54 protein-coding genes and 1 riboswitch (1 of these 55 running past the window's edge) are annotated in these 57,671 nt (G+C 38.9%); of the genes, 24 read left to right on the forward strand and 30 right to left on the reverse strand.

The window, feature by feature from the left end:
- Positions 1-273: 273 nt before the first annotated feature.
- Positions 274-411 (forward strand): LbetaH domain-containing protein, encoded by a 138-nt coding sequence (locus M5121_RS15910; RefSeq protein WP_349628953.1) that lies wholly within the window; start codon positions 274-276, stop codon positions 409-411.
- Here the strand turns inward: M5121_RS15910 and M5121_RS07690 are convergent.
- The 9 genes from M5121_RS07690 to M5121_RS07730 all read right to left on the reverse strand — a co-directional run bounded on the left by M5121_RS07690 (position 408) and on the right by M5121_RS07730 (position 9,188).
- Positions 408-1,271, reverse strand: coding sequence for a glycosyltransferase family 2 protein (locus tag M5121_RS07690; RefSeq protein ID WP_249570816.1), 864 nt, complete (start codon positions 1,269-1,271; stop codon positions 408-410). The genes M5121_RS15910 and M5121_RS07690 overlap by 4 nt on opposite strands.
- Positions 1,268-2,386, reverse strand: a complete 1,119-nt coding sequence (locus tag M5121_RS07695; RefSeq protein ID WP_249570817.1) for a DegT/DnrJ/EryC1/StrS family aminotransferase — start codon at positions 2,384-2,386, stop codon at positions 1,268-1,270. The genes M5121_RS07690 and M5121_RS07695 overlap by 4 nt, the downstream gene beginning before the upstream one ends.
- Positions 2,383-3,243, reverse strand: coding sequence for a WxcM-like domain-containing protein (locus M5121_RS07700; protein ID WP_249570818.1), 861 nt, complete (start codon positions 3,241-3,243; stop codon positions 2,383-2,385). Before M5121_RS07700 ends, M5121_RS07695 begins: the two co-directional genes overlap by 4 nt.
- A complete protein-coding gene (gene rfbA, locus M5121_RS07705) occupies positions 3,240-4,115 on the reverse strand; it encodes a glucose-1-phosphate thymidylyltransferase RfbA (protein WP_249570819.1) in 876 nt (291 codons plus the stop codon). Before rfbA ends, M5121_RS07700 begins: the two co-directional genes overlap by 4 nt.
- Positions 4,115-5,173, reverse strand: coding sequence for a dTDP-glucose 4,6-dehydratase (gene rfbB / locus M5121_RS07710; protein WP_249570820.1), 1,059 nt, complete (start codon positions 5,171-5,173; stop codon positions 4,115-4,117). The genes rfbA and rfbB overlap by 1 nt, the downstream gene beginning before the upstream one ends.
- A 99-nt stretch (positions 5,174-5,272) precedes the next feature.
- Positions 5,273-6,139 carry a lysophospholipid acyltransferase family protein gene (locus M5121_RS07715; protein ID WP_249570821.1) on the reverse strand — a complete coding sequence of 289 codons (867 nt, stop codon included), beginning with the start codon at positions 6,137-6,139 and terminating at the stop codon, positions 5,273-5,275.
- Positions 6,140-6,144: 5 nt separating this feature from the next.
- The gene (locus M5121_RS07720) at positions 6,145-6,366 is read right to left on the reverse strand and encodes a hypothetical protein (RefSeq protein WP_004664817.1); all 222 of its coding nucleotides are present in this window, start codon (positions 6,364-6,366) and stop codon (positions 6,145-6,147) included.
- Positions 6,367-6,492: 126 nt separating this feature from the next.
- A complete protein-coding gene (gene aspS, locus M5121_RS07725; protein WP_005162225.1) occupies positions 6,493-8,274 on the reverse strand; it encodes an aspartate--tRNA ligase in 1,782 nt (593 codons plus the stop codon).
- Positions 8,275-8,414: 140 nt separating this feature from the next.
- The gene (locus M5121_RS07730; RefSeq protein WP_249570822.1) at positions 8,415-9,188 is read right to left on the reverse strand and encodes a DUF4184 family protein; all 774 of its coding nucleotides are present in this window, start codon (positions 9,186-9,188) and stop codon (positions 8,415-8,417) included.
- Between the two features lie 135 nt (positions 9,189-9,323).
- On the opposite strand from M5121_RS07730, the gene znuD reads away from it, so the two are divergent.
- Positions 9,324-11,375, forward strand: coding sequence for a zinc piracy TonB-dependent receptor ZnuD (gene znuD / locus M5121_RS07735; RefSeq protein WP_249570823.1), 2,052 nt, complete (start codon positions 9,324-9,326; stop codon positions 11,373-11,375).
- Positions 11,376-11,454: 79 nt separating this feature from the next.
- Entirely contained in the window at positions 11,455-12,918 is a 1,464-nt protein-coding gene (locus M5121_RS07740; protein ID WP_249570824.1) for a phospholipase D family protein, read from the forward strand.
- A 26-nt stretch (positions 12,919-12,944) separates the two neighbouring features.
- On the opposite strand, the gene M5121_RS07745 is transcribed toward M5121_RS07740, so the two are convergent.
- Positions 12,945-13,394, reverse strand: a complete 450-nt coding sequence (locus M5121_RS07745; RefSeq protein ID WP_249570825.1) for a hypothetical protein — start codon at positions 13,392-13,394, stop codon at positions 12,945-12,947.
- A gap of 228 nt (positions 13,395-13,622) precedes the next feature.
- On the opposite strand from M5121_RS07745, the gene M5121_RS07750 reads away from it, so the two are divergent.
- Together M5121_RS07750 and M5121_RS07755 are read left to right on the forward strand one after the other, a co-directional pair.
- Positions 13,623-14,054 (forward strand): RcnB family protein, encoded by a 432-nt coding sequence (locus M5121_RS07750; RefSeq protein WP_283772282.1) that lies wholly within the window; start codon positions 13,623-13,625, stop codon positions 14,052-14,054.
- A 150-nt stretch (positions 14,055-14,204) separates the two neighbouring features.
- The gene (locus M5121_RS07755) at positions 14,205-14,567 is read left to right on the forward strand and encodes an RcnB family protein (protein ID WP_005162203.1); all 363 of its coding nucleotides are present in this window, start codon (positions 14,205-14,207) and stop codon (positions 14,565-14,567) included.
- 40 nt (positions 14,568-14,607) lie between these two features.
- Here the strand turns inward: M5121_RS07755 and M5121_RS07760 are convergent, their stop codons facing one another.
- The 4 genes from M5121_RS07760 to M5121_RS07775 form a co-directional block, all read right to left on the reverse strand.
- A complete protein-coding gene (locus M5121_RS07760) occupies positions 14,608-15,105 on the reverse strand; it encodes a phosphate-starvation-inducible protein PsiE (protein ID WP_005162200.1) in 498 nt (165 codons plus the stop codon).
- A 122-nt stretch (positions 15,106-15,227) separates the two neighbouring features.
- On the reverse strand, positions 15,228-17,009 hold the full coding sequence (locus M5121_RS07765; protein WP_249570826.1) for an acyl-CoA dehydrogenase C-terminal domain-containing protein: 1,782 nt from the start codon (positions 17,007-17,009) through the stop codon (positions 15,228-15,230).
- A 160-nt stretch (positions 17,010-17,169) separates the two neighbouring features.
- Positions 17,170-18,972 (reverse strand): acyl-CoA dehydrogenase C-terminal domain-containing protein, encoded by a 1,803-nt coding sequence (locus tag M5121_RS07770; protein WP_249570827.1) that lies wholly within the window; start codon positions 18,970-18,972, stop codon positions 17,170-17,172.
- Between the two features lie 332 nt (positions 18,973-19,304).
- Complete coding sequence (locus tag M5121_RS07775; protein ID WP_249570828.1) at positions 19,305-19,658, reverse strand: heavy-metal resistance; 354 nt, start codon at positions 19,656-19,658, stop codon at positions 19,305-19,307.
- Positions 19,659-19,789: 131 nt separating this feature from the next.
- Here M5121_RS07775 and baeS point away from each other — a divergent pair, with 131 nt between their 5' ends.
- The 4 genes from baeS (at position 19,790) to M5121_RS07795 (ending at position 24,871) form a co-directional block, all read left to right on the forward strand.
- Positions 19,790-21,460 (forward strand): sensor histidine kinase efflux regulator BaeS, encoded by a 1,671-nt coding sequence (baeS, locus tag M5121_RS07780; protein ID WP_249570829.1) that lies wholly within the window; start codon positions 19,790-19,792, stop codon positions 21,458-21,460.
- Positions 21,461-21,506: 46 nt separating this feature from the next.
- Entirely contained in the window at positions 21,507-22,193 is a 687-nt protein-coding gene (locus M5121_RS07785; protein WP_004664800.1) for a response regulator, read from the forward strand.
- A 159-nt stretch (positions 22,194-22,352) separates the two neighbouring features.
- The gene (locus M5121_RS07790) at positions 22,353-23,759 is read left to right on the forward strand and encodes a hypothetical protein (protein ID WP_249570830.1); all 1,407 of its coding nucleotides are present in this window, start codon (positions 22,353-22,355) and stop codon (positions 23,757-23,759) included.
- Positions 23,760-23,797: 38 nt separating this feature from the next.
- Positions 23,798-24,871 (forward strand): hypothetical protein, encoded by a 1,074-nt coding sequence (locus tag M5121_RS07795; RefSeq protein ID WP_249570831.1) that lies wholly within the window; start codon positions 23,798-23,800, stop codon positions 24,869-24,871.
- 3 nt (positions 24,872-24,874) lie between these two features.
- Here the strand turns inward: M5121_RS07795 and M5121_RS07800 are convergent, their stop codons facing one another.
- From M5121_RS07800 to M5121_RS07810, 3 genes are all read right to left on the reverse strand, one after another.
- Positions 24,875-25,114 (reverse strand): DUF4279 domain-containing protein, encoded by a 240-nt coding sequence (locus tag M5121_RS07800; protein WP_249570832.1) that lies wholly within the window; start codon positions 25,112-25,114, stop codon positions 24,875-24,877.
- 212 nt (positions 25,115-25,326) lie between these two features.
- Positions 25,327-26,769: a protein adenylyltransferase SelO gene (locus tag M5121_RS07805; protein WP_249570833.1), complete on the reverse strand. Its 1,443-nt coding sequence runs from the start codon at positions 26,767-26,769 to the stop codon at positions 25,327-25,329.
- A 135-nt stretch (positions 26,770-26,904) separates the two neighbouring features.
- The gene (locus tag M5121_RS07810; protein ID WP_249570834.1) at positions 26,905-28,074 is read right to left on the reverse strand and encodes an acyl-CoA desaturase; all 1,170 of its coding nucleotides are present in this window, start codon (positions 28,072-28,074) and stop codon (positions 26,905-26,907) included.
- Positions 28,075-28,285: 211 nt separating this feature from the next.
- Here M5121_RS07810 and M5121_RS07815 point away from each other — a divergent pair, with 211 nt between their 5' ends.
- Positions 28,286-28,813, forward strand: coding sequence for an META domain-containing protein (locus tag M5121_RS07815; RefSeq protein ID WP_249570835.1), 528 nt, complete (start codon positions 28,286-28,288; stop codon positions 28,811-28,813).
- 29 nt (positions 28,814-28,842) lie between these two features.
- Here M5121_RS07815 and M5121_RS07820 read toward each other — a convergent pair whose 3' ends face one another.
- The 3 genes from M5121_RS07820 to M5121_RS07830 all read right to left on the reverse strand — a co-directional run bounded on the left by M5121_RS07820 (position 28,843) and on the right by M5121_RS07830 (position 32,140).
- Complete coding sequence (locus M5121_RS07820) at positions 28,843-29,562, reverse strand: glycerophosphodiester phosphodiesterase (RefSeq protein WP_249570836.1); 720 nt, start codon at positions 29,560-29,562, stop codon at positions 28,843-28,845.
- A 20-nt stretch (positions 29,563-29,582) separates the two neighbouring features.
- On the reverse strand, positions 29,583-30,170 hold the full coding sequence (locus M5121_RS07825; protein WP_249570837.1) for a cob(I)yrinic acid a,c-diamide adenosyltransferase: 588 nt from the start codon (positions 30,168-30,170) through the stop codon (positions 29,583-29,585).
- 95 nt (positions 30,171-30,265) lie between these two features.
- Positions 30,266-32,140, reverse strand: a complete 1,875-nt coding sequence (locus M5121_RS07830) for a TonB-dependent receptor plug domain-containing protein (RefSeq protein WP_249570838.1) — start codon at positions 32,138-32,140, stop codon at positions 30,266-30,268.
- 37 nt (positions 32,141-32,177) lie between these two features.
- A riboswitch (cobalamin riboswitch) is annotated at positions 32,178-32,390 on the reverse strand.
- Positions 32,391-32,507: 117 nt separating this feature from the next.
- Between M5121_RS07830 and M5121_RS07835 the strand changes: the two genes are divergently transcribed.
- From M5121_RS07835 to M5121_RS07850, 4 genes are all read left to right on the forward strand, one after another.
- On the forward strand, positions 32,508-33,167 hold the full coding sequence (locus tag M5121_RS07835; protein WP_005162163.1) for a phosphoribosylanthranilate isomerase: 660 nt from the start codon (positions 32,508-32,510) through the stop codon (positions 33,165-33,167).
- A complete protein-coding gene (gene trpB / locus M5121_RS07840; RefSeq protein ID WP_249570839.1) occupies positions 33,148-34,392 on the forward strand; it encodes a tryptophan synthase subunit beta in 1,245 nt (414 codons plus the stop codon). Before M5121_RS07835 ends, trpB begins: the two co-directional genes overlap by 20 nt.
- A gap of 116 nt (positions 34,393-34,508) precedes the next feature.
- A complete protein-coding gene (locus M5121_RS07845) occupies positions 34,509-35,657 on the forward strand; it encodes a GGDEF domain-containing protein (RefSeq protein WP_249570840.1) in 1,149 nt (382 codons plus the stop codon).
- 18 nt (positions 35,658-35,675) lie between these two features.
- Positions 35,676-36,671, forward strand: a complete 996-nt coding sequence (locus M5121_RS07850; RefSeq protein ID WP_249570841.1) for a DUF2804 domain-containing protein — start codon at positions 35,676-35,678, stop codon at positions 36,669-36,671.
- 46 nt (positions 36,672-36,717) lie between these two features.
- On the opposite strand, the gene M5121_RS07855 is transcribed toward M5121_RS07850, so the two are convergent.
- Entirely contained in the window at positions 36,718-37,593 is an 876-nt protein-coding gene (locus M5121_RS07855; RefSeq protein WP_249570842.1) for a metal-dependent hydrolase, read from the reverse strand.
- A 115-nt stretch (positions 37,594-37,708) separates the two neighbouring features.
- Here M5121_RS07855 and M5121_RS07860 point away from each other — a divergent pair, with 115 nt between their 5' ends.
- Complete coding sequence (locus tag M5121_RS07860) at positions 37,709-38,731, forward strand: AraC family transcriptional regulator (RefSeq protein WP_249570843.1); 1,023 nt, start codon at positions 37,709-37,711, stop codon at positions 38,729-38,731.
- A 35-nt stretch (positions 38,732-38,766) separates the two neighbouring features.
- Here the strand turns inward: M5121_RS07860 and M5121_RS07865 are convergent, their stop codons facing one another.
- Positions 38,767-40,098, reverse strand: coding sequence for a Na+/H+ antiporter NhaC family protein (locus tag M5121_RS07865; protein WP_249570844.1), 1,332 nt, complete (start codon positions 40,096-40,098; stop codon positions 38,767-38,769).
- A 276-nt stretch (positions 40,099-40,374) separates the two neighbouring features.
- On the opposite strand from M5121_RS07865, the gene trpA reads away from it, so the two are divergent.
- The 5 genes from trpA (at position 40,375) to M5121_RS07890 (ending at position 45,472) form a co-directional block, all read left to right on the forward strand.
- Complete coding sequence (trpA, locus tag M5121_RS07870) at positions 40,375-41,178, forward strand: tryptophan synthase subunit alpha (RefSeq protein WP_249570845.1); 804 nt, start codon at positions 40,375-40,377, stop codon at positions 41,176-41,178.
- Positions 41,175-42,071 (forward strand): acetyl-CoA carboxylase, carboxyltransferase subunit beta, encoded by an 897-nt coding sequence (gene accD / locus M5121_RS07875; RefSeq protein WP_249570846.1) that lies wholly within the window; start codon positions 41,175-41,177, stop codon positions 42,069-42,071. Before trpA ends, accD begins: the two co-directional genes overlap by 4 nt.
- Positions 42,068-43,354: a bifunctional tetrahydrofolate synthase/dihydrofolate synthase gene (folC, locus tag M5121_RS07880; protein WP_249570847.1), complete on the forward strand. Its 1,287-nt coding sequence runs from the start codon at positions 42,068-42,070 to the stop codon at positions 43,352-43,354. The genes accD and folC overlap by 4 nt, the downstream gene beginning before the upstream one ends.
- Positions 43,345-44,451 (forward strand): SPOR domain-containing protein, encoded by a 1,107-nt coding sequence (locus tag M5121_RS07885; protein WP_249570848.1) that lies wholly within the window; start codon positions 43,345-43,347, stop codon positions 44,449-44,451. Before folC ends, M5121_RS07885 begins: the two co-directional genes overlap by 10 nt.
- 88 nt (positions 44,452-44,539) lie before the next feature.
- Positions 44,540-45,472 (forward strand): DUF6929 family protein, encoded by a 933-nt coding sequence (locus M5121_RS07890; RefSeq protein ID WP_249570849.1) that lies wholly within the window; start codon positions 44,540-44,542, stop codon positions 45,470-45,472.
- A gap of 156 nt (positions 45,473-45,628) precedes the next feature.
- Here the strand turns inward: M5121_RS07890 and M5121_RS07895 are convergent, their stop codons facing one another.
- From M5121_RS07895 to M5121_RS07905, 3 genes are all read right to left on the reverse strand, one after another.
- On the reverse strand, positions 45,629-46,216 hold the full coding sequence (locus tag M5121_RS07895) for a dual specificity protein phosphatase family protein (protein ID WP_249570850.1): 588 nt from the start codon (positions 46,214-46,216) through the stop codon (positions 45,629-45,631).
- A 1-nt stretch (position 46,217) separates the two neighbouring features.
- The gene (locus tag M5121_RS07900) at positions 46,218-47,027 is read right to left on the reverse strand and encodes an MBL fold metallo-hydrolase (protein ID WP_249570851.1); all 810 of its coding nucleotides are present in this window, start codon (positions 47,025-47,027) and stop codon (positions 46,218-46,220) included.
- A gap of 300 nt (positions 47,028-47,327) precedes the next feature.
- Entirely contained in the window at positions 47,328-47,963 is a 636-nt protein-coding gene (locus M5121_RS07905; protein ID WP_004664755.1) for a peroxiredoxin, read from the reverse strand.
- Positions 47,964-48,300: 337 nt separating this feature from the next.
- Between M5121_RS07905 and secA the strand changes: the two genes are divergently transcribed.
- Entirely contained in the window at positions 48,301-51,036 is a 2,736-nt protein-coding gene (gene secA, locus M5121_RS07910) for a preprotein translocase subunit SecA (RefSeq protein WP_249570852.1), read from the forward strand.
- Between the two features lie 145 nt (positions 51,037-51,181).
- The gene (locus tag M5121_RS07915) at positions 51,182-51,586 is read left to right on the forward strand and encodes a hypothetical protein (protein ID WP_249570853.1); all 405 of its coding nucleotides are present in this window, start codon (positions 51,182-51,184) and stop codon (positions 51,584-51,586) included.
- Positions 51,587-51,646: 60 nt separating this feature from the next.
- Here M5121_RS07915 and lpxO read toward each other — a convergent pair whose 3' ends face one another.
- The 3 genes from lpxO to trhA form a co-directional block, all read right to left on the reverse strand.
- Positions 51,647-52,552: a lipid A hydroxylase LpxO gene (gene lpxO / locus M5121_RS07920; protein ID WP_249570854.1), complete on the reverse strand. Its 906-nt coding sequence runs from the start codon at positions 52,550-52,552 to the stop codon at positions 51,647-51,649.
- A 155-nt stretch (positions 52,553-52,707) separates the two neighbouring features.
- Positions 52,708-54,018, reverse strand: a complete 1,311-nt coding sequence (locus M5121_RS07925) for an MFS transporter (protein ID WP_249570855.1) — start codon at positions 54,016-54,018, stop codon at positions 52,708-52,710.
- A 111-nt stretch (positions 54,019-54,129) separates the two neighbouring features.
- On the reverse strand, positions 54,130-54,771 hold the full coding sequence (trhA, locus tag M5121_RS07930; RefSeq protein WP_004950465.1) for a PAQR family membrane homeostasis protein TrhA: 642 nt from the start codon (positions 54,769-54,771) through the stop codon (positions 54,130-54,132).
- A 99-nt stretch (positions 54,772-54,870) separates the two neighbouring features.
- Here trhA and M5121_RS07935 point away from each other — a divergent pair, with 99 nt between their 5' ends.
- Complete coding sequence (locus M5121_RS07935) at positions 54,871-56,085, forward strand: class I SAM-dependent methyltransferase (RefSeq protein ID WP_249570856.1); 1,215 nt, start codon at positions 54,871-54,873, stop codon at positions 56,083-56,085.
- 16 nt (positions 56,086-56,101) lie between these two features.
- Positions 56,102-56,533 carry a GNAT family N-acetyltransferase gene (locus M5121_RS07940; RefSeq protein ID WP_125272098.1) on the forward strand — a complete coding sequence of 144 codons (432 nt, stop codon included), beginning with the start codon at positions 56,102-56,104 and terminating at the stop codon, positions 56,531-56,533.
- Between the two features lie 60 nt (positions 56,534-56,593).
- Here the strand turns inward: M5121_RS07940 and M5121_RS07945 are convergent, their stop codons facing one another.
- Both M5121_RS07945 and M5121_RS07950 read right to left on the reverse strand, forming a co-directional pair.
- On the reverse strand, positions 56,594-56,830 hold the full coding sequence (locus M5121_RS07945; protein WP_099949106.1) for a hypothetical protein: 237 nt from the start codon (positions 56,828-56,830) through the stop codon (positions 56,594-56,596).
- Between the two features lie 280 nt (positions 56,831-57,110).
- Positions 57,111-57,671 carry the 3' portion of a patatin-like phospholipase family protein gene (locus M5121_RS07950; RefSeq protein WP_249570857.1) on the reverse strand. 294 nt of this gene lie beyond the right edge of the window, so the window shows 561 of its 855 coding nt (coding positions 295-855); the start codon falls outside the window, past its right edge — the gene reads right to left on this strand; its stop codon occupies positions 57,111-57,113.

The following is a 57,671-nucleotide window of genomic DNA, read 5'->3' on the forward strand; positions in this document are numbered from 1 at the left end:
TGATGGTATGACAATTTTATATACTCCATAAACCCTTTAAATTAATTAGGTGGTTTATGTCGCACTTCAAGTTTTACTCTGCCCCTTTATAAATAATAACTTTGTAATGATTGCTGATCGGACAAAAATTACTATTGGTCGGAGATGCTTAATAGGTACTAATTTTTTGTCACTGACTCAGATTTTCATGGCTTGGCCATTAATAATAGAACGAATGGAAATTATGAATGCTTACCAGTAGAAATTGGAGACGATGTTTTTATTGGATCTGATGTGAAAATACTGAAAGGTGTAAAGATTGGTCAAGGTGCAGTCATTGCAAATGGTGCAATTGTTGTGAAAGATGTGCCACCATTGACAATTTTTGCAGGTATACCTGCAAAATTTGTCAAGAATATTCCTGTAGATTAACTTTGTTTTGAAAAATATCTATTTTGAAGATAAATCAAATAATATTTACAACGAAGCATTAATGATTTGATAGGGCTTTCTTTTCTTAGTGGCCTAATTTTTATTATTTTTTGTATCGTATAAACAGCGGAAGGATATAATTTATGATCTCGATATTGCATTGCGATTTTTAACATTTCTTCATACATCATATCTTGATTTTTACTCATATTTTCGTCATGTGATCTATAATTTACAAGTGGATAAGGGATGTAGATAATTTCTTTGTCCAAGTTCGATAGACGTAATAATAGATCCCAATCTTCAATTTTTGTTTGAGGATTAAATCCACCTACCGTTTGAAGAGTTGCAGTATCTATCATTTGCGACGAAGCAGGTAAATCATGCTGATTTAAAAAGATTTCACTAAAGCAAGTTTTTTTAAAACTTCTGACACGTTGGTCTATAATCTTGTTATGTTTATCTATGATATTTACACCGCCAAAGCAAGCAATTGCTTCAGGATATTCACGCAAAGCCTGAATTTGTAATTCAATTTTTTCAGGTTGAATCATATCATCAGAAGCTAATGTGCAAAAATATTCTCCATTTGCCCATTTTAATGCTTCATTTAGAGTATTACATAACCCTTTATTCTCTCTATATCTAAATTCAAATCGACTAAATCTATTTATACAAATTGAAATTAATTCTTGAATTTTTAATACAGAGTTATCTTTAGAACCATCATCTATAATAATTAGTTCAATGTTTGAATAAGATTGATCAATAATACTTTGAATACTATCTTGAACATATTGCTCATGGTTATAACAAGGAATAGCAATTGTTACTAAAGGCGTGGTAGTCATTGATGTCATGATAATTTAAATCCATTACAGACATCTACTATGAATTGAGCATCCTTTAAGCTAAGGGTGGGTCCCATAGGCAAACTCAATACTTCAGAATGAATTTTTTCTGAAATTGGAAAGCTTGAGTTGTTCCATTCCTGATAAGCTTGTTGTTTATGTGGGGGAATAGGGTAATGAATCAAAGTTTGTATACCCTGTTCAGTTAGGTGCTTTTGTAAAGCTTCACGATGTTCGGTTCGAATCACAAATAAATGCCAAACATGTTGCTTATCATCTAAAGCATTAATTTGCGTTTTAGGAAGTTGAATTAAAGAATTATTAATACTTTCTAAATAAAGTGCTGCAATCTTACGACGGTGTAAAGTCTCTTGATCTAGAAATTTAAGTTTAATATCCAAGATAGCGGCTTGAATTTCATCTAAACGACTATTTACACCTTGTACAAGATTTTTATATTTTTCATGTGAACCATAATTGCGTAATGCTCTAAGCATATTGGCAAGCTCTAGATCATTCGTTGTTATTGCGCCAGCATCACCTAATGCACCAAGGTTTTTACCAGGATAAAAACTAAATGCGGATGCATGTCCCCAATTCCCAGCTTTTCTACCTTTAACTTCTGCACCATGGCTTTGAGCGGAATCCTCTAAAGCTAATAAGTCATATTGATCTGCAATTTGCATAATTTCAGGCATTGCTGCAAGCTGACCATATAGATGAACTGGTAAAATAACTTTTGTCTTATTTGTGATAGCTGCTTCAATTTTTGTAGGATCAAGATTGAAGGTATCTGGATCAGGTTCAATAAGAACAGGTTTAAGCTGATTAGCGCTAATGGCTAAAATACTGGCAATATAAGTGTTTGAAGGAACAATAACTTCATCACCGGCTTTTAATTTACCTAACTCTTTCCAAGCTCTTAATGTCAAAATAAGAGCATCTAAACCATTGGCTACGCCGATTGCATATTTGGTTCCGCAAAATTTTGCAAAATTCAGTTCGAATTGTTCGAGTTCTTTGCCACCAATATACCATCCAGAGTCAATAACTCGTGTACAGGCTTCAATGAGTTGCTCGCGGTATTGTTGATTAATATTTTTAAGATCAAGAAAAGGAATCATTGTCCAATATACCCTTTAATTTTTGCTGGATTGCCGACCATAATTGCATTTTCTGGTACATCTTTTGTTACGACTGCACCTGCACCAATCATTGCATTCTTTCCTATTCGAATACCTGGCAAGATAGTTGCATTCGCGCCAATACTCGCGCCTTGTTCTACAACCGTATTTGCGAAGCTTTCAGGATACTGTTTTGATCGTGGTTTTTTATCGTTGGTAAAAGTGACGCATGGACCAATAAACACATTATCTTCTAGGGTAATGCCATCCCAGATGTATACGCCTGATTTTATGGTGACATTGTCACCGATTTGGACATCATTCTCGATTAAGGTATGGGCACAAATATTACATCCAGCACCAATCACTGCATTTTTTAGAATCACACTATATTGCCAAACGCGTGTATTCTGACCGATGTTGGTGCTGTGTACATCGGATAAAGGATGGATAAATGGAAGATTTACAACGCTGAGAAATTCATCATAACTACGGATATAATCGCTTTCATCATAATGTTCACTTGCTAATACTAACAATACGCAATCTTCTGAAAAGTCATGCATTTCGTGCCAAACAAGAGGTGGAATCCTTAACCCTTTATTGGCTTGATCTATCCATACTTCTTGTTTTTCAACACCATTATCCATGAGCATTCTGCACTTTCCTTTTATACAGAATGCGGCCTGATATAAAGCTTTATGTGCATGAAAACCACGTGGAACATCTGGCTTTGCATCAAAAATATAATAGATACGATTGATATTAAAAGGAATCGTCTTATTGGCCTCGGCAACAACAAGGCCGCCACGCTCGTCACCTAAATTTGGTAAGTCAATCCAATCAATCAGTTTCATATTTCACTCACTAATGATACCAAATATTGACCATAATCATTTTTATTCATACTTTGACCAATTGCTAAAACTTGTTCCTTGCTTAGCCAGCCGTTGTTAAACGCAATTTCTTCTAGGCATGCCACTTTATAGCCTTGACGTTTTTCAATCGTTTCTACAAATTGTGCAGCTTCAAGTAAGCTTTCATGTGTACCTGTGTCGAGCCAAGCAAAGCCTCGACCAAGTAATTCAACATTTAAGTCTCCACGCTCTAGGTACATCTGATTCACGGTCGTGATTTCCAATTCACCGCGTTCTGATGGTCTAACTTGTTTTGCGATTTCCACAACATCATTGTCATAGAAATAAAGCCCAGTTACAGCAAAATGTGATTTTGGCTGCTTAGGTTTTTCTTCAAGAGAAACGGCACGTTTTTGCTCATCGAACTCAACCACACCAAAACGTTCAGGGTCTTTAACTTGATATCCAAAGACGGTCGCACCCTTTTGACGAGCAACTGCTTGACGTAACATTGGTGTAAAGCCCTGACCATAAAAAATATTATCGCCAAGAACGAGGCACACATTACTTTGACCAATAAATTGTTCACCAATAATAAAGGCTTGGGCGAGGCCATCTGGGCTTGGTTGCACTGCATAGCTCAGGTCAATACCAAACTGTGAACCATCACCAAGTAAACGCTTAAAGCCATCAATATCATCAGGTGTACTAATAATGAGAACTTCACGAATACCTGCCAACATTAGTACTGAAAGTGGATAGTACACCATCGGTTTATCGTAAATTGGGAGTAACTGTTTAGAAACGCCTTTGGTAATTGGGTAGAGGCGTGTACCTGAACCACCTGCAAGAATAATACCCTTTGTAGACATTATACATTTACCCCTAATCTTTCACGTTGATAGCTACCATCCTGAACATGGCGGCACCATTCTAAATTGTTTAAATACCATTCGACTGTTTTACGGATACCTGTTTCGAATGTTTCTTGAGGTTTCCATCCCAACTCATGTTCTATTTTTGCGGCATCAATTGCATAACGCAAATCATGTCCAGGTCGATCTTTCACGAAAGTAATTAAGCTTTCATAAGATTGGGAATTGTTTTGTGGTCTTAGTTCATCCAAAATTTTGCAAATAGTTTTGACGACTTGAATATTCTGTTTTTCATTATGTCCACCGATATTGTAGCTTTCTCCAACTGTGCCTTGGGTGATAACTTGATATAAGGCACGAGCATGGTCTTCGACAAATAGCCAATCACGAATTTGATTACCTGTGCCGTATATTGGTAATGCTTTACCATCTAAAGCATTCAAAATGACTAAAGGAATTAATTTTTCAGGAAAGTGATATGGACCATAATTATTAGAGCAATTTGTTACAATAGTTGGTAGACCATAGGTCCTTTGCCAAGCCCGAACCAAATGGTCGGAACTCGCTTTACTGGCTGAATAAGGTGAGCTTGGTGCATATGGTGTTGTTTCAGTAAATAAATCCGTAGTCCCGTCCAAATCACCATAAACCTCATCTGTTGAAATATGGTGAAAGCGAAAATTTACTTTTTTAATTTCGTCTAATCGCTGCCAATATTTACGTGCTGCTTCTAATAAGGTGTATGTGCCAACAATATTGGTTTGAATAAATGTACTTGGCCCATCTATAGAACGGTCAACATGTGACTCGGCAGCTAAGTGCATGATTGCATCAGGTTGAAACTGTTCAAAAATCTGTTCTAGTTTTGAAGCATCACAAATATCAACTTGTTGAAATTGATAGCGTGGATTCTGATCAATTTCTTTTAGTGATTCTAGATTACCTGCATATGTAAGTTTGTCTATATTAAGAACTTCATCATTTGTATTTTTAATAATGTGACGTATGATACTTGAACCAATAAACCCAGCCCCACCTGTAACTATAATCCGCATAAAATATTTTCCTTCAATAATTTAAATGGTTAAATTCATAAATTATTTAAAAAGTTAATTTCTAAAATTTATCTTGTTTATCGATAAAATAAAAAATAGTCACTCATAAAACATCATATGATCAGCCGCTCTAAACCGCTTATATCCCCACATATATTCAGAAGGAAAGCGGTTGATCATCTGTTCAATTGCTTTATTGAGTGCTGTAGTTGCCACTTCAATATCTTTGTCATAAAGCTGAGGATCATTCAGATCATCGCAATACACATCAAATCCTTCACCGTCCTCACGACGGAAACAGCTTAATCCAACCAGACGACATTGGGTTTTTTGCGCCATTTTACTTGCAAGTGTACTGGTTAAACAGGGAATTCCAAAAAAAGGAACGATAACTCCACCTGAAGGTTGAGGGACATGATCAGGTAAAATTACGCTAAAACCACCTTGTTTTAGATTCTTAAACAAGGCTTTTACACCATTTGCATCCGTTGGAACTAAGGTGGCATTTAACCGTTGGCGAGCATGCAAAGCAAATGCATTAAATCCTGAATCTTTCATGGGTTTGTACATAATGGTAGGTTTACCATATTGATTGACCCATGCATTCATCATTTCCCATGTACCCAAATGCGGAGTAATAATCAAAGCACCACGAGGATCACTTAAAGCATCTGTTAATACTTCTAAATTACGCACAGTACGAATTTGCTGAATGCTCCATTCAGGAGGCATTGCCCAGCATTTCCCTGATTCAACATAACTCAAACATTGCTTGGTCACACTTTCTCGAGCAAGCTGTTCTTTTTGCTCTGAAGAAAGTGTTGGGTAGGCTAAACCAATATTAATTCTGGTTTTCCAAAGCATACTTTTATCAGGATTTTGATTGATAAAGTAGGCAGCCACTTTTGCAATACTACGCAAAAATGTTAGAGGGAGAATACGAAGTAAGGTACTGTAAAACGACATGACGATCAGTCTTGCTTATCTGTATTGCCTTTGAGCACCATATAAATTAGTGCTACAAAAATCAATAACGCACCTACAAGACTACTGACGCAGAAATATAAAATACGTTGATTGGTGGTCATATTGAAAAGTTCATTTGCCAAGATGTAACGCATAAAAAACCATTGAGCAAGTGAAAACACAATAATCACAATTGTGTGTCGACGTACATCAGGACGCATTGCCATAAGACTGACCTCTCAATAAAAAAGCAGCTTATTATGCCATTACGCTGCATGATCGCAAAGTAAAACCATGTAATATAAAAAAACCCTGCATTAAGCAGGGTCTTATTCAGCAATCAATTGAAAAAATTACTTTTCTTCAGCTTTTGCTTTTTCACGTAAACGAATACCCAAGTCACGCAATTGATTCGCTTCAACAGGCGCTGGTGCTTGAGTTAATGGACATTCAGCAGTCTTCGTTTTCGGGAATGCAATCACATCACGAATAGAAGAAGCACCTGTCATGAGCATGATCAAGCGGTCAAGACCAAATGCCAAACCACCGTGTGGAGGCGCACCATAACGTAATGCATTCAATAAGAAGCTGAATTTTTCTTCTGCCTCTTCTTCACCAATACCTAACGCTTCAAAAATCGCTTTCTGCATCTCTAAGGTATAAATACGCAGTGATCCACCACCGATCTCAGTACCATTGAGTACCATATCGTATGCAACAGACAACGCTGCACCAGGATTGCTCTTCACTTCTTCAACACTTGATTTTGGTAGTGTGAATGGGTGATGCACAGAAGTCCATTTGCCATCATCAGTTTCTTCGAACATTGGGAAATCAACAACCCAAAGTGGTGCCCACTCGCAAGTTGAAAGATTCAAGTCATGACCGATTTTCACACGAAGTGCACCCATCGCATCATTTACAACTTTTGCTTTATCCGCACCAAAGAATACGATGTCGCCATTTTCAGCACCAACACGTTTTAATAAATCGAGTACGATTGGCTCGATGAATTTAACGATTGGAGATTGAAGACCTTCGATGCCTTTTTCAAGTTCATTGACTTTGATGTAAGCCAAGCCTTTAGCACCGTAGATGCCTACGAATTTGGTGTATTCATCAATCGCACTACGTGGTAATGAACCAGCACCTGGTACACGTAAAGCGACAATACGACCTTTAGGATCTTTTGCAGGACCTGCGAAAACTTTGAATTCAACGTCTTGCATCAAGTCTGCAACGTCAACTAATTTCAATGGAATACGCATATCTGGTTTGTCAGATGCATAATCACGCATTGCGTCAGCGTAAGTCATACGTTCAAATTTATCGAATTTTACATTCAATAATTCGTTGAACATTTTAACTGTTAAGCCTTCCATTAAATCCATGATGTCATCGTCACTCATGAACGATGTTTCAACGTCGATTTGGGTAAATTCAGGCTGACGATCTGCACGTAGATCTTCGTCACGGAAACATTTAGCGATTTGGTAATAACGATCGATACCACCGACCATCAACAACTGTTTGAACAATTGTGGTGATTGTGGAAGTGCATAGAAGCTACCATTTGAAACACGACTTGGGACTAAATAGTCACGTGCGCCCTCAGGAGTTGCACGAGTCAAGATCGGTGTTTCAACATCGAGGAAACCGTGATCTTCAAAGTAGTTACGAATCAAGTTTGTAACTTTAGAACGGAAGCGTAAGCGATCTAACATTTCTGGACGACGAATGTCCAAGAAACGGTATTTCAAACGAATTTCTTCAGAAATATTGGTGTTTTCGTCATTCAATGGGAATGGAGGTGTTTCAGAAGCAGCTAAAACTTCGATTTCTTTTGCTAAAACTTCGATTTGACCACTCACCATGTTGGCATTTTCAGTACCTTCATAGCGACGACGTACACGACCTGTAATTTTTAACACAAATTCAGAGCGTGCTTTATCCGCAGTTGAGAAAGCTTCTGGTGTATCAGGATCAATGACGACTTGAACTAAACCATCACGGTCACGCATATCAAGGAAAATTACACCACCATGGTCACGGCGACGATGAACCCATCCGCATAAAGTAACTGTTTGATCGATTTGGGCTTCAGTTAAAGAGCCACAGTAATGAGTGCGCATCATATTGAATTATTTATCCAAACTATATTGGCTAGAAGGTGAATGCGTAAACAGCGCATCACCAATGAAGGGGAGATTATGCCTTGTTGAACATATTGTCTCAAGTCTTAATCATTTCAACAGAATTTTAAAGCGACGCTTTTTTAAAAAAATGATCTTGTTTGACCTTTTCGATCAAATAATAGTAGCAACAGACATGCTGCTGTAAAAACACAAAGTGCTGTTTGAGTAAATTCGTTAATTGATTTACCAATAAAAAAATATCGTTCGGTGTACCAGAGTTCTGATGAAATATGACGACTATAGTCCCAAATCGACAACAATCCAGCAACTGTTGAAATCATTAAGCTTGTCGTGATAAATCCTTTGATTTTAATCGGTACAGGTTGAGCTAGTTTATGTTTGATGTAATAGCGTTTGCACATCCATAAGATAAAAGGTAAGGCGAGAATAGATGAAGCAATCTGCAAAATAAAATGTAATGGATAATGCAAACCAAAGAGAGAAATATCTTGTGCGAGTAAATCTTTAAAAGCGAAGGTTCGAAAGTCCAGATGGGTTAATCCATCCCAGATTAAATGTGTCGCTGTACCCAAAATAATCGCAAAGCAATTCATAAGAATAAAGCCCACTGCATCATCAAAATTGCTGATCTTTATGGGATCTTTTATACCTAGAAAGCGATAACTGACAGGTCGATAAATGAGATACCACAAGAGACAAAAGAATAATCCAATCGGAAGATTGGGGAATAATATGCCAGACCACTGATGTGTTAATGCAATTGTTTCTTGAGTAAATAAACGATGCAGGTCTGGGGTCATACAGCCGATTGCAAGCGCTGCGACAGGCAAATGACCCTTACTCAATTTTGATAGAGGTGGTGCAAGAACAGCGTGAGAAAGAGTAAATGGCATATTCTTGGAGCGTTATAAACATTGAATAATGGATCAGCAGTGTAGCAAATGTTTTTTGTGGTTATGTTTTTTATTGCAAAATAAATGAAATGTTATAATATAACAAAGTATATTTAAGCTGATCTGAGACACGGCATGTCATTTTCTAAAAACATTTTGACTTTATCTATTTTAGCAATAGCCAGTAGTACCACCTTTGCAGAAGAGGAAACAAAGGTTCAACAACTTGCTACGATTGAAATTAAAGCGCACCCTTTAGAGCGAAATGCAGCCGATTTTGCTGTCGCAGATCATGTGGTTGAGCAAAAAGAGTTAACTGAAAAAAGTGTAACATTAGGTGATGCCTTAGCTGGTGAGATGGGGATACATACCAATCAGTTTGGCGCAGGTTCAAGTCGTCCAGTGATTCGCGGACAAGATGGTGCTCGAATCAAAGTGTTGCAAAATGCCTCTGAAAATATTGATGTTTCAACCTTATCGCCTGACCATGCGGTCACGGTTGATCCATTATTAGCAAAGAAAATAGAAGTTATTCAAGGACCATCTACTTTACTGTACGGTGCTGGTACTGTAGGTGGTTTGGTCAATGTCACAGACAGCAAAATTCCGACACAGATGCCAGAAAATGGTTATGAGGGGAATGTTGGGCTACGCTATAACACGGGCAGTGATGAAAAATTAGCAAGCGCGGGTGTTACTGTTGGTTTAGGTGATCAAGTTGCATTACGTGTTGAGGGCTTAAAGCGTGAAGCCAATGATTATATTGCACCTGATTATTTCCATGAAGGCGAAAAAGAGCGTCGAGTCGATAATACTTTTGCCAAAGGGCAAACTATAAATGTTGGTCTATCGTGGATTTATGATCGTGGCTTTACGGGTATTTCATATAGCAATCGTCAGGATCAATACGGCTTGCCAGGACATAGCCATGAATATGAAAGCTGCCATTTACATGGTCTGAGTTTACATTGTGGTGATCACGACCCAACTGATGGGCATGATCATGACCATGAAGAACATGCGCATGATGCAGGACCTTGGATTGACTTAAAATCAGAGCGTTATGATGTTCGTACTGAGTTGGATAACCCATTTGCAGGCTTTAAAAAATTACGCGCACAAGCGAGTTATACAGATTATCAACATGATGAGATCGAAGAAGAGACCATCGCGACCCGTTTTAAAAACAAGGGTTATGATGGACGTTTAGAGTTGGTACACAACCCACTGGGTGCATGGGAAGGGGTCATTGGTACACAATATGGGCAACAAAAATTAAAACTTACAGGTGAAGAAGCCTTTTTAGCGCCAAATACCACTAAAAAATGGAGTGTGTTCGCATTAGAACATGCACAACTTAATGATGTTCATGTTGAATTAGCTGCTCGCGCAGAACAGCAAAAAATTAATATTGATGATGCAACGAAAAAAGATTTCGACGGTTCGGCTTTTTCTGTTTCTGGTGCCGCCAATTGGGAGTTTGCACCAAACTATAAACTTTCTTTGGTTACCTCACATCAAGAGCGTTTGCCTTTAGCACAAGAGTTATATGCTAATGGTAGGCATTTCGCCACCAATACCTATGAACTAGGGAATGATCAGCTTAAAAAAGAGCAGTCAAATAATGTCGAACTTGGTTTTCATTACGATGATAACAAGTTCGATTACCATGTACATGTCTACCATAACTGGTTTGACGACTACATCTATGCCCAAACTTTAGGTCATTATAAAGATTTCCGTTTGGTTCAGTATGCGCAAGATAAAGCCAAGTTCTACGGTGCTGACGTGGAAGTGGGCTATCAAATTTCACCGATCTATAAACTCGGTGTATTTGGTGACTATGTGCGTGGCAAGATCGACAATGAAAATGCACCACGTGTACCCGCAGGTCGTTTAGGTACAAAAGTGAATGCAGACTTTGGTGATGGTTTTAGCGGTTCAGCTGAGTATTATCATGTATTCCAACAAGATAAGATCGCAGCTTATGAAACCGATACACAAAGTTATAATATGTTAAATTTGGGTGTGGCGTATTCAGGTAATTATGGCAATGTCGGTGATTACCGTGTATTCCTAAATGCTAATAACTTGTTGAATGATCAGGTTTATCAACATGCATCATTCTTATCAACCATTCCACAAGTTGGACGTAATTTTAGCGTTGGTGTGAACTTTAGTTTCTAATTTATCACTCAAATCTTATTGAAAAATCAAAGTATAAGCTCTAGCCTTAGTCTATTAGGCTAGGGCTTTTTCTGTTTATATGCGCATCTTCCAAAGAATTCATCAAAAATTAAACTGGTCAGGTCGACGTTACATGGCAGTCATATTGAGTATTTTTGCGATTGGGTATATTGCTTCGGCAATTTATCACACTGTAAAACCACTCCCAAAAGGACTGGATTTTACGGGACAACTTCGTCATGCCAATGTGAAATTTTTAGCGGATCAAACTTATATTGATATACAAGGTCAGCAACAAGTTGATCAGCATATTTTCAAAGAAGTATTCCAACTGATTGATCAAGCACAAACCACAATTGTGATTGATATGTTTCTATTTAATCAGGAAGTTGGTGAATCAAAGGTAAAGCAATTTCCATTGATGCAACAACTCACTGATGCGTTAATTCTGAAACGTAAACTTTACCCCGCAATGCAAATCGTTGTGATTACAGATCCAATTAACTCGGTTTATGGTGGAATAACTCCTAAACACTATCGTCAGCTTCGTCAAGCAGGCGTAGATGTGATAGAAACTGATCTAAAACCATTGCGAGCCTCGAATCCACTGTGGTCGGGATTTTGGTATATTTGTTGCCAAAATTTAGGCAATAATCCAGAAGGCGGTTGGCTAAATAATCCCTTTGGGAAGGATAAAGTGACCTTACGTAGTTATTTGGAATTGTTAAATTTTAAAGCCAATCATCGTAAAACCTTAGTGGTCGATACGGCTCAAGGTTGGAAGAGTTTAGTGACCTCAGCCAATCCTCATGATGGAAGTTCACATCATAGTAATGTCGCACTGGTCGTGGATGGCCCAACCGCGATTGATGTATTACAAACTGAGCAAACCGTCGCGAATATGTCACAAGGTTCAAGCCCTTTTGTGATTATGGGTGGGCTGGTGGAAGATAAGCGCTTGCCACAGGTGCAGCTACTGACTGAAAAAGCGATTTATGATGCGGTGTTGAAGATGATTCAATCTGCAAAAAGTGAAGAGCATTTGGACATAGCTATGTTCTATCTGTCTGAGCGAAATATTATTGAGGCATTAAAACAGGCTAAACAGCGTGGTGTAAATATCCGTATCATGCTTGATCCAAATAAAGATGCATTTGGTCGTCAAAAGAATGGTATTCCAAATCGCCAAGTGGCTTCAGAACTGAATGCGGTAGGCATTCCAATCCGTTGGTGTGATACACATGGTGAACAATGCCATAGTAAAATGCTACTCAAATATAACGCTCAGCAAGCTGAGTTGATGCTAGGTTCAGCTAACTTCACCGCACGTAACCTGAAGAATTATAACCTTGAGACAGACATGCGCGTTTTAGGTTCAGCACAAGCACAGGTCTTTAAAGATGCAGGACAGTATTTCGATGCTGCTTGGAGTAATGCGAATGGTCGTCAGATCACGGTTGATTATGCAAAATATGCTGATGAGTCAAAAGTGAAATACTGGCTCTATCGTTTTATGGAGTGGTCGGGCTTATCGACTTTCTAAAAGAAAGAGGCTTTAAGCCTCTTTTTTTATTGCGGATTGGGTGGAATCAATTGATCTAAGTCCTTATCAGCCAATTGATCTAATTCACTTAAATCCGTTTTGATTTTCCACTGGCTTTCATCTTCCACAGGCGTTGGAAGTCGTGCTTCCAGCCAGTCACACACTACATCAGGACTAAACTCAGCATGATTACATTGAATCACCCAAGCTAAAAAGTCTTTCGCTTCACCATTCATATAAGGAGGAGGAGAGACAGGGAAGAATTGAGTGGGTAAGCGCTCATTGATCGATAAGTAGTTCAGAACATGCCCAAGCTCTTGAACAGTTTGCCATGCAAGTGGATGTGCAACATCAATATTAAATTTAAACCACCATGCATGTTGACCATCTGTGCCATGTGCAACGATGCGAGCTTCCTGCACACTTGGAACTTTACAAAAGAATTGATAAAGGCGATCAAAATTCATTTCAGACACTGACATTGCCTCAAAATTGAAAAATGGATTCTAGCATATTCTTAATCTGAGCAAAAAAATCCCTCCTTATTTCATCCTTGATTTGCCCTGAATGGTATCGAATGGTAACAGTCATTGCTGGTTTTTTACTCTAAAATAGAAATTAGGATTTGATGATGGGAGAGGGCAATCTTGCGATCTAAATACGATGTTTATGCTTTTATCAGTGTGTTGAGCTGTCTCCCCGTAATGGTCTACGCCGATAATGCTTGGAGTGGCTATAGTGGGGTGGAGCGCCGTTCCTCGCATCAGGCTTCGCCATCTTATCAGCAGCCTGCACAGGACCCATTTGCCTTTTCAAATCAGCGCTATACCCCCACTGCGCCACCAAAAGGCTATTATTATCAGCCCTATCAAAATAATAACCACTCTTACCCCAACCATCGACCAAGCGTTCGGATTGAATATTATCCAGATACCCAATATGAGGGCAGTTATCGCCGTGAGTCTTTCGTGGTGGGGAATGAGCTGCCTGATGCGTTCCGTAGTGAACGCTATGTGATTCGAGATTGGGATTCATATTCATTGCGTGAACCACCAAGAGGTAGGCACTGGGTGGTGGTCGATGGTCGTTATCTTTTGGTGACTGATGATAATTTTACGATTGAAATTATCCGCTGATTTTAAATGTTTTTTTGAATTTTATTTAAAATTGAAATCTCCATAATTTCTTGGTTTTCATTACAAAGCTTTGCAATGTCGCTGGATTTGTTCATGGTTTCTCCTTGAGTTTCTCTTAATCTGGATTCAGGTCAAACAGAGGATCAAACAATGAAAAAGACAGCAATATTACTTGTATCAACCTTAATGCTTGGTGTTTCTGCATCTGCGATGGCAGATTCCAATCGCTGGAACAATCATCACGATCATAAAGATCGTTACGATCATCGCTATGACCGCCATGATCATCGTGAAGCCCGCTGGTCAAATGGTGATCGTGGCAACCACTATGGTCAACGCATAAATCTTAAACGTGGTGAACGTTTACCTTCAGAGTTCCGTAGCAACCGATATATGATTTCCAACTATCGTATGCACCGTTTATATGAACCACCACGTGGTTATCACTGGATGCAGGTACAGGGCAAATATGTATTGGTTGATTCGAAATATCGTGTGTTCCGAGTTGCATAAGATACCTAAGAAAAAGCAGGCGAAATGCCTGCTTTTTTATTTATGCAAGTTCGTCATCTTGTGGTCGTGGTGTCTTATTTGCAGGAAGTTGTTGTTCATGATCTTTACCACGAATCACCGATGGATAGTTCCACGAAGCAAAACGCACCACTAAAATGGCTAGGGCGAGGATTAAAATAGAACCCGTAATAATGACCTGATCCATTGAGGCTTTATGATTGTGTTGAATATCTGCAATCAAGAGGCGAGTAAGTGCAGTGATTGCCACATAAATCAAAAAGCGCACGGGCATGTGATTGGTCTTGAAATAAATCCCAACCATCGCGCCCAGTTCAAGATAGATAAATAACAGCAGAATATCGTCAATGCTTGCGTATTGCTTAACGGTCAAAATTTCAATCACCGTGTGCACGGCTGACCATGCGATCATACAGCCGATAATAAACAGCGCCAGATAATGAAATGCTTCAACTGCATAGTGACCTAAGCGGTCGAATAGACGTTGCAGGTCTTCAAGTTTCTCTTTAGAACTAGACATGGAAATTTAATGTACTCAACATGATCATGAAAATGGATGCAATTTTTATGCTGATTTTATTATAGCCATAAAAAAACTGCCTAAACCAAATGATTTAGGCAGTTTTTAAAACCGAACTAGAATTAAGCTTGGTTTGTGAAGTAATCTTCGCTGAAGTTCATGATTAAGTCAGAACCTGCTTTAATCTTCGCAAGGCGAGAATCAAGTTCTGGCAAAATACGGTCAACAAAGTACTGTGCCAAAGCAAGTTTGTTTTGGTAGAAATCACCAGACTTATCTTTTGCAGCAGCAGCAATCTTAGCAAACATATAAGCAAAGCTAAGTAGACCAACTGCGCTTAAGTAATCTACTGCAGCAGCATTCGGGAAGTCTACATTTTCAGCAGCTTGCTCAATGATGAATTGAGTGATTGCTTCAATTTCAGTTGCAGCATCTAAAGTTGCATCTTTAATGAAGTTTAAGTCAGTATCTAAGGCATTGGCAAAATCACGGATTTCAGCAATATATTCAGCAATGAACGCACCGCCACACTTAATAGTTTTACGACCAATCAAGTCTTGAGATTGAACGCCGTTTGTTCCTTCGTAAATTTGAGAAATACGAAGATCACGGATGCACTGTTCCATACCCCATTCACGAATATAACCGTGGCCACCAAATACCATTTGCGCATCTAAAGTTGCTTGGAATGCAGTATCTGTGAGGTAAGCTTTTGCAATTGGTGTTAACAGCGCAACACGGTCATTGGCTTTCTTCACTGCTTCTGCATCAGTAGAGAATTTAGTGATATCAAGCTGTTGACCTACATATACTGCAAATGCACGAGATGCTTCATTATTTGCACGTACATTCAATAACATACGACGAACATCACCGTGAACTAAGATGCTATCCGCAGGTTTACTTGGAGATTTAACACCAGAAGCACTACGACCTTGTAAACGATCAGTCGCATATTGAGCTGCATTTTGGTAAGCAAATTCAGAAGCACCAAGACCTTGGATACCCATTGATAAACGTTCATAGTTCATCATCACGAACATTGCTGCAAGACCTTCATTTTCTTTACCAACGAGATAACCTTTTGCAGCATCAAAATTCATCACGCAAGTTGCAGATGCCTTGATCCCCATTTTATGTTCGATTGAGCCAGGACCAACAGGGTTACGCTCACCTAAAGAACCATCTGCATTTACAATGTATTTCGGTACGATGAATAAAGAAATACCACGTGAACCCGCAGGTGCATCAGGTGTTTTTGCAAGAACTAAGTGAATGATGTTTTCAGCGAGATCGTGATCACCACCTGTGATGAAGATCTTAGTACCTGTAATGTTATACGTACCATCTTCGTTGCGTTCAGCTTTGGTTTTAATAATTCCTAAATCTGTACCTGCATGCGGTTCAGTTAAGCACATCGTACCTGACCATTCGCCAGAATAGATTTTAGGTAAATAAGTTTCTTTTTGCTCTTGAGATGCATAGCTGTTTAATGCCATACCTGCACCCACAGAAAGAAGCGGGTAGAGCAAGAATGATGGATTGGTTGCGAATAACATCTCATCAGCAAGAACAGTCAGCATTTTTGGCATTGCCTGACCGCCCCATTCCTCATCAGCACCTAAGCCAATCCAACCACCTTCAGCGTATTGACGGAATGCTTCTTTAAATCCTGCTGGTGTGAATACTTCACCGTTAACCCAACGTGCACCTTCTTCATCACCAGTACGATTAAGTGGGTGAGTTACGTTTTGAGCAAATTTAGCCATTTCTTCTAAAATTGCTTCAGCAGTTGCAGCATCTACATGAGCAAGATTCTCATTAGACTGCCAAAATTGTTCTGCTTTAAATACATCATTTAAGATGAATTTCATGTCTGCTAAAGGTGCATTGTAAATTGGCATAATCGTTCCTTTTTACGCACAGGTCATGTGCAAAGTGATCAAATAAAACGAACAAATAAATTGAATAGTGTAAATTTAGCATTGATTAAACAAAAAAAGGACGGTCAAAACTGACCAGTCCTTTTTTGTGATGAACGTTGCATCTCACTCTAATCTATGATTAGAACGCGAAGTGTTCCGCATCAAGTTCAAACAATGGCGCAACACCAGTTGAAAGTACATCTACATGCGAGCGAACACGTGGCAAGATCTTCTTGAAGTAGAAGCGAGCAGTCGCTACTTTCGCATTGTAGAAGTCAACATCAGTTGAGCCTTCAGCCAGTTTCTCCTGAGCAACAAGTGCCATACGTGCCCATAGGTAAGCAAGTGTGACATAACCAGAGAAGTACATGTAGTCAACCGCAGCTGCGCCAACTTCATCAGGGTTTTGCATTGCACGCATACCGATTTGCATCGTGATATCGCCCCATTCTTTGTTTGCAGCAGCCAATGGCGCAATGAATTCCTGCATTGCAGCATTGTCTTTGTTTGCTTCAACAAATTTATGGATGATTTTGGTGAAGTTTTTCAACATTGCACCTTGAGTTTGCAATACTTTACGACCTAAAAGATCAAGTGCTTGGATTTCAGTTGTTCCTTCGTATAAGCAAGCAATACGTGTATCACGTACGATTTGCTCCATACCGTGCTCAGAAATAAATCCGTGACCACCAAATACTTGCACACCGTGGTTTGCAGATTCATAACCAGTTTCAGTTAAGAATGCTTTAGCAATTGGAGTTAACAAAGATAAGATGTTGTCAGCAAACTTACGCTCTTCTTCAGTTTCGCCTTTTTCAACGATATCTGCATACTGAGCCAATAAGTAAACAAGTGCACGACCACCTTCAGCAAATGCTTTTTGAGTTAAAAGCATATTACGAACAGCAGGGTGGACAATAATTGGATCTGCTTCTTTTTCAGGTGCTTTAGGACCTGAAAGTGAACGCATTGCTAAACGGTCTTTTGCATATGCTAACGCACCTTGGAAAGAACCTTCAGATGCAGATAAACCTTGAACAGCAGTACCAATACGTGCAGTGTTCATGAATGTGAACATGCAGTTCAAACCACGGTTCTCAGGTCCAATCAAGTAACCTTTTGCTTGGTCAAAGTTGATGACACAAGTTGCGTTACCATGGATACCCATTTTGTGTTCGATTGATCCACAACGAACCGCATTACGCTCGCCAACAGAACCGTCAGCATTTACGTGGAATTTTGGTACGATGAACAGTGAAATACCTTTAGTGCCTTTAGGCGCGCCAGGTAAACGAGCAAGTACGATATGAATGATGTTTTCAGCCATGTCGTGTTCACCAGCAGAGATAAAAATTTTCTCGCCAGAGATTGCATAGCTACCGTCAGCATTTGGTTCTGCTTTAGTACGGATAATACCTAAGTCTGAACCTGCATGAGATTCAGTTAAGCACATTGTACCTGTCCAAACACCTGAAACAAGGTTTGGCATGTAAATCGATTTTTGCTCATCAGAACCGTGATGTTCAATCGTACGAACAGCACCGTGAGAAAGACCAGGGTACATACCCCAAGACCAGTTCGCTGTACCTACCATTTCAGAGATTGCAATCCCTAAAGAGTTTGGTAAAGCTTGACCACCGAACTCTTCATCAGCAGAAAGAGATGGGAAACCAAGTTCGATATATTTTTGATATGCTTCTTTAAAGCCTGTAGGTGTCGTAACAACACCGTCATTCCATGTACAACCTTCGCGGTCGCCCACTTGGTTTAAAGGAGAAAGCTCATTTTCACAGAAATCAGCCGCTGCTTCTAAATATTGATCAACCAATTCGCGGCTTACGGTGCCTTGAAATGCAGGAAGTGTTGCGTAATGTGCTTCAGCATTTAATAATTCGTGCAATACGAACTGCATATCACGTAAGGGTGCTTTGTATTGTGGCATAGCATTTTCCTCAATACTGGTTAAACCAGAGTTATAATCTTAGTCAATGATAAATATACCCAAAGAGGGTAGCATTTTGTGTTGCTAATCGTGCAACAAGTTATAGTTCGGTACAAGCTTTAACAGGGCATTTCTTAGTGACTGTAAAGTCAAAGATAATCATAAAACTATGTTAAAGCGTATTGATTGTAGGTAGTTTGCGTTGAATTCGCTCGTAATAATATGCAAAAATCGTAAGCAGCTGTGTAATTAAAAATAATTGACTCTGCAAATAAATTAAAAGGCGCTTGAGGCGCCTTGATAATGAAATAATATTATGTTCTTACATAGGTTTAACGTTTGAATTGCGATTTCTCAGGCGTAAAGCGAACGTCACAAGTACCTTCAATCACACGATTATTCCACTGAACATTCACACGCTCACCGATGCGTTTACCCTGACAGGCTTTCTCGATCTGTGCTCTCTGTAGTCGATGTTCTTCACGCATTTGTTCTCGTCGTTCTTCACGATGTTCGCGCTTAGCTTGCCATTCTGCACGTTGTTCTGGGGTTAGTGGTTGACGTTGCATTTCGTGGCGGTGGCGGTCATGATTCATTGCTTGTTCTGAAGGTGTTACTTGGCAGGCAGCCAAACCTAAAACAGAACCGAGAAGAGTTGTCATTAATACAATTTTTGTCTTGTTCATTATTTTATCCTGCGCAGTCAATTAAGATTCGATTGTTAAAGATTAGATAATAAAGATGAAGAAAGAATGGAGAGTTTTTTTGAACCATGTTGGTTACAATCCATAAATAGAACACTATTGAGATTTCGCTTTTGAATGTTCGTCGCATGCCTTTAGCCATACGTTTATTTTTAACGCTATTACTGACTACCTTAGTGATTGCAACAATCAGTTTAGGGGTATTGCATTGGACCATGCAAAAGAACTTCGCACGTTATGTTGCTGATGTGGAAATGCAAAAATTAGATCGTTTGATTGCGAATCTAGGTAATGTTTATACGGTTTATCATGACTGGGGAAATGCCATTCAGGCGCAGATTTTACAAATTGAAGGGAACGCAGCACCTGATGATTATGATCGCTTGTCTCAGTGGTGGTTGCGCCGTCAGTATGATATTGCCTTACAACAACGTTATTTTAATGACCATACCTTATTAACGATTTCCCCCACTTTAGCTCAAAACAACACCGAAATAAAAAATCGTCAGATTTTTAATGATGAAGAATTAAAGATTCTTAAACAAAATTTACCCTCAGAATATCAACCCTTTGAAGGCTTACGTTTTCCTTTGAGTCCGAGCCAATTTCGGTTAAAGAAAGATGCGAAAGATGACAAGCAAGAGACTAAATCTAGTTCATCATCTGAACACGTTAAAAAGCGTTTTGTATCAATTCCAGATCGTTTAGGTTTAAGTTCAAGACTGTCTTTATATGATGAAAAACACCAATTTATTGTGGGCGAACCTGCAACTGATCAAATAGCCTACCGTCCAATTCTGGTCGATCAAAAAGTTGTGGGTTATCTCGGCTTAAAACCCGTATTGGATCAGGATGATGCATCAAGTATCAATTTCTTTAGTAATCAAAAGCGTTATTTGCTTTTAGTTTATGCCTTAACCGTGCTTTCTAGTCTGGTGGCGGCATTATTGATGGCAACTTATTTTAAAAAGCCAATTCAACGTTTGCTCAATGCGACTTTGGAATTAACGCGTGGAAATTACCAACATCAGGTTGTGATTAAGCGAAATGATGAATTGGGAGATTTATCGAATCAACTGAATCATTTGGCTGATATTTTACATCAACATGAGGAATCGCGCCGTCAATGGGTCGCAGATACTTCTCACGAATTAAAAACGCCTTTGGCTGTTTTACAAGCACAGATTGAAGCGATGCAGGATGGAATTCGTAAAGCAACACCCGAGCATCTTGATGCAATGATGCGTCAAGTGAGTAGTTTAAAGAAGCTAACACAAGATTTGGCTGATTTAGCACAGGCAGATGCGCAGCAGTTAAAATGCTATTTTGCTGAAGTCAATCCATGGGATGTCGTACTGCAAGAAGTTGAGAATTTTAAACCTACATTTGAACAAAAGCGGTTTGATGTTTCACTCTCAGGCGAAGGAATAAGCCTATCTTTAGATCGAGATCGTTTTAAACAGATCATTGTTAACTTGCTTGGAAATTGTGTACGTTACACAGAACAAGGTGGAAAAATACAGATTCATACTCAACAAAATGAGCATGAATGGATATTGTATGTGGATGATAGCCCATTTGGGGTAAGTGATGAGCAGTTGGCGCGTTTAGGCGAGCGTTTCTATCGTGTGGATGATTCACGCACACGTAGCACTGGCGGAACGGGTTTAGGTTTGGCTTTGTCTTGTAAACTTGCGCAGGCTTTAGGTGGTTCACTTACTTTTAATCATTCACCTTTAGGTGGATTGCGTTGTGTGCTGACTTTCCCAAAATTAATGAAATAACTTTTTTGATCCTCTTTGCTTGAGGACGATGGATAGGATGAAAACCATGAAGCATATTATGTTGGTTGAAGATGAAGTTGAACTAGCGCAGTTGGTTCGTGATTATTTAGAGGCGGCTGGTTTTGAAGTCAGTATGTTTCATGATGGTCAGGATGCTTATACCCAGTTTCAACAACGTAAGCCAAGTCTCATGATTTTAGACTTGATGGTTCCTCGTATGGATGGTTTAACCATTTGCCGTAAAGTACGTGAACAATCTGATTTACCGATTATTATGGTAACTGCGCGTACTGAAGAAATTGATCGTGTTCTAGGCTTAAATATGGGGGCAGATGACTATATTTGTAAACCATTTAGTCCGAAAGAGTTGGTTGCACGTGTACAAGCTGTTTTACGTCGTTTAGAGCGTAAGGCAGAACCTGATCAAAATGATTTATTTCGTATCGATAAAGCACAGCAACGTATTTGGTATCAACAAAAAGCATTAACTTTAACACCGACTGAATTCCGTTTATTGGAATTATTTTTGGAGCATCTCGGTCAAGTCTATTCACGTGCCCAATTATTAGATCATATTAACCCAGATAGTTTTGATGTGGCAGATCGTGTAATTGACAGTCATATTAAAAATCTTCGTCGGAAAATTACTGAAGCTGCTGAAACGGGTAATCGTCATGAATGGATTCAAGCGGTTTATGGTGTAGGTTATCGTTTTGAATATCCTGATGAGTAAAATATAAAAGCCCTTTTGTAAATAAAGGGCTTTTTATTAAATAATAAATTGTCATTATAATTATAAGTAGCTATTATTTGTTCAAAGTCAATATATGACTTTTATTAAGTCCTAAATTTAAAAATTTAGATAATAATTTTATTATAAAAGGGGTGTCAAATGTTTAAGAAAACATTGTTAGTTTTAGCTTGTTCAGCCATTTTAACTGCTTGTGGTGGAGGCGGTGATTCGTCATCAAATAATGGTGGTAATAATCCTGAAAATCCAGCTATTCCAGCATCAGATCTGGATAAGGCAAAGCAATTGGTAGATACAACAAATACTATTATTAGTTATTTTGATAGTTTTGATGGATTGCAATCACAATATCAGCCAACATTTGATGCAATTAGTGATGCTGGCAGTGATATTGGTAATGCCAGTAGCTTGATTTTGACTTTGGCTTCATTGGCACAGCAAGATGCACAAGGTTCAGAAAAAGAATACAATGCGGCCCAGCTAGAGGCTTTATTAAAAGAAGACTCAACCTATGGCCAGTATTATTATCCTGACTATCAATTGAGCAATAATACGCTAAAAGTGAATGTAAAGGCTGACTCTATTACTGTAACAGGTGGTGTTACAGCTAAATATTGGACAGATTATGTTTGGGACTCTAAAACTCAGACAGGGCATGACGTTTTTGGTGATGAAGCCAACGTGACTGTAACCAATTTGAAATTAGAAGCACCATTCTCTGCATCTCAATCAACTTATGATTTTAAACTGGTTGCTGGTGGAAAAATTGCGACCAAGAATGTTGTGAGCAACAAAGAAGCGATTTTGGCAGTAAATAGTGATAGTACTGCTCAGGTTGTTTATAACAATCCAGCAAAATTGGGTGGTCGTTCTAGTGATCAACTTCCTAATACTGCGCAATTTAAGTTTGCAAATATTGTGTTGACTGCTGTAGGTACAGGCGCAGATTTGAGTTTAACTGAGTTTTCAAGTAAGGCGACGCAAGTTCAATTTAAAGATGGTTTAAGTACATCCACAGAAATTATTCCTACTGAACTGAACTTAAAAGGTAAGGCTGTTGCTGGAACTGAGAACCTGAACTTAGATGCAAGCATTAAATTAAACAATGATTTGTCAAAAGAGATTGATGTGACTAATGGTGAATCTGCTGCAGCATTTATCAATGCGGACCTTAATGTGAAACTCAGTGGTAATGTCAAGGGTGGTGGCACAAGTATTAAACCATTTAGTGTTGATTTAACTGCTAAACGTAATGAGTATCAAAAAGGTACAGCAACGATTAAAGTTGCTGTAGATAAAGATGCGCTTACGGCTGACTTTAAAACAGATAATTTGATTGGTAATGATCCTAATGCGGCGCATGAGCCAACTGTATGGGCAAAACTGTCTCATGCCAATGGTGCTTATGTTGAAATTGCTGATCTTGATAAGTTTACGTCAGCACAGATTAAAGTGGGTAACACCTCATACGCTACAGTAAGCAAAGTCTCAAATAACGTATATTCTGCAAAATTCATAGATAATACTGTTATAGCGATTGCACCATAATCATGAAAAGGAGAGGGGGAGTAATATCCCCTTTTTTTATGCTCAAAAAAAGTCTAGCTGTATTGGGAATGCTAATGCCTTTCTATTCCAATGCCCAGGAAAAAATCTATTATCAAGTACAGGCAGATGTATATAGCCAACCTTTGTCGATTCAAGCATTTACAGATGATTGGGATGACCCAAACTTTAAATCGGGAAAAAATGCATTTGCCCATGGCCTAATGCAGTTGGGTGTTAAACAGGGACAATGGGATTTTAGCTGGATTTGGCGTTACGATTATGTACTGCGATTTAGTCCAGACACTGCGAAATTATATTATCAAGTTAAAAATGATCAACTGATTGATGCCAATACCCAATATAATTTGCAACTTGAGGCACAGCACGTTGATACGGTTGGGTCACGTTTTGCTTATACAAAGCAATTGAGTCCGAACTGGAGTTTAACAACGGGTGCAACTGCATTAATTGGGCGCCATTATGTGGGTGGTCAAATTAATGCTTTGGCTCAAACAACTGATCAAAAGCAACTCATGGATCGCGTAAAATGGCTAAATGGCCAAATTGACTATAGTTATGATCAGCCAGCATTAAAAGAAGACAAAATGGGCTGGAATGAGCGTGCAAATCAGGGTTATGGTTTTGCATTTGATACTTCATTACAAGGTACAATTGCGAATCACTGGAAAATAAATATCAATATTCAGGATGCTTTGGCCTATTTATATTGGCAGGATGCACCCTACACCCAATATCAGATTGCTTATGATCAGGATCAGCGTCCCCGATTTGATATTCAGGGACAATTTAATAAGTATCACCAATATACGCAGAAGCTGCCTTTTAAAATTTATACTGATCTAAATTATCAGTCAGATCAGAATTGGCATTTAGGTATGAGTTCAATCAGCAATCAATATAGTAGTCTTTGGCAATTAAACGCTTATTGGGATAGAGGTGTACAATGGGGAATCCATTTTGAACCTCAGACCCATGCTTTAGGCTTATCAGTACAGCATCAGAATTTTGGCTTGAAGTATATTGCAGATGATCTAAATACCAATCAGGCCAAGAGGATGGGTGCTCAATTGTTTGCGCAATATCAATGGTAGAGGCTAAGCAAAATAATAATCCACATCTAGACTTAAGCCTAGCGTAAACAATTGTTTAATATTGGCTGCGCTAACGGGGCGGTGATGTGGATTTTCAATATGTCCTGTTGCACTGACACCGAGTGAATATTGAGGATTAAAAAAGAGCTGCTGTAAGGTATTTTGATAAGGTCGTAACTGTTCCAATACATCAGCAATATGCTCATTCAGTTTTAATGAATCTCGATCGGCTTTGTTGCACAAATAGCTAACACTATGATTTTATTATATTTATTTTTATTAAAATTTAAAAAACCCTTAAAAATTAGTATCTTGCAAAATATTTATGCAGCAAAGCCACAGTGAAATAAAAATATTCACTGTAGCTTTGTTGTTGTGACACTATTTTTTGACTCTTAAATGAACAACTCACCTGAACCGCGATAGCGGCGCAAGGGAACTCAAACTGTTTAGAGTTAAGATGAACAACTTACCATCACCTCAGGCAGATCACTTGGTAAAGGTGCAGTATCTTGTTCAGATTCCAAATCAGGCTGTTTTTGATAAGGCTGATTGAGGAGCTTAAATAAACGATCAACTTCACTAAAATCACCACGTTCGGCTAGTTCAATCGCTTTTTGTGCCATGTGGTTGCGTAAAATATAATGAGGATTAGCGCTTTGCATAACTCGATCTAACTCGTCTGTATCTTGAGTTTTGCGAATTTCCTGATATTGATGGAGAAAAGCATCAAACTGACGTAGATCTAAGCAATCATCACGGAGTGTTTTATATTCCTTGTTCTGTAGGCGAATAAAACTTTGCGTATAGTCGAGTTGTTCCGTTTGCAAAATTCGCAAGAATGCAAAACTACAATCTAAACTGTCTTTATGAAAATGGGGGAGTCCCATCTTCTCGCAGAGTCCTTGACCATAATGATGTAAAAAGATTGGTTCAAATTGTTCTAAGCAAGTCGCTAAATCTTGTTTGAATTGTTCTTTATGCTCAGGCTTAGCCAAAGGAATAAGATTGTTCAACCATGTCCACAAATTCCAATGTCCAATACTTGGTTGGTTTTGATAGGTATAACGACCTTGGTAATCGGAGTGGTTATTAATCCAGTTTGGTCGAAAGCGTTCCATAAATCCATAAGGACCAAAATCTAAGGTTGAGCCTGTAATATTTAAATTATCGGTATTCATTACACCATGCGCAAAACCGACTAATTGCCATTTAGCGATCATGATTGCTGTACGTTCAATGACAGCTTTAGCGAAACCCAGAACAGGGTTCTCAGCTTCTAGGCATTCTGGATAATGCCATTCGATACACTTTTGCGTAAATTCAGTTAAAAGTTCAGGTGCATATTGGTTGATCCACTCAAAATGACCGAAACGGATATGACAGTCTGAGGTGCGTAACAACATTGCACCAAGTTCAAGAGTTTCACGTTGTACACCTTGTGTCGATGTGGTGAAACCAACGGCATGGCTAGATGCTACGCCAAGCGCATTGAGCGCATGTCCAGCTAAGTATTCTCGAATAACTGAACGCAGCACGGCACGGCCGTCACCCATACGAGAGTAGGGGGTGGAACCAGCACCCTTGAGGTGTAGATCAATGGTTTGTCCCTGTTGATTGAGAATTTGCCCAATCAACAAACCACGACCATCACCCAACTGTCCAGCCCATTGTCCAAACTGATGTCCTGCATAGACCATGGCCAAAGGGGAAAATTCGGCAAAGGTTTTTTGCCCGCTACAAATCTCAACCCAGTTGGCTTTATCCTCTTCATTCCATTGCAACTCATTTGCCAAAGCCTCATTGAAATGACCTGCTTTTGCACCACGTAAAGGACTTGGTTGCTGTTGATGATAAAGCTTTGAATTGAGAGATGAATAGCGAGGATTGAAATGCATAGGTCAATATCATGGCAAGAAGCTGAATGATGACTATAACAAAGATAAGTCTAAAATAGTGAATTGTGATTATGAACTGAGTCTTTAAATAGGCATAAAAATGGCCTCTAAAGAGACCATTTTATTGAGTATTTTTTATTCTGAAACTGGAGCCTTTTTGATATTACGCACTAAAGTTTCTAAACATTCACGATGGTGTGCAAGTCGATGTTCAAGCAGTTGAAAATCGACTTTAAGCTTATGATCCATTTGATGGATTTTTTCAGCCATTGCCGCTTTTTTTGCTTGTAGCTCTTGCTCTTTCAACTTGGCCCAATCGTTTAGAGTTAATGTAAAAGCTTCATATTCTTGAGCAATACGTTGTTTCATCTGAGCAATATCAGTGTTCACATCGTGACCATAAATTGCGAGGTCTTGTTCAGCATATTTAAACTTCATCGCAAGCTCTGCTTTTTGGATATTAAAGCTTGGAATACGACGTAAGTTTTTCGCTAAGCCTAACTTGGAACTTGTCCAAATTAGCCATTTTGTAGGATCATATTGCCACCATTTAACACCATTACGGTAATCGTATTGGAAAATATGGTGATAGTTATGATAGCCCTCACCCCAAGTGAGAATCGCTAGGATAAAATTATCACGTGCGGTATTTTCGTCAGTATAAGGGCGTTTACCCCACATATGACATAAAGAGTTAATGAAGAAGGTGACATGATGGCTAAGGAATAAACGAACTAAACCACCCAAAAGTAACACACCCCAGATATCACCAACTAACCAACCGACAGGCAATAAAATACCTGCATGCACAGCAATCACTAAAGGAACATAATATTTATCTTGGAACATGACTAATTTGTCATTTAACAAATCAGGTGCATTTTTATAATTTGGTTCGGCAGCAGGGTAGTTACGTAACATCCAACCCATATGTGCATACCAGAATCCATTATTAATCGAATATGGATCTTGGTCTACATCGTCAACATGACGGTGATGTGTACGATGACCTGAAGCCCAAAATAAGATACTATTTTGAACTGCAAAAGTACCCATAATCATAAGAATGATTTTTAAAGGTAGGGTTGATTCATAAGCACGGTGTGCCCATAAGCGATGATAGCCAGCAGTGATACCTAAACTGCTTACACCTAGTAAGACAAACATGCTAATCCATGCGCCCATACTAAAGTCATGATAATAGGTATAAATTGGAATCGAAATGAGCGCAACAACTGGTAAGAATACCAGTGCGAAAATTGCAATCCAATTAATGGGTGCTTTCTTGAGTGGGGCGGAAGTCATATCCGTCAGCGCTCCTAAAAACCTTGTTTACACAAGATATAAAAACCAAACGAGATAGCAAAACCAATCATGACGATATATTGCTATTTTATGCTCGATATTAGCATGCTCAGATTAGATAACACTAGTATTATTCTACAGTTGTACTGAAAGAACAGTAACAGAATTCGTTTGTTGAATTAATCAATAAATTAAAAGGCGAAATAAATCAATGTCAGAACAAATAAGCGTGAAAAATACAATTTATTCTTTGAATAAGTTTTTTCACAAAACTTTAATATTATCTTGTGCTTTGCTACTTACTGCATGCCAAAGTCAACCGACACAGATCACTAAAAATAGCTTACATCCAAAACGTGTAAGTGAATTGCCTCCTATGCAAGTTCGTAAAAGCAACGATGGCATTCAAGAGGTCAATTGGCAAATAACCATGATTCAAAATAAACGTGCTTTATTCTTCAATCAATACCCAAGTTTTATGCTGAATTCAGTGACTAAAACCATTTCAGGTCACACGGGCTGCAATAACATTTATGGAAGTTATCAATATGATTTTACCCAAAACAAAATGAGTTTTGATGTGATGGCACAGCATACGAGTTGTGATAAAGCATTAGCGCAAGAAGCAGACCTTATGGATGCAATGCAGCGGATTGAACGTTTTCAGATTGAAGGGACGAATTTATATTTATTAGACGCAAAAGGGCAGCGTTTAATTCAGGCACAATCTAAAAAATAAAATCAGTTGGCGGAATAAATTCCATACTTTTATAAAGTTAGATGTTGCAACATGGTACTCGGGAAATCAGTGATTAACCCTTGAATGCCCAATTGTTGTAGATGTTTGGCACGTTCAACGTCATTAACTGTCCAGACACTCACAGCAAGTTCGGCTTGCTGTGTAAACTGAATGATTTGATCAGTTGCCAGTTGATCTTTCCAACCAATTTGGTGGCACTCATATTGTTGAGCAAGCTCGATTGCGTATTCCCCAATTGGAATTTCAACCAACAGACCACGTTTAAAATGACTTTGATGTTGTTGTAATGCCGCTAAAATTTTTACATCAAAACTCGTAATTGTGGCAGTTTGTTCAAAGCCGACTAAATCTTGGTGTAATTGTAGAATTAAACGCTCAGCCGCTACTTCATCTGCAACTGCTTTAATTTCAACTTCAATATGTTCAAAATCAGTTAAACAATCCATTACATGGGGCAGGCTAGGTGTGTATTCTTCAAATCCCCACGCCTGCCATTGATGGCGATGATCAAATTGCTGAGCTTCAGACAAATTACAGCTTTCAACATGCTGTGATTTACCCGTGGTACGAACAAAATCATCATCATGAATCACCACCAATTGGTCATCTTTGAGTTGACGCACATCAAACTCAACTGCACGTACACCTAAATCATGCAAGTAACGGAAGCCTCCTAACGTATTTTCAGGAGCTTCACCACGTGCACCACGATGACCAATAATTCGCATTTTGATTTACCTTAAAATAATTATGCTTGATCAATACTATCATTAATGTTTTTTTGCCAAAGCACTTCACTACCGCCTTCTGCACGTTGCAAAGCACGTGAGGCAACAAATAACCAGTCGGATAAACGGTTCAAGAGTTGTAATGCAGTAGCTTGAATATTTTGATCACGACTGTGTACTGACATCAAAGTACGTTCTGCGCGGCGGCATACAGCACGAGCTTGATGTGCATAACTACATGCTATGCTACCCGAAGGCAAGATAAACTCTTTGAGCATTGGCAGAGATTCATTCATGTAATCAATTTCTTTTTCGAGAAACTCGATACAAATTGGTTGGAGTAAATGATAGTTTGGAATACAAACTTCACCACCTAAATCAAATAACCAATGTTGGATCAAGCTTAAACTTTTATCCCAATCAGCTTTATTTTCAATTTGAGATATACTGATTTGTGCTCTTAATACGCCAATCGTGGCATTGAGTTCATCTACATCACCTAGCGCATTAATTCGTAAGTCATCTTTAGCGACACGTGAGCCATCCCCAAGCCCTGTTGTGCCTGAATCACCTGTACGTGTATAGATTTTACTTAAACGATGTCCCATGAAGCTGTCCTACAAATAAAAAGGGGATAATGTCGGTCAGAACATTACCCCGAAATTGGAGTTAAGAAAATATTTTTATTGTCTAGATTGCACGATTAATAACGAAGAGTGACACCCACAGAAGCTTGGCGACCACCGTTTACATACCAACCATCACCAAAATTATCAGCAGTTCTGTACTCAACATCACCCATATTCTCAATATTACTGAAAACTTTAATATTAGGGTTGATATTCCAGTACATGTTTAAATCAACGGTTGCATAACCAGGAGCTTTAACTTTATTAGCATTATCTGCATAAATATCTGAGCGTGCGATAATTGAGGCGCTTATTCCATAAATTGAATTTTCAAGTCCAGTCGTTAAAGTAAGGGTCTGTTTAGGCTTATATGCAACTCTCAGATCAGTCTTTTTATCTTTTGAATCAACATAAGCGTATGCTGTGTTTAGGAATAGGTCATCTTTTTTCCATTTAAGACCTAGCTCACCACCATTGATTTCAGCTTTATCTATGTTGATATACGTTGAGTTCGGGCTTGAGTATTTATAGCTGATTAAATTTTTTATTTCAGTATGGTAAGCAGATAAAAAGGCATTTAGGTTTTGCCCAATTCTTTGATCTACACCAATTTCATAGGAAATACTTTCTTCTGGTTTGAGATCAGGATTACCATAGGTATTTCCATAGGACTTTTCTGAAAAATAATAGAGTTCTGTTAGGGATGGGGCTTTAAAAGCTGATCCGATATTGGCATAAATACTTGTTTCGGGTAATACTTGATAACGAACAGCTCCTTGACCGATCGTATGTGTACCGAATAGTTCATTATCTTCAGTACGAACACCAACCTGAGTATTTAGCTTATCTGTCTTATACTGATGTTGAACATAATAACCGGTAGAATCGATACTTTGTTTTTTATCTTTTACATCATTACTTTTAAAATCTGATTTTAGATAAGTTACACCTGCGAGTAAATTATTCTTAGAGTCTATATTCCAGTTTAAGTTTAGATCACCTTCATTGTTTTCTGTATCAAAGTGGTTTGGATCACTATCTTTTACTTGTTGGTTATCAATAAAGTTTGAATAACGTGCAGATAATGTAAGATTTTCAGCAAAACCATATTCAATGCTTGAATTAATCAGGCGGTTCTCAAATATACGCTCTGCATTATTTTTGATAGTCATGTAATTGTAGAATTGACTCAGCCCTTCATTTTGACTGATTGACAGGTCAGTTTTAATATTCTTTTTATTGTCGTAACCTACTTTCGCACTATAACCTTTCTGATCATAAGCGGCTTTTTGATCTTTGCTTTGATTATCTAGAACTCGTGTTCCATCACTTTCTAAGCGCTGTCCTCTAATTTGTGCATAAAAACCATCTTGAATGAGGTCAGCTCCTGCAATAGCTTTATAGGTATTGTTTTCCCCATAGATACCTGTAATAAAACCGCTATTTTTTGTTGGAGTTGAGGTTATCATTTGAGCCACTCCACCAATTGCATCTGTTCCATATTGTACAGATGCTGGACCTTTAAGAATTTCTATCTGTTCAAGATCAGATGAATCAAGAAATGATGGATAAATTGCAGCAAGGTGGTTTTGGCTATTTAGACGAGCGCCATCTTTTAATATGAGAGTGTGATTTGGTCGAGTTCCACGAATTGAGATTTCCGTGATCTGACCTATTCCGCCACTTTGTTTGACAAAAACAGAAGGATCACGCTGAATTAAATCTGATAAGTTGAGAGCAGGATTCTTTTCAATCGTTTTTTGATCAATCACAGTCAGACGTGCAGGAACATTCTTTAACTTTTCTTCAGAACGAGATGCCGTCACAACAATCGTATCTAGCGTCGCAGTTTTCGCGCTTGATTGATCTTGAGCAAAAGTAGTTGAAGAAAACCCCATCGCAATAGCGATAGCACCAACTAAACGTGTCGGTTGAAAAATAGTAGACATGATGTCGCTCCATACATTCACCCGTCGTGAATGTTAAAGTGGAAATAAACAACAAGCAGGTCTCCGGACTTCACTATATCATCACAATGACGATGCTATTAATCATCTTCCCACATCATTCAGATGCAGTGATTTGGCGTTTAGCTAAGATTAATAATTCGGTGTTACCGTTGCGAGGGCAGTGTTGGACTTACACCAACTTCCCTATAAGCAAAAGAATGTGCTTTAGACTTGTTGCGAGATGATGCGAAGTATAGAGTGTTCACGTTTTTTAAACAATTGCATTTGGAAATGAACTTTGACCAAAGTATGTCAAATTGCTTTACAATGTGAGAGTAGTAAATAGTCATCTCAAATTGGACATCAAATGCGTCAAACCCAACTCCGAACTCGCGCCAAGATTTGTGGAATAACGCGGACTCAAGATATTGATGCTGTTGTGCAAGCAGGAGCAGATGCGATTGGATTGGTATTCTTTCCCCCAAGCCCGCGTCATGTCAGTATTGAACAAGCGCAAATTTTGGCAAGCTCAGTACCCGCTTATGTTCAGTTGGTCGGTTTATTTGTAAATGCAAGCGCAGAAGAAATCCAAACAGTGCTTGATTCAGTTCCGTTGGATGTATTACAACTACATGGTGATGAAACACCTGAACAATGCCAACAAATTGCGTTGCATTGCAAACGCCGTTGGTACAAAGCCATTCAGGTTAGACCTGATTTAGACATTTTGACCGAAATTCAACGCTATCAAGCTGTGGGAGCCAGTGCGGTTCTACTTGATGCGTGGCATCCTGATTTAAAAGGTGGAACAGGTCACTGTTTCGATTGGAATAAATTTCCAAAACTTGATATTCCACTAATCTTGGCAGGGGGCTTAACCCCTGAAAATGTGAGTGACGCTATTGATACTACAGCAGCTTTTGCTGTGGATGTCAGCGGAGGCGTAGAGTCCGCTAAAGGTATAAAAGACCAACAACTCATTGAAAAATTTATGCAAGGAGTCCAACGTGGATCAGCAAAACCTTAGTCAACAAAATCAGGCGATTGACTACACCCAGTTTCCAGATGCTCATGGGCATTTTGGTATTCATGGTGGGCGTTTTGTGTCAGAAACGCTTATGGCTGCACTTGAAGACTTAGAAAGTCTTTATGGTCGTATGAAAAATGATGCTCAGTTTTTAGCAGAGTTTGACCGTGATCTTGCGTTTTATGTTGGTCGTCCAAGTCCACTTTATTATGCTGAGCGATGGTCTCAGCACCTCGGCGGTGCGCAAATTTACTTAAAACGTGAAGACCTAAACCATACTGGCTCTCATAAAGTAAATAATACGATTGGTCAGGCTTTATTGGCAAAACTGTCGGGTAAAAAACGTATCATTGCTGAAACAGGTGCTGGTCAACATGGTGTTGCGACCGCAACCATCGCTGCTCGCTTGGGTATGGAGTGCGTGGTGTACATGGGGGCTGAAGATGTAAAACGTCAGGCGATGAATGTCTATCGCATGCGTTTGCTTGGCGCAAAAGTTGTACCAGTGCAAAGCGGATCCAAAACTTTAAAAGATGCATTGAATGAAGCGATGCGCGATTGGGTCACCAATGTTGATACGACTTATTATGTCATTGGTACGGTTGCTGGTCCGCACCCATATCCACAGCTTGTACGTGATTTCCAATCAATCATTGGTCGTGAAGCACGTCAACAGATCCAAGCACAAGCAGGGCGTTTACCTGATGCCTTGGTTGCTTGTGTTGGCGGAGGTTCAAATGCAATGGGCTTGTTCTATCCATTCCTGAATGATCAGGATGTGAAAATGTACGGTGTTGAAGCGGCAGGTTTCGGCATTGAAACAGGCAAACACTCAGCGCCATTGAATGCAGGCCATGTGGGTGTATTACATGGTAACCGTACTTACCTCATGTCGGATGAGCAAGGTCAGATTATTGAAACACATAGTATTTCAGCAGGTTTGGATTATCCAGGTGTTGGTCCAGAGCATAGTTTCTTAAAAGATATGCATCGTGTGGAATATGTGCCAATTAAAGATGATGAAGCCTTACAAGGCTTCCGTGATTTAACTCAGATTGAAGGCATCATTCCTGCGCTTGAAAGTTCACATGCGATGGCTTATGTCACTAAACTTGCCCCAACGATGTCGAAAGACCAAATCATTATTGCAACAGTTTCAGGTCGTGGCGATAAAGACTTAATGACCGTTGCGAAAATTGATGGTATTCCGATGGTCGACTTATAAAACTGAATAGGTGTGTGATAAGATCGGCTAAAGAGTGTGCCTAAGCCATATTAATATTGTGACTAGTTGTGTACATGGACGTATAACACAAAAATAATCATAAGGGATGACGAGGGATGAAATATTCCTTAGCTACGTATTTCAGTAAAGCCTTTCTTGCAATTTTAGATTGGGATTTAGTTAAAAAATCCCAAGTTATATTGCTGTATGCAAGTTTTACGGCTGCTGTTATATATTTTATGCAAATAAAATATATGTATCACCCTTTAGCAAATACCGAGTTATTGCTTAAACTTCAGTGGTTGTATCCAATTGTATTTATTTTAAATATCCTTTTAATTTTGTTTGGTTTTCTTATTAAAAATAAGCCGAATGTGCATATTTATTATGTGTTGTTTTTATCGGTGTATTACCCATTTTCATTGTTAGGTTTGCCAATAGGCATTGGTTTGCTGAACATGTTAAATGGCGTTATTTTTATGGGGATAACCTTTACCGCTTTGTTGTTATTCCCTCGTTTCTCTGTTTATTTTGGCTTGGTTGCTTATGTTATTGCGTGTTATTTATTATCTGCGCTTACGGTGTTGGGTTATTTAGATTATGCAGTGGCTTATAAGCCTTATACCTTGATGCATAAAGATGTTCAGAGCGCTCAGATTATTTATTCAATGTTTTACACCACTTTATATGCGGCATTTACCATTACGTTATTTGATATAAGTATAGAGCGTTGGCGCAGATATAATTCAAAAATAGAAAAACTCAGTTGTACTGATGAGTTAACAGGGCTGTTGAATCGCCGTGGGGTCAATGAGATTATTGATTTACAGATGCAGCAGGCACAAATTACCCATCGAGAAACATCGTTGATTATGGTGGATATTGATAATTTTAAAAATATTAATGATCAATATGGACATCATCAAGGAGATTTGGTTTTAAAACATGTCGCAAATATACTGCGAAAAAATTTACGAGCCAGTGATGTGATTGGACGTTATGGTGGTGAGGAATTTGTCATTTTATTACCATTTACTTCTATTGAAAATGCAGTGTTGTTGGCAGAGGTATGTCGTAAAGCATTAGAGCAAACTGCAGTTGAAGTGAAAGAAAATGAAATGCTTTATATCAAGGCGTGTTTTGGGGTAAGTAGTACAGCCTTTAGTGGTTTTGATTATACAGGCTTGTTTGAGCAAGCAGATAAGGCGATGTACCAAGCCAAACGGAATGGTAAAAATCAGGTCAGAACGGCATTTACGTTATAATTGAGTTGGGGAAATCTTGTGAAATTGATACAGAAAAATGGTCAGCCTCGTTATGGGCGTTTTGATCAGATACCTTCACAGATCAATTTGGATGACTATATTTATAAAACGCCTTATGGCCAAGTACTAAAAGGCTGGCGCAAGCAGCTTAAATATAAAAAATTTAAATTCTGTGGTTTACAACATGAGCATTACAGCATTGGTATTGCGATCGTCGATCTATCATGGGCAGGGCATGGCTTTTTCTATGTTTATGATCATCTTTCTAAAAAAGTAATCGAATGGAATGCGATTCAGCCATTAGCGTTGAAAACCCAACTCGATGAACAACCTTTATTTAGTCAAAGCTATTTTAAAAAATCGGCTTATCAATTTGATATGCAACACGCCAATGGTGTGCGTTATATCCAAGTGACCAAACATGGCGAAGTACAACTGAAAGCACGTATTTTTTGTGCAGGCACTGATGCTTTAAGTTTATGTAGCCCAACTGGGATCAATGGCTGGACGTATACACAAAAACAAACCACTTTGGCAGTGGAAGGCTTTTTTATTAGCCCTGATCAACAGCAGATCGAATTTAATGCGCATAGTCTCGCTGCACTCGATGATACCTGTGGTTTTTTACGACCTGAAACTGCTTGGTTTTGGTTGTCTTGTCAGTTCCGTGATGCAAATGATCGCCGCATTGGCTTGAATCTCGCATCAGGTGTCAATGAAAGTTTTGGTAATGAAAATGCGTTGTGGGTTGATGGGCGCTTATATCCACTTACCGATATCTTATTTGAGCAACAAAATGAGAATTGTTGGTCAATTCGTTCTTTAGATGAGCGATTGAATTTACTAGTTGAAACAGGTTGGTGTCGCTTTGAAAATATTAACTTACGTTTGATCGGTAGTCAGTTTAATCAGTGGCAGGCCAAAATCAGTGGCACAATTGAACATGAAAATGTTGAACTGGTGATTTTGAACAATGAATATGGATTATTAGAACAGCATTACGCCAAATGGTAATCCTCATCAAAAAAATCCCTCTTTTTAAAGAGGGATGACGGGAGTTTTATAGACCAGCTTGCCAAAAAGCCTCGCCCGCAGCGATTGGGTCATTGGTTTTAGCCAATGTATCAATCCAGACATCATACTGGCGAATAATCGGATGTTGGTTTGGATGAAAATCTTTTTTAAACCAGTCGCTATACTGTTCTCTTTTTGCCGTCAAAATACCTCTGCGCCCAAAGAACCACGGCAAGCCCTTGCGTGCCATGTCAAGACGCTGCCTAAAGCTAAAACCATCAGTCTTAAGCATGACATCGGTACGGTAAAGTGTGAAGCCAAACATTAACAAGGTCGTAATGACAAGGGCGGAACGGCGAGTCAATTCTGGTACTTCACCGACCTGTTGCATGACATCAAAAGCCACATCACGATGTTCCATTTCCTCAATTGCATGCCATGCGAACAGCGCGCGAACAAAAGGATCAGCCTCTGCCAATGTTTCTTTCTTACTATAGAATGTATCTGCCATCAGGGCGGTTAAATGTTCAGCCGCGGCCGTCATGGCAATATTGTATTGTGGTGAGCGATTCTTCAATTCAAATCTAAATATTTTTTTCAAACGGTTGGTGAACTGATCCACAGGCATGCCTTGTTCTTTCATGATCTGGTTCATTTTGTCATGGGCAATGCCGTGCTGGGCTTCTTGACGAATAAAGTCTGCCACACGTTTCTGTAGCTCAGGATCATTGATCTTGTCGCGGAATAAACGTACACATTCAATGAAGTAGCGTTCGCCATCAGGAAATGTCAGGCTTAATGCATCAAACATGCGGGTACGGAATGGATCGCCACCAAACCAGAAACGTGGAGCCTCATTGAGGTGAAAGTCTAGGTTTGTTCTTACAATTGGATCAGCCTGATAGGAAACATGTGCATTCATTTTTGCTATTCCTTGTCTTTTGCATAAACTCAGTATGGAAAAAGTCCGATGAAATGTTTTGACAGTTACAGCCAAGTTTTATACAAATAACGACAGATCAGGATGAGATCGGCATATGTCAGTTAAAATTATTATTGGATACCTACGGTTGTTGAATCGTGTCCTACAGCAGGAACACATTGATTTGTCTAAAGTTGTTGCACCTGAACTTTGGCAAGCTTTTCATGCCTGTTTAGAAAATCCAGATGAGCATGATTTTGATGTCGAACGTTATGCATTGCTTTTGCAATCTGCACAAGCTTATTTCCCTCGACCGATTACATTAGTATTGGCTGAACATGCCAATTTGCAAGATTTGGGTTTAATGGGATATTTGGCTTCAACCAGTTTAGATCTGCAACAGGCGTTACAGCTTTTACAACGTTATTATTCTTTAGTCTTTAAACAGACCAATTTAGAACAACTGAATGTTCAGCAGTTTTCTGATTATATTCAAATTGTTTGGAGTGCGTCTTATAGTGATTATCGGGAAATGTATGAGCTAAATTTGGCGTTGATTTTTAAAATTGCCCAGTCAATTGTGCAAGATGCTTTAATGCCACCGCAAATGATTCAATTTGGTTATGCGCCGAATACTGCGTTATATCATTTTGAAAAATTTTATGGTTGTCCGATCCAAATTCAAGCTGGACAATATGCAATTCGCTTTTCAAATCAAATTTTAAAAGCAAAAAGCATCGCTGCAGACCAACAATTAAACCATGTACTCTCGACTCAAGCTCAGCAATCACTAAATAGCATTGCTTCTTTTGAGATTCAGCAACAACAGTTCCGTCAAAAAATACAAACGCATATTGAACAAGGACTTTTACAACACGAAGAACTATTGCTCAGTTATGTTGCTAAGCGTTTGCATTGTTCAGAACGAACATTACAACGCCAACTCAAAACCTATCAGCTTAATTTTCAAAATATTTTAGATCAGTACCGTTTGGAACAAAGTAAACTGTATTTGCAACAGGGCAAATCATTGTCAGAAATTGCGGAACGTTTAAATTATGCTGATCAAAGTGCGTTTGGGCGGGCGTTTAAGCGTTGGACAGGAATTACACCCAAGCAGTTTTTGAAATCTCTTTAACTTTCAAGCAAGCTAAAGAGATTTATGGATTGTTTTTAGCATGTTTTTAAACGTGGATAATTAAAAACAATTGCAAGGATTGCGCACACTGCAAGAATCCAGCAATAGTAGATATTGCCAATTAGTTCAACTGGCGAAAGTTTGGCAATTGAACAAGCAAGCAGTAATTGAGCACCGTAGGGAATAATCCCTTGGATTACGCAAGAAAAAATATCAAGTAAAGCTGCACTTCGCTTAGGGTCAACACCATATTCTTTCGCTACTTCACGTGCCATATCTCCTGATAAAATAATCGCAACGGTATTATTGGCAACAAATAAATTTGAGAATATGACCAGAAAACTAATGCCTAATTCACCTGCACGCTGTTTGCCAAATTTGAATAGACGCGTAATCGTATAAATACGTTGAATAAGCCATTGCAAACCGCCTTCTTTTTGCATCAGGGTAGACAAACCACCTAGCAACATGGAAAGTAATGCCACCTCAAACATGCCAACAAAGCCATCATAAATTGAGTTATTGAGTTTTAATAAATCAAATTCAGGTTTTTCAATAAGACCAATCACACCTGACAAAATAACACCAATCATTAATACAGCAAGTACATGTAAGCGTGTAAAGGCAAGAAAAAAAACAGCTAAATAAGGCAAAATAAGCAATAAATCATAATGTTTTGATGGAATTGACTCTGTTTGGTGACTCATCATTACATAAAGCATTAATGTAATGATTGCAGCTGGAAAGGCAATCCACACATTCACCCTAAATTTATCTCGAAGTTCAACATTTTGGCTACGTGTGGCAGCGATCGTTGTATCCGAAATCATGGATAAATTATCACCAAACATAGCGCCTCCCACCACTGCACCTATGGCATAGACAGGTGCTATCTCTGTTGCTTGGGAAAAACCGAATGCAATTGGTGCACAGGCGGCGATGGTGCCCATAGACGTTCCCATTGCTGTTGCAATGAATGCTGCAATAATAAATAACATGGGTAACACAAATTCAGGCGAAATCAGCGAAAGTCCCAACTGTACTGTCGCATCGACACTGCCTATGGCACTGGAGACACTGGCAAAAGCACCTGCCAACATAAATACCATAAACATTAAAATCAAATTTGGATGACTAGCGCCTTGTAGGAATTCCTCAATTGCCGTATTGAGTTTCTGTTTATAAAGTAGTAATGCCAGAATAACAGCTGGAATCGCGGCAATAGGTGCTTTGACTTGATAGAATGCAAATTCTGTCCCGATCATTGAATGATAGAGACCACTCCCGAGAAAGATGATCAAAAATACCAATAGTGGTAGCAAAGCAAGGGCATTGCTTTGTACTTTTTCCTGAGTGTGGGCAGACATAAAAATAAAAAGAAAACTTAAAAATTGCGGGTAGTATAAAGGAGCTGAGCTCATTTCTAAAATCAGCCTCGATGAAGCTAAAATTAGGAAGCTTTGATCATTGAGAAAAAGCTGAAAATATAGATAAATGTAGCAGGGCAGTTGTAAGTAGCAACATTCACTGTTGCAATCACGTCAAACTCTGTTCAATGAACAAAAAATAGCGTTACAATGCAGTGTTCTTGTATGACTACAAACAACTCCTCAATTTATATAAATCAAGGAAAGCATAATCCTATGTCACGTCTTGCCACTCGTTTTGAACAGCTTAAATCTCAGCACCGTAAAGCGCTTGTTTCTTATGTTATGGCAGGAGATCCGCATCCACAAGTCACGGTTCCATTGCTTCATCAAATGGTTGAAGCAGGCGTTGATGTCATTGAGCTAGGACTGCCATTCTCAGACCCAATGGCGGATGGTCCAGTGATTGCCTTAGCTGCTGAACGTGCTTTAGCAGGTGGATCGAGCACACTCGATGCTTTAAATATGGTGAAAGAATTTCGCGAAAAAGATCAAACGACACCCGTTGTTTTAATGGGGTATTTAAATCCTGTTGAAGTAATTGGTTATGAAAAGTTTGTGGCTTATGCGAAAGAGTGTGGTGTTGATGGTGTACTTTTGGTGGACTTACCGCCTGAAGAATCAAAGCAATTTGGCGATGTCTTAAAACAAAATGAGATGGATCAAATTTTCTTACTCGCACCAACATCAACTGATAAACGTATTCAGCATGTTGTAAATCAAGCCAGTGGCTTTGTTTACTATGTGTCGTTAAAAGGTGTGACAGGTGCAGCAACACTAGATACCTCTGAAGCAGCAGCTCGTATTGCGAAAATTAAGAGCATGACTAACGTTCCTGTTGGAGTTGGTTTTGGGATTAGTGATGCAGCTTCTGCAAAAGCAATGGGTCAAGTTGCTGATGCGGTAATCGTAGGAAGTGCTTTCGTTAAATCTTTTGCGACATTGCCAGCAGACGAAGCTGTGCAACAGACGGTGAATAAAGTGAAGGAGCTTCGAGCCGCGCTCGATGAGTTAGTATGAGTCAAGAGTTAACAGCAGGGAAGGTTCTGAGCCCATCAACGCCTTGGACAGAGCGTCAAGTGCCTGGTATTCAAGTTGCGAATGAACAACAAACATTCAAAGCAACATTTACGGAACCAACCATTGAATGTCCTGAATGTCATGCCTTAGTAACACGTACGGCAATGTCATTTAATGCCTACGTATGCCCACAATGCGATGAGCATTTGCGTATGCGCGCACGTGATCGTTTGAATTGGTTCTTTGATCAAGTCAATGCAGAGTTAGGTCAAGAATTTAGTGCGAAAGATCCATTGAAGTTTGTGGATAGCAGACCTTATCCAGAGCGTATGCGTGAAGCACAAGATAAAACTGGTGAAACAGAAGCGTTAGTTGTAATGCAAGGTTCATTAAAAGGTTTGGACTTGGTGGCTTGTGCATTTGAGTTCGATTTTATGGGTGGTTCAATGGGGACCGTTGTTGGTGATCGTTTTATCCAAGCGGCAGAACGAGCAATTCAACTCCATCAACCGTTAATTTGTTTTGCTGCTTCAGGCGGTGCTCGTATGCAAGAAGGCATGTTGTCTTTAATGCAAATGGCACGTACTTCGGCTGCGATTCAAAAAATGAAAGAAGCTCGTGTTCCATACCTCGTTGTATTGACTCATCCCGTCTATGGCGGTGTAACAGCTTCATTAGCGATGTTAGGTGATGTTCATCTGGCTGAACCGAAAGCGATGATTGGTTTTGCAGGTAAACGCGTCATTGAACAAACAGTTCGCGAGAAGTTAGAAGAACCATTCCAACGTGCAGAATATTTGCTTGATCATGGTGTGGTCGATCAAATTGTTCATCGTCATGCATTACGTGATACTGTATATAGACTCGTAGCTAAACTGATGAATTTACCTTGAAACTGGACGCACCACATTCTACAGATACATTAACAACATGGCTCGATTATTGGGGCCATGTTCATGTTACAGGCATTGATTTAGGTTTAGAGCGCGTAATTCCCGTTGCTGAAAAGTTGGGAGTTATGCAACCTCAAGCAAAAGTTTTTACTGTGGCAGGAACGAATGGTAAAGGCTCAACAACAACGACACTCGCTGCAATTTTAAATGCACAAGGTTATAAAGTTGGTTTGTATCAATCACCGCATATTTATCGTTTTAATGAGCGGGTAAAACTTGCTGGGATTGAAGTTGATGATCAAAGCTTAGTTGATGCCTTTGTGTTGGTTGACCAAGCCCGCCGAGAATGTGGTTTATCATTGTCCTTTTTTGAAGCAACCACTTTGGCTGCTTTTCTTATTTTTAAACTAAAACAATGTGATGTCTGGGTACTTGAGGTTGGCTTAGGCGGTCGTCTGGATGTCGTGAATGTGATTGATCCTGATATTGCCGTGATTACCAATATTGGTTTAGATCATGTCGATTGGTTAGGTGACACGATAGAAAAAATCGCTTTTGAGAAAGCAGGGATTATTCGTCCGAATATTCCAGTGGTATTTGCGGGTCAACAACAATTACCCCAAGCGATTCAAGATAAAGTAGCTGAAACTCAAGCAGATCTATATGCGCTGAATCGAGATTATTTTTATCAACTTAATGACGATGGTCAAACTTGGTCATTTGCATCCTCTGGCACAACGCTAAAACTGCCAATCGGTCAGCTTGCATTAGATAATATTTCGGCTGCTGTTGCAGCGGTACTGGTGAGTGGTATTGAGGTCTCTCAGGCAGCGATTGCAACAGGTATTCAGCAAGCACGTTTGCAAGGTCGTTTTGAAATACGGCAAATTCAAGACAAAACAGTGATTTTTGATGCTGGACATAATCCACATGGAGTCGAATTTTTATTGAATCAATTGCGAAAATTCTTAAAATACAATAAACAGTACACAGATGTTGTCGCAGTATTTTCAATGTTGGCAGATAAAGATATCTCGTCTGTCACCGATTTACTAAAAACAACAGTAAAAGATTGGTTTATTGCTAGTTTAAATGTACCTAGAGCAGCCCCATTGCATCAATTACATGATGCATTACAAGGTCAACAGGTATATGAGTACGGTAATATCCAGCAAGCCTTTGAAGATGTGCTGAAGCAAAGTAATAACAATCAGCTGATTTTAGTCTGTGGATCGTTTCATACCTTAGAAGCGGTTTGGGAGTATTTAGAACAATGTCAATGAATAACAAGCAACGCTGGATGGGAGGCGTTGTTCTATTGGGTGGAGGTGTTTTATTGGCAGCATTGCTCCTTAAAGGTAATGACGAAATGGGGCATGACAAAACGCAAACGGCAATTACACACCCAATTCCTAAAACAGAACCTAAAACTCAAACAGCTCAATCGACCCAAGAAGGTGAAATGGTTTCATTACAACCATTAGCCGTAGATGTTGAGACAGAAAAAAGATTGCTTGAAGAACAACGCCGTTCTCGTGAGAAAGCCGTTGCTGAACAAGAAGCACGTGCAGCTGATTTTCTAAAAATGCAACAAGAAGCTGAAGCTGCTGCTGCGCGTAAAGCAGCCGAAGAATACGCTGCAATTAATGCACGCCGTACAGCCGAACAGGAAAGCTCTGATAACATTCCGCCAGAGCTTGGCGAAGATGATAAAGCTAAGACACAACGAGCGACTGAAGAAAAAAATAAATTAGATGAAAAGAAAAAATTAGAACAGCAAAAAGCAGATCAGCAGAAAAGTGATACTGATAAAAAATTAGCGGAAGACAAGCGCAAGGCTGAAGCCGGAAAAAAGTTGGCAGAAGAGAAGCGTAAGGCAGAAGCTGAAAAAAAGGCTGAGGAAGATAAGCGTAAAGCTGACGCTGATAAAAAAGCATTAGAAGAAAAGCGTAAAGTTGAGGCAGACAAGAAAATTGCCGAAGATAAACGCAAAGCCGAAGCTGAGAAAAAAGCAGCTGAAGAGAAGCGTAAAGCTGAAGCTGAGAAAAAATCGGCTGACGAGAAAAAGCGTAAAGCTGATGCTGAGAAAAAAGCCGAAGCTGAAAAGGCTCGTGATCTCATGGAAAATGGAGATAAAAAGTGGATGGTACAAGTGGCATTGGCTGCCAACCAAGCCAATGCAGATGCAGTTGTATCTAAATTGCGTGCCAAAGGTTATAAGGTTACAACAAGCCCGACTTCAAAAGGAATTCGTATCATGGTTGGACCATCGAAGGACCGAGATGTTGCAGATGCAGCACGTAAAAAAATTACCTCTGATGAAAGTTTAAATATGAAATCAGCGTGGGTGATTGATTGGGTTCCACTTGATCAGCGATAACAAAAGATAAACGACGAGATCAAAGCTGGAAAGCGTCTGGTTTTGACCTTGTTACAAGTGTTCTATTTCTGCGGGCAGTGAGTACAAGATGAGTAGCGGCTTTAAGATATTAGAACACTTTATATTTTCAGAGGATTCGAGTGTTAGTGCACTTTCTGGCGCGGCTTGTGTGGGGGATGATCTCTACTTGGTTGGAGATGATGTGGGTTACTTACTCAAAACTGACCGAAAAAAAATCAATCGTGCGACTAATTTTGAAAAAATTCCATTATTTGAACAGCCTAAGCATACGACACTAACGGTATTTAGTAAAAAAACTAAACCAGACTTTGAAGCGCTTAGCTGTATTCGCTTTGACGGACAACCTCAGTTACTAGTGATGGGTTCAGGTTCTACAGAAAATCGAAAAAAAGCATTATTGTATAATCCAGCTGATCATCAGGTTCATGTTTTACTTGATACCTCGGATTATGATTTCTTAGAACATTATTTGGCGTTGACTGGTGGCGCTGATCTCAATATAGAAGCAGTTTGTTCAGATCAAAACAATTTATACATTTTTCAACGTGGCAACATCAATCGTTTTCATGGTGTTTTAGTCTTTGATTTAATAAAGATTCAAAATGGAAAATCATTAGAATGTGCGCTCAAAAAATCATTCAATCTGACATTACCAGAGCTTGAAGGGGTAGCAAGTGGTATTTCTGATGCTTATTTTTTTGTGGATAAAAATCTAATTGTTGCAACTGCTGCGGTTGAGCAAACATTAAATACGTATGATGATGGCGCGGTGCTAGGCAGTTTTATTTTGGTGTTATCGTCTGAGGGAAAAATTTTATTTACACATCTGATTCAGGATTCGAAAGGACAAACTCTTGCTATTAAAGTAGAAGGAATTACATGGTTAGAGTCGACATCCGATGGTGAGGTATTTTTATTGGTCACGGATAGCGATGGTGGTGATTCTGAAGTTTTTAAAATATTACTTAGCAACTCTGTTTTTGCCAATTCTTCAGCTTAGTTCGTATTTCTTAACTTAACATTCAACTTATAAAATTAGGTTTTTTTAAAAGCCCAATAAAAAATGCATAAAACCCAAAAATTAAAGAAACAAATCTTACACGTCTAAGCTCTATTTCTCTAAAAATTGGATTTAATCTAAAACTCATCTCGCAAACTAAATAGATGCTGGATTTGAAAGTTGTTGTTGAATCCATTCTACATTTTCAGGGGTGAAAAGATGGTCAATATTTTTCCAAATGATATGATAGCCGTATCCTCCTTGTTTCATTTCTTTAACCGCATCTTCAATTGCCCAATGCTCAAAAATAATTCGATACATCGCAATTGTGGCACCAGTTCGATCTGAGCCATGATAGCAATGCACTAAAATTTTCTGGTTTTGTTGTTTAGCAGTTTGAATAACACGCATTGCTTCTAACAAGTCTTTACGATTGATTGCCCAAGTATTGATTGGAATGTGTACCAGATTAAAAGGCTGATCTTTTAAAACTATGGCATCTTCATTTCTAGCTCTCAAATTGATAATCGTATTAATTTGATGAGCTTCAAGGCTTGGGATTAAATCAGTACTCGGCTGCTCGCTACGGAAAACATCTGAACTAATTTGATAAAAATTATGGGTGTTAGAAATAAGAGTTCCCCAATTTTGAGGACGTTGGTCTTTTTCTAAACTCGAATGCTGCATACACCCAGAAACATTAAGCGTTGATAAAAGAACAACAGTGATAAGCGCTTTTTTCATATTATTGATAACGATCAAATTCAACAGGATCATGCGCACAAATTAACTCAATACTCGGTTCATGTTGAGCCAGATATTGTAACCGTTTAAGGTTATGTAACCTTTGTCGATTATCTTCTGCCAATAAACGTTCAGTAAGATCTAAGGCTCTCAATTTGTTTTTTGGATTGAGTTCTAAATGGGTGTAATACGCATCACCACAGAATAAAATCCAGCCTTCAGCTTTTTTAATTGCAATACCACAATGTCCAGCAGTATGACCAATCAATGGAATCATTAATATTTCATCTTGGAAAAAAGGAAGACCTTGAACCCTTTTTAAATTAAACCAAGCTTCACCATTTGTATGTTCAGCAAAATTCCAATGACGATGTTGTTTAAATTGTTCAGTTTTATAACGAAATTTACCTTTGGCTGTTAATGTCTGTGTTGCATTAAACTCGGAAGCTAAAATATGCACGGTTGCATTTGGAAAATCAGAAATTCCACCAGCATGATCAAAATCTAGATGGGTCACAAAAATATGTTTTACATCACTCGGGTTAAAACCAAGTCGCTGTATCTGCTGAATGGCAGTTAGTTTTAGGTTGGGTACAATTGAGCCAAATTGAGTCAGTAATGAACCTAGACGTTGTTCAGTGTGCAAATAGTCCTGTGTACCCAAGCCTGTATCAATTAAAACCAGACCTCGATCAGTTTCAATAAGTAGGCAATGACAAACTAGATGTGCTTTCCAGCCTTTCTGTCCAAATAGGGGAGCACAAACAGGGCAGAAGCTTCCGCAATGGAGATGATGGATGTTATAAATCATCGTGATTGTTATTCTATTTTGAAGAGAATTATTTTTATAACGTATCGACTAAAAAATACCAACAACTTTTTATTTTGCGATTTTAAAAGCCTATCAGATCGATAGGCAATGAAGTTTGTTATTCAGATTCAATAGTTTTTTACTGTTCGACTTGCGTTTGTAAAAAGTATTGTTTGTTTCATGTACTACGCACTTCGTTTGTCTTGCGCTGCGTTTGAAGCCTTTAGTCGGCTTCAATCTTTTAACTCACAGCATAGCTGTTTCGACTTGCGTTCGTAACGAGCGTTGCTCGTTTGATCCTCACTCAGGTTGTGGTGTTAAACGTAGGTAAGGTTTCACTGCGGTATAGCCTTGAGGAAAACGTTGTTTAATTTCTTCTTCATCTTTCAACGACGGTACAATGACGACATCTTCGCCATGTTGCCAATTTGCAGGTGTTGCGACTTTATGTTTATCCGTTAGCTGTAGTGAATCCACCACTCGCAATACTTCATTAAAGTTACGACCTGTTGAGGCTGGATAAGTAATAATCAAGCGGACTTTTTTATTCGGATCAATAATGACCAGTGAGCGAACAGTTAAGGTCTCACTCGCATTTGGGTGGATAAAGCCATATAGTTCTGAAACTTTACGATCTTTATCTGCAATAATTGGAAAGTTGACCGTAGTATTCTGTGTTTCATTAATATCTTGAATCCAGCTTTTATGCGATTCAACATCGTCGACTGAAAGTGCAATTGCTTTGACGCCACGCTTTGTAAATTCATCTTTCAGTTTGGCGGTAAAGCCAAGCTCAGTGGTACAAACTGGGGTGAAATCCGCTGGATGTGAGAATAAAATGCCCCAGCTGTCACCTAAAAATTGATAAAAATCAATATGACCGTCGCTAGAGTCTTGTTGGAAATTCGGGGCGATATCACCTAAACGTAATGTCATTTAATTAGTCCTCAATACATTATTGATGTTTTATGTGTGTATTTACTATGCAGGAATAGCTTTATAAATAAAATTATTGTTTTTTCATTTTGTTATGAGAATTTAAGATAATTGAATGTGGTGAAGCTAAAAAATTGATCATAAATTCACACGCAAAGCGATGTAAGTTAAATCCAAATTTGCTACATTAACGCTCTTTAGTTGTGTAATGTCAGAATCGCCTCGCAGTTTTTTTACCTGTTTGGATGCAAAGCCCTTGTAGTTCTTATTTCTGACTCCATAATAACAGCTAAGAAAAAATTACTTATTTAAACAAACAGGATTAGAGAGTTTATTCATGTTGGCAAGTCTGATCGGAGGTATCTTCGGTACAAAAAATGAGCGTGAGCTCAAACGCATGCGTAAAATTGTTGAACAAATTAATGCGCTTGAACCGACGATATCTGCTCTTAGCGATGCAGACCTCTCTGCAAAAACTCCAGAATTCAGACAGCGTTTTAGCAACGGTGAAAGTTTAGATAAATTGATGCCTGAAGCCTTTGCAGTCTGCCGTGAAGCAGCAAAACGGGTTATGGGTATGCGTCACTATGATGTGCAGCTCATTGGTGGTATTACCTTACATGAAGGTAAAATTGCTGAGATGCGTACAGGTGAAGGTAAAACCCTCATGGGTACTTTGGCTTGCTATCTCAATGCATTGAGTGGTCAAGGTGTTCATGTGATTACGGTAAATGATTACTTGGCGCAACGTGATGCTGAGCTGAATCGTCCGTTATTTGAATTTTTAGGTCTTAGCATTGGCGTGATTTATTCAATGCAAATGCCAGCCGAAAAAGCTGAAGCTTATTTCGCCGATATTACTTACGGTACCAACAACGAATTTGGTTTCGATTATCTACGTGACAACATGGTATTTTCTCTACAAGAGAAAAAACAACGTGGCTTAAGCTATGCGATCATCGATGAAGTTGACTCAATCCTGATTGATGAAGCACGTACACCACTCATTATTTCTGGACAAAGTGAAGATTCATCTCATTTGTATCAGTTGATTAATAGTATTCCACCAATACTACGTCCACAGAAAGAAGAAAAAGTGGCTGATGGTGGACATTTCTGGGTAGATGAGAAACAGCGTACAGTTGAAATGACTGAAGTGGGTTACGAGACTGTTGAACAAGAATTAATTCGTATGGGATTGTTGGCTGAGGGTGAGAGTCTTTACTCAGCGACCAATTTGAATTTGGTTCACCATGTGACTGCTGCAATTCGCGCGCATTACTTATATCAAAAGAACGTACATTATATTATTGGCGTAAATCCACAGACTCAAAAAGAAGAAGTCATTATTGTGGATGAAAGTACTGGTCGTACTATGCCAGGTCGTCGTTGGTCTGAAGGTTTGCACCAAGCAGTTGAAGCCAAAGAGAACATGGAAATTCAACCAGAAAACCAAACTTTGGCAACCACGACTTTCCAAAATTATTTCCGACTTTATAAAAAGCTTTCAGGTATGACGGGTACAGCAGATACTGAAGCCGCGGAAATGAAAGAAATTTATGGTTTGGATGTAGTATTAATTCCAACGCATCGTCCAATGGTACGCCAAGATCATAACGATTTAATTTATTTAAATCGTAATGGTAAATACAATGCCATTATTGAAGAGATCAGTAATATTCGTCAAAAAGGTGTTGCGCCTATTTTGATTGGTACGGCAACGATTGAAGCAAGTGAAATATTATCTTCAAAACTGCTGCAAGCAGGGATTCATCATGAAGTTTTGAACGCAAAACAACATGAGCGTGAAGCAGATATTATTGCGCAAGCAGGTAGCCCAAATGCCGTCACGATTGCAACCAACATGGCGGGTCGTGGTACCGATATTTTGCTGGGTGGTAACTGGAAAGCAAAACTTGCCAAAATTGAAAATCCTAGCCCTGAAGACGAAGCTCGTTTACAAGCACAATGGGAAAAAGATCATGAAGATGTGTTAAATTCTGGTGGTTTACATATCATTGGTTCAGAGCGTCATGAATCACGTCGTATTGATAACCAGCTTCGTGGTCGTGCAGGTCGTCAAGGTGACCCAGGTGTATCACGCTTCTATTTATCACTTGAAGATGATTTGATGCGTATCTTTGCGGGTGATCGTGTCGTTGCGATGATGCGTGCAATGGGCTTGCAAGAAAATGAAGCCATTGAGCACAAAATGGTGAGTCGTTCGATCGAAAATGCGCAGCGCAAAGTTGAAGCACGTAACTTTGATATTCGTAAAAATCTATTGAAGTACGATGATGTAAATAATGAACAACGTAAAATTATTTACTCACAACGTGATGAGATTTTGGCAGAAAGTACATTACAAGATTATATCGAAGAGATGCATAAAGAGGTGATGAAAGGGGTAATTGCGAACTTCATTCCACCTGAATCAATCCATGATCAATGGGATATTCCTGGTCTAGAAACTGCTTTACGCACGGATCTAGGTATCGAGCTTCCTGTACAGCAGTGGTTAGATCAAGATCGCCGCTTGGATGAGGAAGGCTTGATTGCGCGTATTTCTGATGAAGTAATTGCACGTTATCGTCAACGCCGTCAGCAAATGGGTGATGAGTCAGCCGCAATGCTCGAACGTCACTTTATGCTGAACTCTTTAGATCGCCATTGGAAAGATCATTTAGCTGCGATGGATTATTTACGTCAGGGTATCCACTTGCGTGGCTATGCTCAGAAAAATCCAGAGCAGGAATATAAGAAAGAAGCATTTAATTTGTTTGTGAACATGTTGGGTATTATCAAATCAGACGTTGTGACTGATTTATCTCGTGTTCATGTACCAACAGCAGAAGAATTGGCTGAGCTTGAAGCACAACAACAACGTCAAGCTGAATCAATGCGTTTATCATTTGAACATGATGATGTAGATGGTTTAACAGGTGAAGTGACGATTTCTGAAGAGAGTGGTAGCTTATCTGGAAATGCAGTATTTCCAGTGCCAGAAAGCCGTAATGCGCCATGCCCATGTGGTTCAGGTTTAAAATATAAACAATGTCACGGTAAAATTTAAAATTTTGACTTAGTTTGTATTCAAATGAAAAGCAGAGCATTTGCTCTGCTTTTTTACGAGAAGTAACTTGTGTCTAGAGCAACTTTGTAGTTTTATTATGAGAATTATCCTCCTTAATTGGATTCGCATTAAAAGCGGGAAGACAATGAAAAAGCCATTACAACTTTTAATTTTAGCGACTGCTGCATTATCTGGCGTTGTACTTGCAGATAACGTTCCTCAAACGACTACGGTCGATAAAGTGCTTGCAGCAAAAGGGGCGACTACTGCTGAGGCGCAGGTTAAACGTGAAGTTACTACTGTGATTAGTCCACGTACAGGTATTCGTTATACTCTCGGTGATACAGGTAATCGTCCAATCGTATTACAAACTGCGGCAATTGCACCAGCAAATTCTGCCAATATTAATCGTATCGTTGCATCGAATCCTGCTTTGTCTGCTAAGAGTCAGGAAAAAGCCAAGATTGCCCTGATTGGTGAGGCTGCGGTTCAGGCGGCAGATATGACGGCCCAAACAGCGAGTGCTCAAGCACCTCAGACAAATCAATAATATTGTTTGGCAATAAAAAAGAGATGTCATTGCATCTCTTTTTTATTTATTGAAAATTTATTATAAAAAGCTCGGCAGTAAGATCAGTCCAATAATCATGCCAAACAGCAGCCATTTAGACACATAATATAGACGACGATTACGTTGTTTTAATTCACGACCATAGGCGTGTACAGCATAGCCATATTTGAAGATACGGTTAATGAAACCAGTTTTATCTTGATCATCATTGGGTGAACTTGCAGCAGACATCACGTTTCGTCCAAACCAATGATTTACTTTCTGTGCCCAACCCCATTTCATTGGACGTTCAATATCGCAGAATAAAATAATACGTGTTTCATCTGTTTGATTATGTGCCCAATGGACATAAGTTTCATCAAAAACAGTGGCTTCACCATCTCTCCAAGAATAACGCTCCTGATCGACTTCAATGAAACAGTCATCGCTATTCGGTGTGACTAAACCTAAATGATAACGAACTGAACCCGCATAAGGATCACGATGTTTCCCAAGATAACTACCAGATGGTAATTCAGTAAACATTGCTGCTTTTACTGAAGGAATACTTTCTAACAAGGCAACTGTCTTAGGGCAAAGTTGTTGAGCTGATGGATGGCTAGCTTGATACCATTTTAAATAAAAACGTTTCCAACCACGTTTGAAGAAGGTGTTAAAACCAGCATCATTATTCTTTTCAGCTGCTTTAATTTGATTTTGTAGCTGGATTGCTTCTTCACGGATTACTTGCCAATTGTCCTGTAATGGTTTGAGCTCAGGAAACTGCGCCACATCAAAGAATGGTTGGTTCGGTAATTTGGAGAAACCAGTCATAAACATATTAACTGGTGCTAGAAATGTCGAATGGTCGAATAATTGTCGAGATGCTTTTAATCGTTCTTTGCCACGATAATAAGTGTATAAAAAACTGACCAAAAATACGGCAACGATAATCACTGCGTACATGAGCACAATCATCTAAAAAAAGGGAGTCGCGTATTTTAGCACAAAAAATATTTAGCGGGAGAGATGTTGTAGCGATTGCAAACAGGTGAGTAGAGTTGCCCGATAAATGGTTTGAGTGAACCTCTCATGACGTTCACTCAATAAGAACATATAGATTAGACTTGGTTATTTACATCATCGTGTTTAGTTTCACGGATGAACAAAAACGCGATTAATGAAAGAATTGACGCTAGACTTAAATACATTCCAACAGCATCTAAACCATAGCTTTCAGCAAGTTTGGTTGCAATGTAAGGGGCAAAGGATGCACCAAATATACCTGCTAAGTTGAAGGTTAATGCCGAACCTGTATAGCGTACTGATGTTGGAAAAATCTCAGAAAGTACAGTTCCAATCGGTCCGTAAGTGAGTCCCATGATTGAGAGACCAATACATAAAAATAGGAACACAAGTAATGGGCTACCAGACCCTAAAAGCGGCGCAAAACAAAGTCCAAATAAGGCTGATAAGATACAGATAGCAACCGATGTATTTTTACGTCCAAACTTTTCAGCAAGAATCGCTGAAACAGGAATGAAAGCTGCAAAGCAAAGTGTTGCGATCAATTGTAATTCAAGGAAATCACCGCGAGCATATCCCAGTTTTGTTGTACCCCAGTTGAGTGCAAAAACAGTTGTGAGATAGAACACTACAAAAGTACAAATCGCAGCAACAGTACCCAAGACCAACATTGGGAAATGCTTCGTCATGACCTCTTTGAATGGGACATTAACTTCTTTTTGTTTGTCTAAAACCTTTTGGAATGCAGGAGTCTCATGCAATTTCAGACGGATATAGAGACCAACCAGAACCAACACCGCACTTGAGACGAATGGAATACGCCAGCCCCAAGTCATGAAATCTTGTTCTGACATAAAAGCATTCAATAATAGGAAAGAACCTGTTGCGAGGATAAAACCAATCGGGGCGCCCAGTTGAGGGAACATGCCATACCATGCACGTTTGCCTTCAGGTGCATTTTCAGTCGCTAGTAGAACAGCACCACTCCATTCACCACCAAGACCGAGACCTTGACCTAAACGGCATAAAGCTAATAGTAAAGGAGCTGCAAGACCAATTTGTGAATAAGTTGGCAGCAAACCGATACAAACGGTTGATATTCCCATTGTCAGTAAAGCTGCGACTAAAGTTGCTTTACGTCCAATTCGATCTCCCAAATGTCCAAAAATTGCGGCTCCGATCGGGCGAGCAATAAATGCAATTGCAAAAGTTGCGAGGGATTTTAGTACAGCGGCACCATCACTACTTTCTGGGAAAAATAAATGAGGAAAAATTAAAACTGCTGCAGTTGCGTAGATATAGAAGTCAAAAAACTCAATCGTGGTACCCACGAGACTGGCAATTAATACCCTTGTTTTTGAATTGCTTGCCACTTCGGGGGTGACAGTCGTAGTACTAGACGACATACGAGACCTTATTTTATTTGATCAAGACACAGAAATATGGACCTGAGAATTCTTTGAATGCAAAGTCTACTCATGAAACTAGTGTCATTTCTTTTGGCCTGTCGACAGGAGTTAAAGCACATAACAGTAGATTGCAAGAAAGTGTAAACCTGCCCCTATTAGCACAAATACATGCCAAATTGCGTGGGTATATCTTACCTTTTTTAAAGCATAAAACAATGTGCCGACAGTATAAGCAAGCCCACCCGCAATCAATAACTGGATTGCTTCTTTTGATAGATAACGTTGCATATCATCCATAACCAACACGGCTAACCACCCCATGATGATATAGGCAGCCAAAGATACTTTTTGAAAACGATGAATCAGGATCAGTTTAAATACCGTCCCAATCAAGGCAATGATCCATAGCGCAATTAATAAATAATGTGCTTTCGCTGTTGGGATTGCGATACTTAGAAAGGGGGTATATGTTCCTGCAATCAGATAATAAATCGCAGTATGGTCAAGTTTTTTATACCAGTAGCGTTTCATTCCATCCTGAGAGAAATGGTAAAGCATAGAACTGCTGAGGAGTAATACAAGACTGAACCCATATACCCATAAACTCATCCATTGTCCGAAAGGTAGTCCATATCCTTTGATAATTAGAAACACCGATGCAATTAGCGCCAGAGCTGCACCAATCCCGTGACTATAGGCATTAATCAATTCTTCTTTGGGATCATAATTGGTTAGAAAATTAGCGTTCATTGAGCTTCTAATAGTATAAAATACAACTGTATCGTAATACAATTTCCCTTTTAAAGTAAGACGCTATAAAATTTAGTTTCTATTTGTCAGGTTTTCACTATGTTTGCGCCCAAATTTTCCTTTGAACAAGAACAGCAATTTTTCTTGGAGATTCAGCAATCTATTGAAAACAATAGTTTTGATCGATTGATCTTGAGTCAATACAAGGGCGAAATGACAGATTTAGAAAAAATGACTTTTCGCATTATTGAACTGCAAAATCAAAGTATGCTGTCCTGTTTATATCATTATAAAACGCAAGATATTACTAAGAATTATCCGATTGAAGAGGGATTAGAGAAAATAGCCGAGCTGTTGGCTCAGTCGAAACAAGCCAATCTATTTACAATGCAGCAAGATATTCAACTGAAAAAAAACAAAAAGAAAGCCATGTTGAATGCACAGAAAAAGCAAATCAGTGTAAACCAAGTTCAACAGCATCACGATCGTGAAAAACATCGATTTGTTCAGCAACAAAGTCCATTTCTTAAACATCTTGGAATTACCGATGAAAAGGCACAACTCATTCCAAGTATGGCGCGCAAGTGGAAACAGATTAATAAGTTTATTGAAATTTTTTCAAATGCTTATGAGCAAATTGATGCTTCTCAACAAGAACTTAATATTGTTGATTTTGGTTCAGGAAAAGGTTATTTAACTTTTGCTTTGTATGATTATTTATTGGAGCAAAATAAAACGCCGTTAATCACAGGTGTTGAACTGCGTTCGAATCTTGTACAGTTTTGCCAAAAAGTTGCAGATGATGTTGGATTTAATCATCTTGATTTCTTTGAAGGCGACGTGCGTAGCTATGCTCCAGAAAAGCTGGATGTCATGATTGCACTACATGCTTGTGATGTAGCAACCGACTTTGCAATTCATACAGGAATTCGTCTGAATGCTTCAATGATCATGTGTGCGCCATGCTGCCATAAAGAGTTGCGACCTCAATTAAAAAGCCCAGAGGTTTTACAACCGATGCTTCAGTTTGGCATTCATGCAGGGCAGCAGGCAGAAATGCTGACAGATACATTGCGTGCTTTGTTGCTTAAGGCTTACGGTTATGAAACTAAAGTTTTTGAATTCGTTTCACTGGAACATACCAGTAAAAATAAGATGATTTTAGCGACCAAGCGTAAAGATGTTCAGCAGCCTGATCCGAAAATTATGCAGCAAATTCAAGCCTTAAAACAGATGTATGGTATCCAAAAACAAAGCTTAGAATTGCTGTTACAAGATCAAATGCCAATCGAAAATTTAGGTTGTAAGTGCTAATTAAGCTGAGATCGAGATGTTTAGAGTCCAAAGTGGTCACTGGGATAAGTTAGAGCAAGACGCAAAGTTCATTCGAAAACAAGTTTTTATAATTGAGCAGAACATTCCTGAAGAAGAGGAGTGGGATGATCAAGATATGATTTCAGATCATTTTGTTGTCTATGATCAAGATCAACCAATTGCGACTGCGCGTTTATTACAAAACAATAGTGTAGGGCGTGTGGCTGTACTCAAAGCTTATCGCGGACAAGGAATTGGACGTATGATTATGTTAGAGATTATTCGGCAAGCACATCAACAAGATCGAAAATTTCTTCAGTTATCTTCACAAGTTCACGCCATTTCATTCTATGAAAAATTAGGATTTTCGATACAAGGGGATGCATACGATGAGTGTGGAATTCCTCATATAAAAATGCAGTTGGTGATTGAAACTAAAAATCACTGAAACGAAGATTTAGATCATAACTTGCTCGATCGATGATCAGATCGAGCTAGTTATATTTCTTTATTGGTGTTGCTGATGTTGGGTTTCAACCTCTGAGCTTGCTTGAGCGTTTTCTTGAGTTATTGCTTTTTGTTGTTCTGCTGCTCGCTGCGCTCCAGGCATATAATCTGGTTCATTGCTCATAGCTAAGTAGAAGAAACTGAGAAAAATTGTACTAAGTACCCCAACGATAATGACAAATTTCCAACCTAATACGGTTTCACTTGAATCGTTGTGAGAGTTTGAGCGATTACTCATAGAAAATTCCAAAAATAAAATAAATAAAAAACTTGCTAGAACACCATCATTTAATCAATTTGATAAAAAGCCTAAACATTATATGGTTTTATAGTTTGTTTTGGGCTATCTGATGGTTTGTATTATTGATTGAAACTTGAAAGTTGATTCGCAAAAAAGAATAGTCTGAAATTAATATTTAGGGCTAAATTTAAGCGATTATTTAGAATAAGATATGATTTAAATAAGTTTCCAAGTCTTCAATATTATAGTATTCAAAGACTTGGAATAGGCGTGATGATTATAGGGCGTTCCAATCTTCAATAGCTTTGAAGCCTGTTTCTAGACCAATATCATAACTATAACGAATCTTGGCTTTATTCTTGGTGAGTCGACCCGCCATATGTTTTAAGTCGGGTGGGCAAACCTCCAATATTTTTTGTTCAGATGCTGTTCTAACAAATTGAACAGATTCATTATAGCGTTGCGTTCTTGCTAATAAACTTTTGGCAAAACCATGTCGTTGCTTGAATGCATACCTTGCAAGTAGTTGATCACCTTTACTACTGGCTTTGTAGTAATGTTTGGGGCGAGTTCTCAGTACCATGAGTTTAGATACATTGGCTTGTTTCGCCGTCCAAAGTACGGGGAGAGCATCTGCGACTCCGCCATCAAAGTAGGGTTCACCAAAAACTTCTACTGCTTGACGGGTAAGCACAGGAATAGAACTTGATGCACGTAATCCATCGAGAATGTTGTCTTTGGAGGCTTTGATATATGTTGCATCTCCTGAAATAGCATGGGTCAATACCATGTAGAACTCAGGATGATTGGCAAATAATTGAGCTTGATTAAGTGGATT

Source organism: Acinetobacter sp. ANC5681 (assembly GCF_023488045.1).
Lineage (GTDB): Bacteria > Pseudomonadota > Gammaproteobacteria > Pseudomonadales > Moraxellaceae > Acinetobacter.

What these genes read in the sequence shown, in the direction of transcription:
- M5121_RS07690 (WP_249570816.1), bottom strand. Translation starts at nt 1,271, where the DNA reads ATGACATCAATGACTACCACGCCTTTAGTAACAATTGCTATTCCTTGT.
- M5121_RS07695 (WP_249570817.1), bottom strand. Translation starts at nt 2,386, where the DNA reads ATGATTCCTTTTCTTGATCTTAAAAATATTAATCAACAATACCGCGAG.
- M5121_RS07700 (WP_249570818.1), bottom strand. Translation starts at nt 3,243, where the DNA reads ATGAAACTGATTGATTGGATTGACTTACCAAATTTAGGTGACGAGCGT.
- rfbA (WP_249570819.1), bottom strand. Translation starts at nt 4,115, where the DNA reads ATGTCTACAAAGGGTATTATTCTTGCAGGTGGTTCAGGTACACGCCTC.
- rfbB (WP_249570820.1), bottom strand. Translation starts at nt 5,173, where the DNA reads ATGCGGATTATAGTTACAGGTGGGGCTGGGTTTATTGGTTCAAGTATC.
- M5121_RS07715 (WP_249570821.1), bottom strand. Translation starts at nt 6,139, where the DNA reads ATGTCGTTTTACAGTACCTTACTTCGTATTCTCCCTCTAACATTTTTG.
- M5121_RS07720 (WP_004664817.1), bottom strand. Translation starts at nt 6,366, where the DNA reads ATGGCAATGCGTCCTGATGTACGTCGACACACAATTGTGATTATTGTG.
- aspS (WP_005162225.1), bottom strand. Translation starts at nt 8,274, where the DNA reads ATGATGCGCACTCATTACTGTGGCTCTTTAACTGAAGCCCAAATCGAT.
- M5121_RS07730 (WP_249570822.1), bottom strand. Translation starts at nt 9,188, where the DNA reads ATGCCATTTACTCTTTCTCACGCTGTTCTTGCACCACCTCTATCAAAA.
- znuD (WP_249570823.1), top strand. Translation starts at nt 9,324, where the DNA reads ATGTCATTTTCTAAAAACATTTTGACTTTATCTATTTTAGCAATAGCC.
- M5121_RS07740 (WP_249570824.1), top strand. Translation starts at nt 11,455, where the DNA reads ATGCGCATCTTCCAAAGAATTCATCAAAAATTAAACTGGTCAGGTCGA.
- M5121_RS07750 (WP_283772282.1), top strand. Translation starts at nt 13,623, where the DNA reads ATGGTCTACGCCGATAATGCTTGGAGTGGCTATAGTGGGGTGGAGCGC.
- M5121_RS07755 (WP_005162203.1), top strand. Translation starts at nt 14,205, where the DNA reads ATGAAAAAGACAGCAATATTACTTGTATCAACCTTAATGCTTGGTGTT.
- M5121_RS07760 (WP_005162200.1), bottom strand. Translation starts at nt 15,105, where the DNA reads ATGTCTAGTTCTAAAGAGAAACTTGAAGACCTGCAACGTCTATTCGAC.
- M5121_RS07765 (WP_249570826.1), bottom strand. Translation starts at nt 17,009, where the DNA reads ATGCCAATTTACAATGCACCTTTAGCAGACATGAAATTCATCTTAAAT.
- M5121_RS07770 (WP_249570827.1), bottom strand. Translation starts at nt 18,972, where the DNA reads ATGCCACAATACAAAGCACCCTTACGTGATATGCAGTTCGTATTGCAC.
- M5121_RS07775 (WP_249570828.1), bottom strand. Translation starts at nt 19,658, where the DNA reads ATGAACAAGACAAAAATTGTATTAATGACAACTCTTCTCGGTTCTGTT.
- M5121_RS07785 (WP_004664800.1), top strand. Translation starts at nt 21,507, where the DNA reads ATGAAGCATATTATGTTGGTTGAAGATGAAGTTGAACTAGCGCAGTTG.
- M5121_RS07790 (WP_249570830.1), top strand. Translation starts at nt 22,353, where the DNA reads ATGTTTAAGAAAACATTGTTAGTTTTAGCTTGTTCAGCCATTTTAACT.
- M5121_RS07795 (WP_249570831.1), top strand. Translation starts at nt 23,798, where the DNA reads ATGCTCAAAAAAAGTCTAGCTGTATTGGGAATGCTAATGCCTTTCTAT.
- M5121_RS07805 (WP_249570833.1), bottom strand. Translation starts at nt 26,769, where the DNA reads ATGCATTTCAATCCTCGCTATTCATCTCTCAATTCAAAGCTTTATCAT.
- M5121_RS07810 (WP_249570834.1), bottom strand. Translation starts at nt 28,074, where the DNA reads ATGACTTCCGCCCCACTCAAGAAAGCACCCATTAATTGGATTGCAATT.
- M5121_RS07815 (WP_249570835.1), top strand. Translation starts at nt 28,286, where the DNA reads ATGTCAGAACAAATAAGCGTGAAAAATACAATTTATTCTTTGAATAAG.
- M5121_RS07820 (WP_249570836.1), bottom strand. Translation starts at nt 29,562, where the DNA reads ATGCGAATTATTGGTCATCGTGGTGCACGTGGTGAAGCTCCTGAAAAT.
- M5121_RS07825 (WP_249570837.1), bottom strand. Translation starts at nt 30,170, where the DNA reads ATGGGACATCGTTTAAGTAAAATCTATACACGTACAGGTGATTCAGGC.
- M5121_RS07830 (WP_249570838.1), bottom strand. Translation starts at nt 32,140, where the DNA reads ATGTCTACTATTTTTCAACCGACACGTTTAGTTGGTGCTATCGCTATT.
- M5121_RS07835 (WP_005162163.1), top strand. Translation starts at nt 32,508, where the DNA reads ATGCGTCAAACCCAACTCCGAACTCGCGCCAAGATTTGTGGAATAACG.
- M5121_RS07845 (WP_249570840.1), top strand. Translation starts at nt 34,509, where the DNA reads ATGAAATATTCCTTAGCTACGTATTTCAGTAAAGCCTTTCTTGCAATT.
- M5121_RS07855 (WP_249570842.1), bottom strand. Translation starts at nt 37,593, where the DNA reads ATGAATGCACATGTTTCCTATCAGGCTGATCCAATTGTAAGAACAAAC.
- M5121_RS07860 (WP_249570843.1), top strand. Translation starts at nt 37,709, where the DNA reads ATGTCAGTTAAAATTATTATTGGATACCTACGGTTGTTGAATCGTGTC.
- M5121_RS07865 (WP_249570844.1), bottom strand. Translation starts at nt 40,098, where the DNA reads ATGTCTGCCCACACTCAGGAAAAAGTACAAAGCAATGCCCTTGCTTTG.
- trpA (WP_249570845.1), top strand. Translation starts at nt 40,375, where the DNA reads ATGTCACGTCTTGCCACTCGTTTTGAACAGCTTAAATCTCAGCACCGT.
- accD (WP_249570846.1), top strand. Translation starts at nt 41,175, where the DNA reads ATGAGTCAAGAGTTAACAGCAGGGAAGGTTCTGAGCCCATCAACGCCT.
- M5121_RS07885 (WP_249570848.1), top strand. Translation starts at nt 43,345, where the DNA reads ATGTCAATGAATAACAAGCAACGCTGGATGGGAGGCGTTGTTCTATTG.
- M5121_RS07890 (WP_249570849.1), top strand. Translation starts at nt 44,540, where the DNA reads ATGAGTAGCGGCTTTAAGATATTAGAACACTTTATATTTTCAGAGGAT.
- M5121_RS07895 (WP_249570850.1), bottom strand. Translation starts at nt 46,216, where the DNA reads ATGAAAAAAGCGCTTATCACTGTTGTTCTTTTATCAACGCTTAATGTT.
- M5121_RS07900 (WP_249570851.1), bottom strand. Translation starts at nt 47,027, where the DNA reads ATGATTTATAACATCCATCATCTCCATTGCGGAAGCTTCTGCCCTGTT.
- M5121_RS07905 (WP_004664755.1), bottom strand. Translation starts at nt 47,963, where the DNA reads ATGACATTACGTTTAGGTGATATCGCCCCGAATTTCCAACAAGACTCT.
- secA (WP_249570852.1), top strand. Translation starts at nt 48,301, where the DNA reads ATGTTGGCAAGTCTGATCGGAGGTATCTTCGGTACAAAAAATGAGCGT.
- M5121_RS07915 (WP_249570853.1), top strand. Translation starts at nt 51,182, where the DNA reads ATGAAAAAGCCATTACAACTTTTAATTTTAGCGACTGCTGCATTATCT.
- lpxO (WP_249570854.1), bottom strand. Translation starts at nt 52,552, where the DNA reads ATGTACGCAGTGATTATCGTTGCCGTATTTTTGGTCAGTTTTTTATAC.
- M5121_RS07925 (WP_249570855.1), bottom strand. Translation starts at nt 54,018, where the DNA reads ATGTCGTCTAGTACTACGACTGTCACCCCCGAAGTGGCAAGCAATTCA.
- trhA (WP_004950465.1), bottom strand. Translation starts at nt 54,771, where the DNA reads ATGAACGCTAATTTTCTAACCAATTATGATCCCAAAGAAGAATTGATT.
- M5121_RS07935 (WP_249570856.1), top strand. Translation starts at nt 54,871, where the DNA reads ATGTTTGCGCCCAAATTTTCCTTTGAACAAGAACAGCAATTTTTCTTG.
- M5121_RS07940 (WP_125272098.1), top strand. Translation starts at nt 56,102, where the DNA reads ATGTTTAGAGTCCAAAGTGGTCACTGGGATAAGTTAGAGCAAGACGCA.
- M5121_RS07945 (WP_099949106.1), bottom strand. Translation starts at nt 56,830, where the DNA reads ATGAGTAATCGCTCAAACTCTCACAACGATTCAAGTGAAACCGTATTA.